The sequence below is a fragment of the Flavisolibacter ginsengiterrae DSM 18136 genome (genome assembly GCF_059568575.1).
In genome coordinates this window covers 57,672-98,668 of sequence record NZ_JCANTR010000018.1, presented here as the reverse complement: position 1 = coordinate 98,668, position 40,997 = coordinate 57,672, and the positions used below count along the sequence as shown (strand labels likewise).

38 protein-coding genes and 1 tRNA gene (1 of these 39 only partly in view) are annotated in these 40,997 nt (G+C 41.9%); 12 read left to right on the top strand and 27 right to left on the bottom strand.

Features of this window, described 5'->3' with window-relative positions; genetic code table 11:
• The first annotated feature begins 1,178 nt into the window (after positions 1–1,178).
• Complete coding sequence (locus tag BP74_RS16965) at positions 1,179–1,571, top strand: VOC family protein (RefSeq protein ID WP_496375847.1); 393 nt, start codon at positions 1,179–1,181, stop codon at positions 1,569–1,571.
• Positions 1,572–1,662: 91 nt separating this feature from the next.
• Here the strand turns inward: BP74_RS16965 and BP74_RS16960 are convergent, their stop codons facing one another.
• The gene (locus BP74_RS16960) at positions 1,663–2,631 is read right to left on the bottom strand and encodes a glycosyltransferase family 2 protein (protein WP_496375845.1); all 969 of its coding nucleotides are present in this window, start codon (positions 2,629–2,631) and stop codon (positions 1,663–1,665) included.
• A 134-nt stretch (positions 2,632–2,765) separates the two neighbouring features.
• Between BP74_RS16960 and BP74_RS16955 the strand changes: the two genes are divergently transcribed.
• Positions 2,766–3,932: an acyltransferase family protein gene (locus BP74_RS16955; protein ID WP_496375849.1), complete on the top strand. Its 1,167-nt coding sequence runs from the start codon at positions 2,766–2,768 to the stop codon at positions 3,930–3,932.
• 23 nt (positions 3,933–3,955) lie between these two features.
• Here the strand turns inward: BP74_RS16955 and BP74_RS16950 are convergent, their stop codons facing one another.
• Together BP74_RS16950 and BP74_RS16945 are read right to left on the bottom strand one after the other, a co-directional pair.
• A complete protein-coding gene (locus BP74_RS16950; RefSeq protein ID WP_496375843.1) occupies positions 3,956–6,502 on the bottom strand; it encodes a TonB-dependent receptor domain-containing protein in 2,547 nt (848 codons plus the stop codon).
• Positions 6,503–6,564: 62 nt separating this feature from the next.
• A complete protein-coding gene (locus BP74_RS16945) occupies positions 6,565–6,948 on the bottom strand; it encodes an HYC_CC_PP family protein (RefSeq protein WP_496375841.1) in 384 nt (127 codons plus the stop codon).
• A 256-nt stretch (positions 6,949–7,204) separates the two neighbouring features.
• Between BP74_RS16945 and BP74_RS16940 the strand changes: the two genes are divergently transcribed.
• Positions 7,205–7,654, top strand: a complete 450-nt coding sequence (locus tag BP74_RS16940) for a hypothetical protein (RefSeq protein ID WP_496375839.1) — start codon at positions 7,205–7,207, stop codon at positions 7,652–7,654.
• A gap of 341 nt (positions 7,655–7,995) precedes the next feature.
• Complete coding sequence (locus tag BP74_RS16935) at positions 7,996–8,238, top strand: hypothetical protein (RefSeq protein WP_496375837.1); 243 nt, start codon at positions 7,996–7,998, stop codon at positions 8,236–8,238.
• Positions 8,239–8,266: 28 nt separating this feature from the next.
• Here the strand turns inward: BP74_RS16935 and BP74_RS16930 are convergent, their stop codons facing one another.
• The 10 genes from BP74_RS16930 to BP74_RS16885 form a co-directional block, all read right to left on the bottom strand.
• Entirely contained in the window at positions 8,267–8,617 is a 351-nt protein-coding gene (locus BP74_RS16930; protein WP_496375835.1) for a hypothetical protein, read from the bottom strand.
• A 199-nt stretch (positions 8,618–8,816) separates the two neighbouring features.
• A complete protein-coding gene (locus tag BP74_RS16925; RefSeq protein ID WP_496375833.1) occupies positions 8,817–9,200 on the bottom strand; it encodes a cupredoxin domain-containing protein in 384 nt (127 codons plus the stop codon).
• A gap of 105 nt (positions 9,201–9,305) precedes the next feature.
• Positions 9,306–10,352, bottom strand: coding sequence for a sialidase family protein (locus BP74_RS16920; RefSeq protein WP_496375831.1), 1,047 nt, complete (start codon positions 10,350–10,352; stop codon positions 9,306–9,308).
• Positions 10,353–10,362: 10 nt separating this feature from the next.
• On the bottom strand, positions 10,363–10,923 hold the full coding sequence (locus BP74_RS16915) for an AraC family transcriptional regulator (RefSeq protein WP_496375829.1): 561 nt from the start codon (positions 10,921–10,923) through the stop codon (positions 10,363–10,365).
• 100 nt (positions 10,924–11,023) lie between these two features.
• A complete protein-coding gene (locus tag BP74_RS16910; RefSeq protein ID WP_496375827.1) occupies positions 11,024–12,607 on the bottom strand; it encodes a Na+/H+ antiporter in 1,584 nt (527 codons plus the stop codon).
• 7 nt (positions 12,608–12,614) lie between these two features.
• Positions 12,615–13,178, bottom strand: a complete 564-nt coding sequence (locus BP74_RS16905; protein WP_496375825.1) for an NADPH-dependent FMN reductase — start codon at positions 13,176–13,178, stop codon at positions 12,615–12,617.
• A 106-nt stretch (positions 13,179–13,284) separates the two neighbouring features.
• Positions 13,285–14,571 (bottom strand): NAD(P)/FAD-dependent oxidoreductase, encoded by a 1,287-nt coding sequence (locus tag BP74_RS16900; RefSeq protein ID WP_496375823.1) that lies wholly within the window; start codon positions 14,569–14,571, stop codon positions 13,285–13,287.
• Positions 14,572–14,648: 77 nt separating this feature from the next.
• A complete protein-coding gene (locus BP74_RS16895) occupies positions 14,649–15,503 on the bottom strand; it encodes a pirin family protein (RefSeq protein WP_496375821.1) in 855 nt (284 codons plus the stop codon).
• A 63-nt stretch (positions 15,504–15,566) separates the two neighbouring features.
• A complete protein-coding gene (locus tag BP74_RS16890; RefSeq protein ID WP_496375819.1) occupies positions 15,567–15,857 on the bottom strand; it encodes a GNAT family N-acetyltransferase in 291 nt (96 codons plus the stop codon).
• 394 nt (positions 15,858–16,251) lie between these two features.
• Positions 16,252–18,678: a PAS domain-containing sensor histidine kinase gene (locus tag BP74_RS16885; RefSeq protein WP_496375817.1), complete on the bottom strand. Its 2,427-nt coding sequence runs from the start codon at positions 18,676–18,678 to the stop codon at positions 16,252–16,254.
• 327 nt (positions 18,679–19,005) lie between these two features.
• Here BP74_RS16885 and BP74_RS16880 point away from each other — a divergent pair, with 327 nt between their 5' ends.
• Positions 19,006–19,593 (top strand): YceI family protein, encoded by a 588-nt coding sequence (locus BP74_RS16880; RefSeq protein WP_496375815.1) that lies wholly within the window; start codon positions 19,006–19,008, stop codon positions 19,591–19,593.
• A gap of 10 nt (positions 19,594–19,603) precedes the next feature.
• Here the strand turns inward: BP74_RS16880 and BP74_RS16875 are convergent, their stop codons facing one another.
• The 4 genes from BP74_RS16875 to BP74_RS16860 all read right to left on the bottom strand — a co-directional run bounded on the left by BP74_RS16875 (position 19,604) and on the right by BP74_RS16860 (position 22,020).
• Positions 19,604–20,011 (bottom strand): hypothetical protein, encoded by a 408-nt coding sequence (locus BP74_RS16875; protein WP_496375813.1) that lies wholly within the window; start codon positions 20,009–20,011, stop codon positions 19,604–19,606.
• 185 nt (positions 20,012–20,196) lie between these two features.
• Positions 20,197–20,376, bottom strand: a complete 180-nt coding sequence (locus BP74_RS16870) for a Sec-independent protein translocase subunit TatA/TatB (RefSeq protein ID WP_496375811.1) — start codon at positions 20,374–20,376, stop codon at positions 20,197–20,199.
• Positions 20,377–20,456: 80 nt separating this feature from the next.
• Positions 20,457–21,296: a ferritin-like domain-containing protein gene (locus tag BP74_RS16865; RefSeq protein ID WP_496375809.1), complete on the bottom strand. Its 840-nt coding sequence runs from the start codon at positions 21,294–21,296 to the stop codon at positions 20,457–20,459.
• A 10-nt stretch (positions 21,297–21,306) separates the two neighbouring features.
• A complete protein-coding gene (locus tag BP74_RS16860; RefSeq protein ID WP_496375807.1) occupies positions 21,307–22,020 on the bottom strand; it encodes a ferritin-like domain-containing protein in 714 nt (237 codons plus the stop codon).
• 305 nt (positions 22,021–22,325) lie between these two features.
• Here BP74_RS16860 and BP74_RS16855 point away from each other — a divergent pair, with 305 nt between their 5' ends.
• Both BP74_RS16855 and BP74_RS16850 read left to right on the top strand, forming a co-directional pair.
• Positions 22,326–23,174, top strand: a complete 849-nt coding sequence (locus BP74_RS16855) for a bifunctional helix-turn-helix domain-containing protein/methylated-DNA--[protein]-cysteine S-methyltransferase (RefSeq protein WP_496375805.1) — start codon at positions 22,326–22,328, stop codon at positions 23,172–23,174.
• A gap of 64 nt (positions 23,175–23,238) precedes the next feature.
• Positions 23,239–23,952: an alpha/beta fold hydrolase gene (locus BP74_RS16850; RefSeq protein ID WP_496375803.1), complete on the top strand. Its 714-nt coding sequence runs from the start codon at positions 23,239–23,241 to the stop codon at positions 23,950–23,952.
• A gap of 264 nt (positions 23,953–24,216) precedes the next feature.
• On the opposite strand, the gene BP74_RS16845 is transcribed toward BP74_RS16850, so the two are convergent.
• The 4 genes from BP74_RS16845 to BP74_RS16830 form a co-directional block, all read right to left on the bottom strand.
• Entirely contained in the window at positions 24,217–25,824 is a 1,608-nt protein-coding gene (locus BP74_RS16845; RefSeq protein WP_496375801.1) for a Na+/H+ antiporter, read from the bottom strand.
• A 127-nt stretch (positions 25,825–25,951) separates the two neighbouring features.
• Positions 25,952–28,282, bottom strand: a complete 2,331-nt coding sequence (locus tag BP74_RS16840; RefSeq protein ID WP_496375799.1) for a glycoside hydrolase family 3 C-terminal domain-containing protein — start codon at positions 28,280–28,282, stop codon at positions 25,952–25,954.
• 72 nt (positions 28,283–28,354) lie between these two features.
• On the bottom strand, positions 28,355–28,918 hold the full coding sequence (locus tag BP74_RS16835) for a Crp/Fnr family transcriptional regulator (protein ID WP_496375797.1): 564 nt from the start codon (positions 28,916–28,918) through the stop codon (positions 28,355–28,357).
• A gap of 322 nt (positions 28,919–29,240) precedes the next feature.
• Positions 29,241–29,312 (bottom strand) — tRNA-Arg (locus BP74_RS16830).
• An 85-nt stretch (positions 29,313–29,397) separates the two neighbouring features.
• Here BP74_RS16830 and BP74_RS16825 point away from each other — a divergent pair.
• The 5 genes from BP74_RS16825 to BP74_RS16805 all read left to right on the top strand — a co-directional run bounded on the left by BP74_RS16825 (position 29,398) and on the right by BP74_RS16805 (position 33,024).
• Positions 29,398–29,844, top strand: a complete 447-nt coding sequence (locus BP74_RS16825; RefSeq protein WP_496375795.1) for a VOC family protein — start codon at positions 29,398–29,400, stop codon at positions 29,842–29,844.
• A 53-nt stretch (positions 29,845–29,897) separates the two neighbouring features.
• Positions 29,898–30,551: a tetratricopeptide repeat protein gene (locus BP74_RS16820; protein WP_072836566.1), complete on the top strand. Its 654-nt coding sequence runs from the start codon at positions 29,898–29,900 to the stop codon at positions 30,549–30,551.
• The gene (locus BP74_RS16815) at positions 30,551–31,171 is read left to right on the top strand and encodes an HAD family hydrolase (RefSeq protein ID WP_496375793.1); all 621 of its coding nucleotides are present in this window, start codon (positions 30,551–30,553) and stop codon (positions 31,169–31,171) included. Before BP74_RS16820 ends, BP74_RS16815 begins: the two co-directional genes overlap by 1 nt.
• A gap of 9 nt (positions 31,172–31,180) precedes the next feature.
• Positions 31,181–31,792: an HAD family hydrolase gene (locus tag BP74_RS16810; protein ID WP_496375791.1), complete on the top strand. Its 612-nt coding sequence runs from the start codon at positions 31,181–31,183 to the stop codon at positions 31,790–31,792.
• Between the two features lie 86 nt (positions 31,793–31,878).
• The gene (locus BP74_RS16805; protein WP_496375789.1) at positions 31,879–33,024 is read left to right on the top strand and encodes a serine hydrolase domain-containing protein; all 1,146 of its coding nucleotides are present in this window, start codon (positions 31,879–31,881) and stop codon (positions 33,022–33,024) included.
• Here BP74_RS16805 and metH read toward each other — a convergent pair.
• The 6 genes from metH to BP74_RS16775 form a co-directional block, all read right to left on the bottom strand.
• Positions 33,016–35,721: a methionine synthase gene (metH, locus tag BP74_RS16800; RefSeq protein WP_496375787.1), complete on the bottom strand. Its 2,706-nt coding sequence runs from the start codon at positions 35,719–35,721 to the stop codon at positions 33,016–33,018. The genes BP74_RS16805 and metH overlap by 9 nt on opposite strands.
• 39 nt (positions 35,722–35,760) lie before the next feature.
• A complete protein-coding gene (locus BP74_RS16795; protein WP_496375785.1) occupies positions 35,761–36,156 on the bottom strand; it encodes a GxxExxY protein in 396 nt (131 codons plus the stop codon).
• A 65-nt stretch (positions 36,157–36,221) separates the two neighbouring features.
• A complete protein-coding gene (locus tag BP74_RS16790) occupies positions 36,222–37,229 on the bottom strand; it encodes a homocysteine S-methyltransferase family protein (protein ID WP_496375783.1) in 1,008 nt (335 codons plus the stop codon).
• A 224-nt stretch (positions 37,230–37,453) separates the two neighbouring features.
• Positions 37,454–38,071, bottom strand: a complete 618-nt coding sequence (recR, locus tag BP74_RS16785) for a recombination mediator RecR (protein ID WP_496375781.1) — start codon at positions 38,069–38,071, stop codon at positions 37,454–37,456.
• 109 nt (positions 38,072–38,180) lie between these two features.
• A complete protein-coding gene (locus tag BP74_RS16780) occupies positions 38,181–39,566 on the bottom strand; it encodes an Ig-like domain-containing domain (RefSeq protein WP_496375779.1) in 1,386 nt (461 codons plus the stop codon).
• 145 nt (positions 39,567–39,711) lie between these two features.
• A protein-coding gene (locus BP74_RS16775; RefSeq protein WP_496375777.1) for an ATP-dependent helicase crosses the window boundary here: on the bottom strand, positions 39,712–40,997 show its final stretch. Its footprint extends 1,888 nt past the window's final position; 1,286 of the gene's 3,174 nt are visible here — the last part of the coding sequence; its start codon lies beyond the right edge, outside the window — the gene reads right to left on this strand; it ends in the stop codon at positions 39,712–39,714.

Here is a 40,997-nt window from a genome sequence, read left to right as displayed (position 1 = left end):
TTTGTTGTAAATCGATTGTTGAAATGCAGGCATCAAACTTTTCCATAGCCATGTCAATGCCGATTCCATAACGAATAGCATTCATAAAAAAAGTTTAGGACATTAATAATAATATCAATTTCTTCTACTGCCTTGACTCATGATTTATTCAAGATTGAAATATATTATTTCATCTTTAAGTACTGTTCAGGCTAAGGAAGAAAAGGCACAAAGAAGATGTCTCGCGCCAACATAGTGAAATGTCATTTGTTTAGTCTCAATTTGAGGTATCAATGTGCCTTGATATCTATAGTAATTTAATTATTTAGCAAGATATGAGTCTCAATTTGAGGTATCAATGTGCCTTGATATCTATAGTAATTTAATTATTTAGCAAGATATGAGTCTCCTGAAAGGGACTCGCGGGTTTTAGTTTGATGACGTAAATTGAATTATGGCCATTGAAACAACTGTAACATCAAAAGGTATATACTTCATAATATTTACCTGTAATAATTGGCTTCCATTAATTGATACCGCTGGTGCTTATGATTAAGTATATAAATTCTTTGAAGTAATAAAAAAGGAAGGAAATGATATCGTAGGATATGTGATCATGCCTAATCATTTACACTTTCTAACAATTATAAGAACACTTCTAATAAAGGGCAAGTGGATGTTAGCAAAAGATAATGAGGCTTACATTCATTCTTCATGTCTTTTCTACTTTAAGAAGAAACAATGAGTCTGTGAAGTGACGCATTCAGTGAATCCGCGAGTCCCTTTCAGGAGACTCGCGGAGGAAGTAAGTTATGTTAATTATTTTTGTAATTTCAATGCAAATCCTTTGCATGCTAAGAGCAAAAAGATGTATTTATAAGCTTCTCAAGAACTCCTTTTTAGTTTCTGCTATCGGAATACTGGTAGGATGGATAGCAGGAACAGACAATTGGTTCGGAGCTTTTTTTGGAGCTTTCGGCTTATACAGCGCTATGCTAACCTTTTATATTTTTATTGCTCACGTTTTGCTTGTTGTACTCACATTTATTTCTAAAAACAGTGAGAGAGGACAGTGAGCAATGACTATTTCTGAACTTTACATTCTACACCTACCTTATCGCTTAAACTTTATTTCTAAGACCTTACCACTAAACCGATTTACTTCAATCTTTAACCAAAATAATTCTAACACGACAAGTATGAAAAAGGTAACTGGAATTGGAGGCATCTTTTTTAAATGCAAAGACGCCGGTAAAATGAAAGAATGGTACAAAACGCATTTAGGTTTGGACGCGGGTCCATATGGTGCCAGCTTTGAATGGCGACAAGCTGACGACCCCACAAAAAAAGGGTCTACCCAATGGAGCCCATTTGCTGAAACAACAAAATACTTCGAGCCTTCTTCCAAAGACTTTATGATAAACTACAGAGTTGAGAATTTAGAAGCGCTGGTGGAGCAACTCAAAAATGAAGGAGTAACTATCCTCGATAAAATTGAGGCTTATGATTATGGAAAATTTGTTCATATTATAGATGTTGAAGGCAACAAGATTGAACTTTGGGAACCTGTTGATAAAGAGAAATTAACATAAGTACATGGAGCAAACACGGAAAGTGCCTACAGGGCAATTACATTTTACATTTGCCTCCTGTTCAACTTGTAAACTTCCCACATTCGCCAGTTCATACCCTCCCTATCATCATCTTTGTATAGATCTTTGCGGCATTGAGAAGCATGGTGGCGTCGGTGTGCATTTTAAGCGCTTCACATATTTGTAAATGAGTGTTCTTTTTATTTTTTGTCTTATGCCAGAGTAAATTGGCAATGGTCAATGCATAATGCGCATAATGCCTGCTGGCTGCCCTGTACACCTGTTTTCTCTGCCCCTGTGGCACCAGTTCCTGGATCGTATTAATTACCCAACGTATGTCGCGGATATTATGAGCATTCCCAAATGAGGCACTTGAAATGGAATCTGTATGCATGCGGTACTCTGCGAGTATCTCTGGTGTGTAACCAACTTTATAATGAGCAGCTATGCGTGCCCACATTTCCCAATCCTCTCCATAGTTTACACCATAGTATCCGCCCAGTTTTTCATATACCTCACGCTTTACAGTAATGGTGCAGAATTGCAGGCGCTGTTTGCTGGCGATCTTAAGCAGCCAGTTGTCCAATACGCCATCTTCTTCCATCTCCACTGTATGCGTCCATAATACCTTTCCATTTTCATCTATCGTATCATATCTGCAAAAGGCGGCACCTATATCCGGGTATCGGTTAAAAAGGGAAGCGATCTTTTCGTAATAACCCATTCTCACACGGTCATCCCCATGAAGGATATGTATCAAATGACCTTGTGACAAATTAATACAGGTCTCAAAATTTTTGAGGCTGCCAACATTTCGCGGCTGCCGGTAATATACTACCCTCCCATTGCCTATCTTCTGCACCAATGCTTCCACGTTGGCATCTGTACTGGCATCATCCACTACCATTATTTGCATCTGCTGCGAACCAGGAGCCTGCTGAAGAATACTTTCAAGGGTGGAACGAAGCAGGTGAGAACTATTATAAACAGGTATCATTACGGACCAGAGGGGGCGTCCGGGTACATCAGGGTATGGCTTTATTATGGGTGGCGACTTCATTTTATCTCAGGGTGGCAGTAGCTTCCACAAGAATAGAAAAAATAATTAAGAAATTATAATATATGTCCTCTCTTTAACAATTGATACCAGGTAAACTATGATCAGGATATTCCACCCTTCACAAAACGTAAAAGATCCTAATAGAGTATATTGTACCAGGGATAGGCAGATCTACCTATATAAAGCCACTGGATAGCTTAAGAGCTATTGCGGTTATCCTTGTACTCATTTGGCATTGGCTGCCACGGGATAGCTTTTTAAATGCTGTGCGGACCGGCCCTTTTGGAGTAACGGTCTTTTTTGTACTAAGCGGTTTTTTGATCACCCGTATCCTGCTTGAGAACCGGAATGAAGCTGAAGCAGACAATCATTCACGATCCTTTATTCTACAAAACTTTTATATCCGCAGGGTACTGCGCATATTCCCTGCCTATTATTTTACACTGTTCCTGGTAGCGATCTTTCATAATCGGGTGAATCTTCCCTTTCCAAACAAAGAACTGGTGGCCAACCTTAGTTATACTTCTAACTTTTATGTATACAGGATACAATCCTGGCCCCCGCTCACACCTCATTTCTGGTCGCTGGCTGTGGAAGAACAATTCTACCTGGTATGGCCATTGATTATGCTTTTCACTCCCAAAAAATACCTTTTATACCTTATCTCTTTATTCGTTGGCATTGGAATCACCAGCCAGTGCTTAGCCAGTGATCCCGAATTCAGTTATGTATTGCCTCAAACCTGTTTGGATGCATTGGGACTGGGCGGGCTATTAGCATGGATAGTGGTATACAAACCCGGGCGGTTGAGCAGGACCTACCTACTTATATCCATAGCAGCCATTTGTAGTTTGCTGATCATGACGCTGGATTGGTTCGGACTGGAATTTTATCATCAATGGAGAATACTTTACTCCATAATCGGTGCCTGGATGACCTGTTATATCCTGGTAAATCAACATAATCAAACAACTATATTGACAATTTTAAACAATTCCATATTGATCAAAATAGGTAAAGTAAGCTATGGCATGTACCTGTACCATGTATTGTTCTTTTACTTATTCTGGAGTAAGACAATGGAACTGTTTTACCGGTTTATCCCTTTTATCAAAACCAACTATTACCCGTACCTGTTTTTTGTGATGAATGGATGCCTGTTGTACTTCCTGTGCTGGCTATCCTGGACCTTGCTGGAAAAGCCTATACTGGATTTGAAGCGCCTGTTCACCTACCAGGATAAAACTTCCCGTAAACAAAAAGCAATGCTTAAAATAGAAAGAGCAGGCTTAAATAATTAAGCCTGCTCCCTTTTCAATAATTACTATTTGATGGTGTATCTAAAACCTGTATATAATAATCTGCCCGTGAGTGGTCCCCAAACCATGGAAGCATCAAAATAATCACCAAAGGGCTCAGAAGCTGAGACAATGGCATGCTTTTGAAAATACCCCGTAAGGTTTTCACCGCCCACATAAAAGTCAATCAGCTTTTTCTTACCTACAGTTTTACTAAGCTGCGCATTCATAGTAACATAGGAAGGTGATCTTTCTTCCAGCTTGAATGCATCAGGGTTTAAGGCTGTGGATGGAAGCCTTTTCTGACCTGTGAAGTTGACAGTATAATCCATCTTCCAGCCATTGAGATCATAGGCCAGGTTGGCAAAGGCCCTGTGTTTCGCCGTAAGTGGTTTTTGTAACAACTTCCCGCTATAGGTAGTATTCACATCAAAGTAGCGGTATGCCAGGCGAAGTTCCAGCTTATTTACAGGAACAAGGTTCACCTCTGCCTGGAAGCTATTGGAATAGGATTTACCAGCCAGGTTATAAAACTGAACTTCCCTCGCATTCTCCAGGTCAACAACTACCTGGTTGGTGAAATCATTCCGGTAAAAGTCAACGCCAAAGGATGCATCCCGATTGAATGCCTTAAATTTCTGATCAAGGCTTATGCCCTTATTCCATGCTACTTCAGGTTGAAGTCCATAGGCTTTTCCCGAAACCGGATTAACTATCCTGATCATCCTTGAACTCACTAAAGCACCCATATTTTCAGCGAAGATATCCGCAGTTCTTTGTCCCCTGCCAGCACTCAAACGTACTGTGGTACGATTGAAAGGAGCATACCTGATATTAAGCCGGGGCGTACCAAACCAACCATACAGGTTATTATGATCTGCCCTGATTCCTGCTACTACATCCAGTTTTTCATTTGGAGTGAATGTATATTCACCAAAAGCACCAGGAACAACTTCCGTCCTGTTATAAGGTGTTGACTGCAACTGTTCTTTATATTGATCATATAAAAAGCTCATTCCTGTTTTGAACTTATGCACATCGGACCTGAACCTGGACTGGTAAATCAGGTTGGTATAAAAGTTTTTCTGGCGTGCATCATACGTTGTCAAACCAAAGTAAGCATCCTGCCTATGATCAAATGCCGATAACTGGAGCCCGATGCTTTTATGCATTTTTTCAGGAAATACATACCCTATTTTTCCAAAAGCTTCATAGCGATGGGTCTTAATTCCCAGGCCATAATTGTTGGTTGATAATTTATCCTTCGAAGATTCATAATCTAACGCTCCACCTGTTTTATCATCCACAAGCGCTTTCACTCCAAACTGGGCCATCAACCCATTCTCGCCCATGTATTGCCAACGATGCACAGCATTGAATTGATTTCCAGTGGGCAGGTCTTTAAAACCATCTTTATTAAAATCCTGCTTTGAATGGAGGAAATCGTCGTGCAACAATAAACCTGTTGACCATTTGCTATTGATCTTATGCGCCCAATTGAGGTTAACATCAGATTTACCCATGCTGTTTACATAACCGTTCAGGTAGAGTTTTTCACTGGTCTGTGGTTTTCTCAATTCAACATTGATCTGTCCAGCAATGCTTTCAAATCCATTGACCACGGAACCTGTGCCCTTGATCAATTGAATGGATTCAACCCAGGGACCGGCAATGCTGTTTAATCCCAGGGGGGTAGCGATGCCCCTTGGTCCAGGAAGGTTTTCTACAGTGAGCTGCGTATAGATGCCTGCCAGTCCCAATAACTGGATCTGCTTTGAGCCCGTGGCCGCATCACTATAGGAAACATCTACAGAAGGATTTGTTTCAAAGCTTTCACTAAGGTTGCAGCAGGCGGCTTTCAGTAACTCCTTTTTGGTGATGATGGCTGTCCGGAATGGATCATAACCATCAATATAACTGGTGCGCTGCCTGGCAGTGATGATCACATTGGATAAATTTTCCTTTTTACTCAGGCTCACCTGGATATCGTTCAATGCCCCTATAGAAACTGTGTCTGTAGCAAAGCCTGCATAGCTAACTACCAGTTTGCCGACAGACGCATTGCGCTTCAGCATGAATTCGCCATGGGGATTGCTAACAGTACTTACCGGGGTACCGGCCCAACTAAGGGTAGCCCCGGCAAGGGGATTCACCTGTCCATTGCCTGTTTCAACTACAATACCCCTGAGAACTGTATTATCTGAAGTATCAGCCTGCGCAATGGCTGCTTCCGGGGTCATCTCCCGGTAATGACAACATTCAGGTAGCGCATTGTAGGCCTCATCCCTGGCTTTTTCCAATTCGGTATCATGACCTGCTTCGGCCAGTTTGTGGTGAACCTGGTCAAGGCTAACCAATGATGGATCATAGGTAAGAGCTAAAGTATGCGAAGGGATATCCCATTGCGCCGACTGAACACCTTTTATTTTTAAAGCTTTTTCAATCCTGTGCTTACACTGTATGCAAACACCTGCTACCTTAAAACTTGTATTAACAGCAGATTGCTGTGCATGCATGAACAGGTAGCTAACTAATAATAGTATAACTAAAGAAGTTCGTTTAATGACTAACATTATGGTATTTTTTGGATCAACAATAATTACGCTTAGCAGTAGTATGCCTTTGCAATTTTGTATCAGATCCTGAATACCCTGTTCATTAAAAATAGTGCGCGGGAATGAATGGGAGGAGAAGTATATCCCCGGAAGACATCCTTTGACTCACTGGATGTAACCAGTAAGTCAGTGCTGTGTGTTAAAAATATAACCGGGGTGGAAGGATTGGAGATCTTGTAAACCAACTGGTAAGTATCCTGGTCTGCCTTGCTTTTTGAATTGATATTCTTTGTTTCGCAACACGGCTTTGAGCCCATTTTATGCTGGTTGCCACAGCCGGGATCCTTCACCGGCGCCAACTCAACAGATTTTAACTTGCCACAGCAATAATGCAACTGGAGGGTCATCCCCGTAGTGGAAAAACCATAAACCAGCATGAGCATTATAACAAGAAGCTTCTTCATTAAAGCATAAAGTTAATCAACTGTTCCAATTCTATCCAATGACCTTTATCATTCAGGAGCCCAAAGGTAGAAAGGTAAATATTGGTATGCTATAACCAAACAACTTTACAGTGAATTATAACATTTTGTTACCCTATAATAAAGTTATGGAAATGAACTGTCGGTGAATGCCGGCATTCTCTTGCATAATAGTAATTTTGAACTGCCATGATGTTTAAATCTTGTCCCTGTCTTTTTTGTTGATCAAACCTTAAAGATGAAAAAAGCTACCCTATTCATATTGACCTCTTTATTAGCATGGGGTTCATTAACAGCACAATCTATAGTTGTAAATACAGATTCTCTTCCGCTCCCTCTTTTCCAGGCCCGGGCCAATTACCCCTGTAACCATAACTTATGCAATGAATGTAATAGTTTCAATAAAAGCAGTTCGCTTTCCGGCAAAGAGAAAATGAAGGCTGAAGCTGTACAACTTCATCAACATTCGATAAGGCTGACCAATAACCGTCAAGGCTCCCCGGTGCACATTTACCTGAGCAAGTCAGTGAACCGGTCAACGAAAGAACAAATGAAAGCTGAGGTGATGAAACTGCATACTTGTTCTATTCATCCTCTGACTGCTCTTGACAAAAAGGATATTTGCCCGAAATGTTCAAGGATCCGGGCGGTGGAAGATTTGGAAAAGCGCCTGAATATCAAAGGATAGAGCTGAGCTGTTATTGACTTGGAATAAAAAAAGCCCCTCGGGAGGGGCAATACAGTTTTCCGGCTACAAAACTAATATTCATCGATTGGATACTGCTATAAGTTTTTCATTAAGGAATCAGGGATTCTCTGAAAATAGTCACAATCTTTCTATTGACGGTGCAAAGCACTTCATTTTATCTAAGAGATCTCATGATTTATATCATCGCCTCGCATGATAATTATCCAAAACTGCCATTTTATATAACTCCATGTATATAGCGTGTAAATCAGTGTTATAAATGATCACAATCAGTCTTTTTGAGGCTGTTTCACTTATAGATTAGTACTAGTAATCAATCAATGAATTTCCTGGTATCATCCACAGAACCTGAAGTTATTACCTTATACCTGGTAGATACAGATGACTGGCATTTGTATACACTGGTTCATAAAAAAGGAATAAAAGGCTTTGGTCACAGGCCAGAAAAGATCGTTATGCTTAAGGTGGAAGGAGAATGGATGTGCAGTGATAATAGCTATCCCGAACTTAATAAAAATCTTCAACGCGAAATCGAATGGTATTATAAAGCTTATTCCTGCTAAAAACCATGTACCGGAATAAGCCAGGAAACTATTCTACTCTAAAACTTACCTTTTCGGATTTCTTGTGCAGCTCATGATCAAGGTAAACCGTGATCTCAGCTTCAAGGTTGGCTGGGCCCTGCAATAAGCCTTTCCACTTCTGATCAATAGTGATGGTATCACCTTCATGATCATGAACGTGCGAAAAGAGGTAAACCGTTGTATCATTAGCCTTCCTGATTACAAGATCGTATCCATGGAGTGGAGCATTGGAAATGGCCTGTGCCCTGATGGACAAGGAATCATTCAATGGCAATATGGACCCGCTGGTGGGACTAAATATATTGATGGTGGCAACAGGAATAATTTCTTCCTCCGCAGGTTGAATTTTTGAATGCATGCAACTGAACATTATTACAGGTATCAATCCCAACCTGATACATAAGCCATTTACTTTCATCCTTACTCTTTTAAATGATTTCCATTTATGCTCCGTTCAGTATCTACATTAATGAGGTTATTTTCACAGGGCACGGTTAATTGCTGTGTACAAATCGATCAGGTATTTTTTGGAATGGAAGTAGCCCTGGCTTTTCATTTTAGTTAGCAACGACGGAGGCTTTCATTGCCGGGTGATAATTACAATGATAGGCATAGGTTCCGGCAGTGCTGAATGTATGGCTATAAGTACTTCCGTTATTCATATCACCGCTTGAAAAGCTGGCATCATCGGCCGTTACAGTATGCAACATATTATCATTATTCGTCCATGTTACAGTAGTTCCCGCCTTTACGGTCAAACTTGCCGGCGCGAAGCTCATTCCGGAAATCGAAATGGTATTACCACCTGTAGTTTGTGGATTGGTGTTGTTATTGGTGTTATTACCATATGGAGTATTTGTACTGCCGCCTTTACTGCATGATATCAGAAGACTCACGGCAAGGATCAGAAGCAATCCTTTGGATGTAATGTTGGTATTCATTGACCTTTTTTAACTAGATACGTATCCCGGGTGCTTTGAGTTGCCTGATCTATGCAAAATCAAAAATGTGAAGTAGGTATACTATATGTCGTTGAGCCTTAATGATTACAAACCGATCAGCATTGACTGGATCTGCTTATCCTTTTCCCAGACGCAAAACAACAGGTTATCATTGACCGCTTTTAACTGGGGAAGAGATCCCTTACCTATATTCTTTTTAATCCCTCCAGGAAGGGCAATGATCATTTCCCCATTTTGGGTCCAGGCATAGATGGAGTTGCCATTTATTATTTCCAGGGTACAATTACGACCCTCTCCTAAAGATTTTTCAGTTTCACCTGGTGAGGCGGAATATATAGTGGCTTCCCTTCTCCATACAGTACGCACATCGCCTGTTTGGTTCACGGCAAGTCCACCTCCATCCATTGGGCAACCAGAAAGTTTCCAGCTTCCCTGACCAAGTTTCGAAGCACTCTTAAATGTATGGCCGCCATTAAATGAAGTGGTGATATATAAGTCGCGGTTTCCATTCAGCCAGTTGCGGAACATAACATATACTTTATCCTGTTTTACAACAGTTGAAGGTTTACAACATTCACATACTGATTGATCCGGTGATGCATAAACCAACAGGTTTTTACTCCATGTTCTACCACCATCTGCTGAACGAATGCCCATTAACTTTTGTCCTTTGGGAATATTTACACTGAGCCATGTTGCAAAAACAATATTCCTATCTGCACTTAGTGCCATCAGTCCTTCTTTTGCGGATCCAGCTTGCTGGTTAAGCATTACTGGCCTCGTCCAATCTTTTGCCAGCCTGGTATAAGCATAAATATTGCCTTCTTTGGTACAGGCAGTGATGATCAGGCCGCGGGAAGACACTGCCACCTGGGGGCCACGCATAGCAAAAGAAAAAAGCCCCGGTAATACTGAGACCAGGGAAGGTGTTGTAAATGACTTACCGTCTTTTGACATGACATACATGATGCTATCTCCCGAACCATATACAACATGAATAATATTGGACCTGTCTTTTGCCACCGAGGGAACCTGGCCTTTACCAATGGTAATGACATGATCATTCACCATTTGGGCAGGAAGACAAAGATGCACCATGCAGAGAAGCATTAAAAATGAAAAAGTTTTCATATTTATAAACTCATATTTTATCAAGAGGGTTACGTTTGCTATTGCCTACCTTTTTAAAATGACTTGGAGTAAGACCCGTTGTTTTTTTGAACTGGGTGGAAAGATGCGCTACACTGCTATACCCTAATTGAAATGCAATCTCGCTGAGGCTCAGCTGATCATAAATGATAAGCTCCTTCACTTTCTCTATCTTTTGGTTAATGATATACTTTTCTATAGTAATGCCTTCCACTTCAGAGAAAAGTCCGCTGAGGTAAGAATAATCTTTATGTAAAGTATTTGACAGGATATCTGAAAAGTTTTTCCTGTTCTCATCATCATTATAATGAACCTGTTTAATAATGATATTCTTGATCTTTTCGATCAACTGTCTTTTGTTATTATCGAGTAATTCAAATCCTAAAGACTGGAGGTTTTTGCCTAATTCTTCAATCTTATCTTTTGATAGCTCCTGCTTTAATTCAATTTCACCCAGTGATACATTGCAGGAATCAATACCAAGTTTTTCCAGCTCATGTTCAACTGCTGCTATACAGCGGTTGCAAACCATGTTCTTAATATAGAGATTCATGCCTGTTCTTTTATAATCTTAGAATACAAATCTACAGATTGGGATGAATGCAATAATATCTCAAAATCCTGTTACCGCTTTTATGGCATTCAACTACCGCTTAATTGATCTTTAATTTTAACAGGCGGGCTTCATCGAGGTCCAACTCATTCTGGAGTTCAAGGAACAACTCATGATCAAGATCCTCTTCCTGCCTTAAGTCATGGAGTTTTTTACGCTTTGCTTTGACGGCTTCCAGCATCAGCAGCCTGGAAACTTTTCGTTGTTCTATTTCATCCTGTGTATTACAGTCGCTATACTGGTTGATGGTTCTTGTATAAATATCCCGAACATGATGGGCTGCTTCCGTATCCAGCTTTTCCAGCTTTATAATGTCCTCCACATGATCCAGTGCAGCCTGTGATAAGGAAGCCAAAACAAAATTAGCTTCCTGCCTTCTTTTTAGGTAAACCGAAAAATCAAGTTTGCGGATGATCCATGGCAAGGTCAAACCCTGAAGCACAAGCGTAAAAATGATGACACAAAAAACAATAAACAGGATAAGGTTTCTTTGTGGAAAAGGGCTGCCATTTTGCAGGAACAGTGGAATGGAAAACGCTGCGGCTACTGAAACAACACCCCTGATACCTGCGTAGGCTACAACAAAATCATGTTTCCGGGAAGGAAATAGAGGCTTCATCTTAAGCATTGACCTGACCTTTCCGGTGAGGAAATTTATAACAAATACAAAAATGAACCTGATGAGAATAGCCGCTAAACTAATGATGGCCCCCAGCTTCATTATATGGAGGATGGACTGGTCTTTGATGCCGGAAGCAATAAAGGGCAGTTGCAAACCAATTAGTATAAAAATGAGGCCCTGCAACAGCACCACAGTGAAATTCCATACAGCTATGGACTGCAGGCGCATTTTGGCGCTATGGATCTTTGCCTGCTTATTGCCTACAAATAAACCTGCGGCAACCACACTCAATACACCGCTAAAATGAAATTCCTCTGCCAGCACATAGGAGCCATAGGCAGTAACAAAGGTTAAACCGGTTTCAATAGCCGTGTCCATCTTCCATTTTTTATGCATCACCAATGACAGGTAACCCACGAGACAACCAATGCCTACACCTCCGGCTGAAGTCATGATAAATTGACCAATGGCACCTGAAAGGGAAAAGGAACCGATAAAAATGGAAGTCAAAGCAAACTGGAATGTGATCAGGGCACTGGCATCATTTACCAGGCTTTCCCCTTCCAGTATGGTCACAATTCTTTTGGGAATTTTGATATGTTTAAACACCGATGTTGCCGCAACCGCATCCGGAGGAGAAATGATAGCACCTAATAAAAAGCCCATGCCCAGGGTAAACCCCGGTAGTAAGGCACGAGCCACAAATCCTATGACGATTGTAGTAACAATGACAAGGCCAATGGAAAGAGTCGATATAGGTTCAATGTTTTTTTTAAAATCGACCCAATTGGTATTCCATGCGGCAGAATATAAAATTGGCGGCAAAAAAACCAGCAGAACAATAGCGGGATCAAGAAATAGTTTAGGAAACCCTGGTATTAAACTAAGCAACAATCCTGTAACAGTTAATAATACAGGGAATATGATATTGAGCCTGCGGGCAAAAATGGAACATCCCACAATCAATAACATCAGCAGGATCAACGTCTCAATAGACTGCATGCCAACCTTATTTTATAGCCATTTTTTTACCAGCCTCAATACACCAAAGCAATTCATCGATAAAGGGCTTAGCTCTTTTATTCACCCCTTCCTTGTCCACGGGGATTCCTTTCTCATCATAAACTTCCTGCACCTTGGGTCCGGGATACATGGCAGGCACTACCCAGGCACCGATCTTCCACAATGAAAATACCAGCGAGGTCATGACCTGGGTGCCTCCGAACTGGCCATTGGAGGCCGTAGCAATAGCAATAGGTTTTCTTTTCCATTCAGCATATAACAAGTCCACTACATTCTTAAGGCTGGCAGGATAACCTCCGTTATATTCCGGCGTCACAATGATCACCCCGTCCGCCTTGGTGATCTTATCTGCAAAGTCCAGTATTTCCGGAGAAGGATCTTTCATCAACCGCAACCTTTCATCAAAGACGGGGAAATTGTATAAATACAAATCCAAAAGATCCACTGTAGCCAGGGCATTCTGCAGCAGATAGTTTTGAAAGAATAAAGCTACGCGGTGGCTGTTCCTTCCAATACGTACACTTGAGGATATGATAGCTATGTTAGGCATGACAAAGATTTTTTAGGTGAACATGATTCACTTCCCGGGAGATGATTATACACCACAACCGTGCCTTATCTTATCAAAAGGTAACGCATTTAATTTTGGACACAGATCAATGAACCATGGATTCCTTTTCTTCCTTTTGTGGACGAATGATAAGTCTTAAGGTAGGGTCATTGGTTATAAAAGACCAGAACCAGTTAAAGGCCAGCCATACTTTATTCCTGAACCCTGCTATAGGCATGATATGAATGAATAACCATACCACCCATGCAAAGAAACCCTTAAAGAAAAGCTTGGGAAGATCAGCCACCGCTTTATACTTAGCTATAATGGCCATGCTTCCCTTATCGTTATATACAAAGGGCTTTGGCTTTTCACCATTATTTAGCCTTTTAATGTTTTCCGCAAACAACATTCCCTGCTGAATGGCCACCTGTGCCAGTTGAGGGTGACCGTTAGGAAACGCCTTATCGGTTGTCTGAAGGCAAATGTCTCCCAGTGCAAAAATATTATCCGTTCCCTTGACGCGATTCACATCGTCTACTATGATCCTTCTTCCACGTCCAATCACTTCTGGTGGCAAACCCGGCACTTCCCTTCCTGTAACTCCTGAAGCCCAGATCAATACAGTTGTCTCAATGGTCTGTCCATTGGCCAGTATCACTTTTTCATCCACATAATCCTTAACGGCTGTATTGAGTATAATATGAACGCCCAGGTCGCTTAAAACCCTGGTTGCCTCTTCCTGTGACTTCTTACTCATAGGCCCTAACAAAACAGGTCCTGCATCTATTACATATATATGCTGCTGAAGGTCCTTTATCTCGGGATATTCCTTTCGTCCAATATTATGTCCCATTTCTGCGAGCATACCGGCTATCTCGACCCCTGTAGGTCCTCCACCAGCGATTACAATATTCAAATGCTTTTCTCTTTCAGACCTATCAGTGGTCCTGACCGCATTTTCCATGTTTAATAAAATATGGTTGCGCAAGTTCAGCGCATCATCAATCGACTTCATGGGTAATCCATATTCCTTTACATTCTGCATACCAAAATAATTGGTCTCTGTGCCCACTGCCAATACGAGGTAATCATAATCGAGGGTGCCGGTATCGGTCTCTATGGTATTGGATCCAGGGTTGACTCTTACCAATGAGCCCATGTGAAACCTCAGATTATGCTTTTCCTGGAACATGCGCCTGAACGGGTAACTGATATTTGATGGTTCAATAAATCCCGTTGCTACCTGGTATAAAAGAGGAGGAAAAAAATGGTAATTATTTCTATCAACAAGAGTGACATGAAAATTATCGTTTTTAGTGAGACGCTTGATGAGATTGATACCTGCAAATCCGCCTCCAACAATAACTATCTTTTTAAATTCCTTGGACATAACATCTACTTTGATCTTAAAATATTTCCCTGCCGAAAAATTATTGAGTTTTTCTGCTCTCTCTATCTATACAAAAATCAATCCTCCAGTTTTCCGAATCTTCCTTCCGCATAATCTGTCTCAGCCTGGTGAATTTCTTCAGCCGTATTCATAACAATGTTTCCCTTTGCAGCAACTGGCTCTTCAATTGGCTCACCTGATAAATAGACAAGCCTGGTACCGGCTACCGCTTTAATATTAATCGCTGATCCGGACTTACTAAAAATTACAAGGTGTTCTGCACTCACCTCACTGTCATTGATTAACAATTCGCCATCCAAAATATAGAGCAGTGTCCAATATCCTTCTGTTGCCCTAATAGTAAAGGAGGTATTTTTTTCTACCGTACCAAATGCAGCCACAACAGGCGTATAGGAATATAGAGGTCCCTTAATAGTATCATATTCACCACAGGCAAGATGCAGATCAACTCCCGGCACTTGCATCATTAAAGGCATTTGACCCGGAGAAGCCTGGCGGTACCAGGGATCATCCCATTTATGCCGGGAAGGAACATTCACCCATAATTGAACGAATTCATAGGTACCACCCTTGGCAAGGAATTCCTTTGATGGCCCTTCACTATGCAGCAGGCCCTTGCCAGCAAACATCCATTGCACCTCACCTGCTTTTAGATATCCCGTATTACCCAACGAATCTCTGTGATAACCTTCACCCTGGAACTGGAAGGTAACAGGGGCGAATCCCCTGTGCGGATGTGGATGGATCCTTTCCGGGGGTGAACCTGGTTGATATGTTTTGGGAGGCAAATGATGCAGCACAATAAAAGGACTGGCAAACCTGAAATCCTTATGAGGCAATGGTTGCAAAATAGTTTCTTCCCCAATGCTCTTTTCTCTGCCCTTCAATATAAAGTCGATCTTCTTGTTCATGATCTTCTATTCAATTTTATTTAGCTGCAGGACCAGGAAATCACAAATTCCAAAGCGTGGTACTTATATACTCCAGATATCTGCGTACTCATCAGGATGACGTTTGAACCGGGCATGAACATATGGACAAAGCGGATTTACCTTTAATTGATGTTCACGGGCATAGGCCACCATTGCAGCCAACAATTTTTTGGCAATACCTTTCCCTTCTGCCTCTGGTACCACCTCAGTATGAAAAACTGTAAGCATAGCAGGTGCAATGGCTATTTCCATTTCACCAACCTTCGTTCCATTATCTGCAATTACAAATGCGCCATGGCCATTTGAACCTAATTTCAATTCAACATCTTCCATATCCAGCTTTTTATTACCGTTGATAAAGTTACAACATCGAAACAGTACAGTTACAGTACTGCAACAGGAATTCCCAAATTGGTAATAGTATTTTCATAATGACTATCTAAACCTCATATCTTTCAATCACAGTAACATATTTTCTATTGATAGGAATTTATATTGAAGAAGGTTGATTTCTGCATTTGTTTTAAAAGTGAGAAAAGTCTTATAAGTAATGCGGGAATTAAAACAAATGAAACAAACGTTACAAAACAATAATTTGATTTCGCTTAAGAGTAGTTGTATGTTGTCTATCAACTATGAAAAGAAACAGGTAAGAATAATCCTTTGGAATACAATAATCACTATAAATAATCCTCAACCTATTCTTAATAAAATATAGGCACTGTTCTTAGTGTGCGGGCAAATAAACATCAAATTGGGCTCCTTCATTCTCCTTACCGTAAGCCTTGATTATTCCATGGTGGTTTTGCACGATCCTTTTACAAATAGCCAAACCGATACCGGTGCCCCTGTAAGTAGACTTATTATTCAACCTTTGAAAGATCTCGAATATTTTATTGGCATATTGTGGTTCAAAGCCCAGACCATTATCCCTGACAGATATTTGGTGATATACCATTGTCGGCTCTGCTTCTTTGGCGTCTATGTCAACACCCCGAACTTCTTTACTAAAGATATTGATGACACATTTGCGTTCCGGGTGCTTGTACTTGATGCTATTATTGATCAGGTTGTCCATCAATTGTTTAAATTGAAAAGGTATCACCCTGGCCACAGGTAATTGCTCTACCTGTATGCTCACCTCACTTTGTTCGATCATATCTTTTTGTGATAGTATGATCTCCTCAACTATTTCAGTAAGGTCAGTTTCTTCATATGTTTCCGCCTGTGAATTGGCTCTTGAATAGGTGAGCAGGTCTTCAATCAGCAATGTCATCCTTTTCACAGACATCATGGACCGGTTCAAATATTCCTTTGATTTCTCATCAAGCTGGTTACGGTTATTTTCGATGACATAATTATTGTAAAAACCAATTTTTCTCAAAGGCTCCTTCATATCATGAGAAGCAGCGTATGCAAATTGTTCCAGTTCCTTATTCTGGAACTCCAGTTGAGTAGCGTAATCCCTCATTTTATCTTCTGCCAGTTTTCTCTCTGTAAGATCACGTGTTACTTTAGAGAAACCTATGATATTATTTTCTGCATCATGCAGGGCAGTGATAACGATGCTGCCCCAAAAAAGAGAACCATCCTTTCTTCTCCTCCATCCTTCATGTATCGCCTTGCCATATTCCCTTGCCTGTTGTAATAATCTATCAGGAAGTTTCGCCAAACGATCCTCTTCCCTGTAAAAAATACTGAAATTACTACCAAGGATATCCTGTTCCGAATACCCCTTTATTTTTTCGGCTCCTTTATTCCAGTTTTGAATGATGCCATTTTTATCCAGGAGAACGATGGCATAATCCTCCACCTCCTCGATCATTTTATGGTATCTTTCTTCGCTTTTTTGCAGCTCCTCGTTTTTATGATGCAATTCACCCGTTCTTTCCAGCACTTTCTTCTCGAGTAATAAAGTTATCTGTCGAAGTTGGTGTTCGCTTTCTTTTAAGGCATTCTCAGATATTTTCTTATCGGTGATATCCACCTGCATATTCACAGCACCTATTACCCTGTTCTCCTCATCAAATAGTGGAACGGGATATACCGCGAGATTTCGTTTGGTGCCATCGGGCCTGAGGATCTCTATTTCCCGCCGACCTGTTGGTCTGCCTTCCTTCAAAGCAATGGCCATTGGAGAATTAGCTAATTCAACTTCTTTGCCCTCTTCAAATATCCTGTATGCGCCACACCATTTATCTTTTCCCAATTCAGGAACCTGTCCCCACAATTCTACGGCTGCTTTGTTGAACATCGTAATCCTACCCTCAGCATCTGTTGTATAGACAGCTATCTGAAGGCTTTCCAATAATTGCCTGAAACGCATTTCACTGGCCTTAAGTTCTTCCAGCACCTTTTTTTGCTCCGTAATATCTATGGTAAAGCACCTGGTATGAACAAACTTTTCTCCCTCACGGAATACGTTTGAACTAATATGAACAGTTTTGATGGTACCATCTTTACAGCGAAGAGTAGATTCGTATCCCTTTAATGTCTCATTACAATTTAGCCTGGAAAGTATATCGTTGATCTTATCCTGGTCAGCATGAAATTCGGATATATGATGACCAATATATTCTCCTGCTGAATAACCCAGCATATCCAACTCAGCCTGGTTGGCCCATTGGATGATACCCTTAGCATCAACCCAATGAAGACCAATAACCGCGTTATCTACATAATCCTGCAGTTCAAATGCTTTTCTTTCCAGCTGCTGTTGAACCTGCTTTTGGGCGGTGATGTCATTGATATAAATAATAAAATAATGATCAGCAGTTTCTTTATCGGTAAGCTGGTGCTTTGAAATAGTAATGTATTTTAAAAAACCCGCATGGTTGTCAATACGCAGTTCTATGACTTTCGAATTAAGCAAACCGCTGTTTAAGGGAAGGTTGTTGTAATTGAATACTTTGCCTTCATTATCAAAAAAATCCTGGCCTTTCCAGAGATCTCCTGCCCGTTCACCGTCACCGGGTTTTCTTCCCCATATTTCTATGGCTTTCTTGTTACAATAGATGACAACTTCTGAAGGATCAGTGATATAGATAGCTACCGGAAGATTTTCCATTAGCTGATACCCATTGAGCTTCCCCGGTAAGGAATTTTTTGACATAGGGGCAATAAAGCCATGACCAAGCATTTGTTCTTGTTTCATTTATGGTATCTAAGGGTAGCTAAAATTAAACAATTAATGAAATAGAAATTGTTACATATTAACTATAAACCATGGGAAAAGCTTTGTCACAAATATGAGCAGAGTGCATAAATATAAAAACCAGTCCAATATCTCATTTCCTTGCCTTTTTGAAGAATATGAATCATTTTTTGATTCGAATACATGAATAAAATACTCCCGGAAGAAGATATGTTAAACTTAAATAGCTTACAGAGCAAGATTAGTTGGACAGTAGTAAGACGATAAGTAAATTCACTGTTAAAGTAATAACGAGCGGGATACCCTTGTCCTTGCCTGAAATTAAGAATGGGAATTAAGTTAGCATATCTGTTTATCCTGTTTTCAGCCTTCATCCCGCCGGGAAACGCTGTATTTACCAGGTGGGTCATTATCAATGGCTGTTCGCTCAAAGTAGATGGCAGTACCAATGTTAATAATTTTAGTTGTGCCATTTCCAATTACAATAAACCGGACACCATACTGGTCACTAGGAATGTTAGTCCCGTGCTACTTAATGGCAACATCCAGCTGGATGTTCAAAATTTTGATTGTCATAATGGAATCATGACCGCCGATCTTAGAAAAACATTAAAGGCAAAAGAATTTCCAAAACTGGTCATCAGGTTCCTGAATATCTCAAGGTACCCTGATGCTGATGCCAGGCAGGCAGTTACAAAGGGAGCTGTATTTATAGAACTGGCAGGGGTGTCGAGGCGTTTTGATGTGGATTATAAGGTGGTGTCAGCGGATAATAATTATATCAACCTGGTAGGTTCCAGGGTGGTGAATTTTTCAGATTTCAACCTTACTCCTCCCCGGAAATTAGGCGGAATGATACGCACCAAAAATGAGTTGAGCGTGGAATTTAATTTGCGATTAAAAGTGCTGAATTAACAGATACCTTTCAGGGATTGATCTTTGCAAAGATGATACCGGCGACAACGGCCTGGACTAACCCATAGAAAAACCAGCTCAATACCATAACAAGTGTAATGTCAAGCGAGCTGAAAGTGATCCACATGACCGGAAGCAATGCCACCAGTGAATACACCACACCAAATTCCAACCCTCTCAGCACAAAAGATCCATGGAATAATCCTTTAAATCTTTCCCAGAACCAGGACAAAGCAAAACTGATAATAAAGGCATGAGAGTAAAAGAGCACATCACGACTGCCGTCAGATTCAAATAAAGGATTATTGTACATCACAAAAAGCTCAGGCACATACCTGATGGTTAGAAATAATCCTCCATAACTAACTATAAACAAGATGACTCCGACAATTAGTCCTGATTTCAATACTTTTTTCATACGTCCTGGTTGCTTAAAGATACCATCCTTCGCTTGAAAGTTCAATGATGTACCGGTAATGTGTCAAAAACTTCTTTTTACAATTTACATGGAAGTACCCAGGACAAATAATACGGCGTCTTTTAAACATCAGATAACCAAATACAAAACATTCAGAACCTATCCTTGTTTTTAAGACATATGAATTATTTACTTTCTTCCTTCATGCCAGCTTCCCATTCATTGCGTACATTGTTTTTGGCATCACTAAATTCTTTCATGCCTCTTCCTACCCCTCGCATTAATTCAGGTATTTTTTTAGCACCAAACAGGAGTAGAACTATTACCAGTATGATCAGAATTTCATTAAAACCTAAAGGACCCATGATTTGATTTTTTATTTTTTTTAAAAGTAGGAAGCCGAAAACTCCGGCTTCCTACATCTATACCGAACAAAAGAGAAATACTATACTATAAAAGGATCTACAATAGCCGTGACCTGTGCCTGTGTCAATGGTTCATCAAACGCTTCCGAGGCCGCGTTGGCAGATATGCTTGTTCCATTTATTCCCGTGATCTGCACACCAGCCTGGGATGTGTTCTCTTCACCTGCATAAACAGCATCCACTCCCGGAATTCCTCCAGCATTATTGCCTGTGATCCAGGGCTTGTTAGCTGCCACTCCTCGAACCTGGCGTAAATGGCGCACATAGGAAGCATGTCTTGCTTCCACGGAATGTATCTGGAGCGCCGCAGTTAATACATCATTATTGCTAATCAGGTTTCCAGCCTGTCCTTTATAAGCTCTCACACCGGTATCCTCAAAAGCCTGGGATACAGCCAGGAAAGTATCATAATTGCTAAAAACTGTGGCATAGGGCCCGTTCATTGATCCGTTACCTGCGGTATAGTCAAAACTTGCTGCCGTAAATGAAACAGGCATGCCACCTAATTGCATAATAGTTTGCCTGAGTACAGCAACATGGGCCACTTCATGGTCCCGGATGGCAGTAAAGCCAGCTACATCAGCTGTTTGGATCAAACCGGAAGTAGCTACTGCTTTTTTGTAAAATTCCGATTCAAGGTATTCCAGCGTCAGGGCAAAGTTTAATACGTTTACAATGGAAGATGTGCTTTGCCCATATGCTTTTTTAAACAGGGAACTAAGCATCAGGGGAAGAGAGGCCAATGCTACTTTTCCTGCAATACCCGAGAATTGTTTCAAAGCACCTCTTCTGCCGTCAAGTCGGTCATACACTTCGGGATCGACCTTTTCTATTTCTGTGATTACATTATGTAGATTCATAAATATCTTTTTAGCTGGTTGGTAAATTTGAAGCGTTCAATTTGGATTTAAGGTATGTCCCTGCAATAGAAAGCACCTCGCCAGGCGTCCTAGCCTTATCCAATCCATTTGCATCTACAACATCATTGGAAGCAAAAGAATTTGGCGACAATAACTCTCTGATCAATGCAGCATGCCTGGCCTCAACCGAAACTATTTTTCCCGCCACTAATAAATAGTTCGCATCTGTAAGTAATTTACCGGCGCCATTATAGGCAGAGACACCAAGGTCTTCAAAAGCTTTTGCAGTAGCCAAAACACTCGCACGGGTGCCAAAATTGATGGAACTAAAATCTACTTCCAGTGCCTGGATGGCCTTCGTTCCAAGCTCAGTTTTGAAGAATTCACGGTGAGCAATCTCATGATCCCTGATATCAGTAAGGTAACTTGTTTCAGCAGCCGTGATACCTGAATACTGCGATTGAATGACCTGCGTATAAAAGGCAGCCTCCAGTTGTTCCAGTGCATAGGCATAGTTCAATATGCCTACATCACCGGATCCTAAATTGATACCCTCATTACTACTTGTCGTAGCATCTTTTTTGCAACCCTGTATGCCCGTCATTGATCCAATTGCCAAAACAGATACGCCTGCCAATCCACTAAAATGGAGAAACCTTCTCCTTGATACCTGCGATTGTGCAAGTTCCTCTCCAAAGGAAGGTTCCTTGCTTTTTCGATTCATAATTTCCATTTGTATTAATTAAAGGTGAAAAACTGATTGCTTCAGATGTACAGTTTGAAAGCAATTGATGATACCTACGAAAAGAGGATGCCTTTAGATTTAAAAAATTTTATACGGGATGTTTAATGAACTTCACATGGTATGTCTATTGACTTAAACAATCAGCTTTACTTTGGACAAAAGCTCAATCCGCCTGGGTTTTACAAATGGAATGTCTGAATAAGGAATAACTGTACATTCAAGCAAGAATCGGGTTGTGAAACACTACCATGTAAAATAGCTTTGCCCTACAAATTGAAACAGTAATGAACCAGCAAGCGCATTACAACTATAACCGGATTGCCGAATCCATTGAATATTTAACGCAAAACTTCAGGAAGCAACCATCGCTTGATGAGGTAGCTGAAAAAATACATGTAAGCCCTTTTCATTTTCAAAGATTGTTCTCAGAGTGGGCAGGTGTCAGTCCGAAAAAATTCCTGCAGTTCCTGACCATCGATCATGCTAAAACCATTTTGAAGGAAAAAGGAACAACCTTGTTTGACGCAGCTTTTGAAACAGGCCTTTCCGGTACGGGCAGGCTGCACGATCTTTTTATTAATATAGAAGGGATGACACCTGGGGAATACAAAAACGGGGGTGAGCATCTTTGCATCAATTATAGTTTTGCTGAAAGCCCTTTTGGAAATATCCTGGTGGCATCTACGCAAAAGGGCATCTGTTACATGGCTTTTGCTGATGATGAACAGCAGGCCTTTATTAACCTTCAACAACGATTTCCAAATGCTTCCTACAAACAGATAACGGATCTTATGCAGCAAAATGCCCTGTACATTTTTTCACACGATTGGAGTCAACTGGACCAGGTCAAATTGCACCTAAAGGGAACTCCCTTCCAGTTGAAAGTTTGGGAGGCATTGCTAAAGATTCCTATGGGTGTCCTAACCACGTATAAAACCATTGCCCAAGGTATTGACAATCCCAATGCATTAAGAGCAGTTGGTTCAGCCATTGGTCAAAACCCTGTTGCATTTATCATTCCCTGTCATCGTGTAATACAGTCTGCAGGTACATTCGGCAACTACCATTGGGGTTCACAGCGTAAAACAGCCATGATTGGCTGGGAGGCAGCCAAAGCCTCTCATGTGGTTTAGAATAGCAATTTTCGGGTTGACCTGCTTTCCTCATCATCGCAGTTTTACATCATAAACGATTAGCATGAAAACATTCATTTTGATTCATGGTTCCTGGCACAGTGCCTGGAACTGGCATAAGGTTGTCCCACTGTTGGAAAAGGCAGGCCATAGGGCATTGGCAATAGATCTTCCAGGCATGGGCAGAGACAAAACCCCCATACAGGAAGTAACCTTGAAATCGACTGTAGAAAAGATCTGTGAATTAATAGACAGCATCACGGGGAAAGTAATACTGGTGGGCCATAGCAAAAATGGCATTATGATCTCCCAGGCTGCTGAATACCGACCTGATAAAATTGAGAAGCTGGTTTACCTGGCTGCCTACCTTATTCCTCATGGCAAAACCCAAAGAGAGTATTCCTTACAGGATACTGATGGATGGCTGAAGCCCTATGTTACGCAATACCCGGAGACCAAATCGCACACGCTTCAACCCATCATTTACAAAGAAGGATTGTATCACGATTGCGAAGATGCTATCACTGAGCTGGCAAAATTATTACTGAGCCACGAACCGGTTGAATCAGGTATTGTACCCTTACAACTCACGGAAAAAAACTATGGGAGGGTTCCGAGGGTATATATTGAATGCACTAAAGACCGGGCAGTAACTCCTTTCATACAAAGAAAAATGTATACAGAACTGCCTTGTGAAAAAGTGTACAGTCTTCCCACCAGTCATTCACCATTTTTCAGTAAGCCAACAGAACTGGTGGATATATTGTTGCATATCTAAGTTTCCGCTTATTGGAACAAGCTGGGCTGGTATATTGTATAACGAAGTATCCTTTGAACTTCAATTATTCAACATTATACCTGCGGCTGGACTAAAGCTATATTTCCTTGTTGAATCCCCGTACTATCCCCGTATGAGAACGGATAATGAACGGGTATAGTACGGAGAAAGATGGGTGAAGGATCGGGTAGCAGTATAGTTGCCATTAACTAACTATACATCTCCTATACACATGAAGTAATGAAGATGAGCGCCTTATTTTATTTAAGCCTGGATAATCTTGCCCTGGATTTTCATTTCTTCCAGGTCGATGAGGTATAGGTATTTTCGGATCAATTCTTCATCAAATTCCGAATGGGTATTTATTACGGCCAGTAATTTGCGCTGCTCATTCAGCATGTCAAGGTAAATGCCCTGGTACCTGTCCAAGGCGGTAACTCCTCCATTATTTAGTTCTTCAAAGGGCTGCTGAAAAAAATTCACTTCAAGTTGAAGCCTTGCCTTTAAATTATCAATGTGATCATTACGCATTTGGTCGTCGCCATACTTGTTCTGTAAATAATGAAGTGATGTAGCAGCAATCTTCTTTCGGATGATCATCTCCTGCTGCAGCTCTGGAATAACAGTGAACTTATCTTCAAGGTTCACTTTTCGGATCACCCAGGGCAGGGTTAACCCTTGTAATACTAATGTTACAAGTATAACAATGAACGTGATAAAGAGAATGAGGTTACGAAAGGGAAAAGCCTGGTCCTGGTTTATTAGAATTGGAATGGACAGTGCAGCGGCAAGTGATACCACGCCCCTCATCCCTGCCCAACCCAGGATAACAGGTCCCTTCCAACCAGGATTAGGATCTGCAACTTTAATAAAATGGCTCATAAACCGGGTAAACAAAGAAGCTCCAAAAGTGCAAAGCATACGTGTAAGGATCAACACCAATGAAATTGCCAGCCCATATCCAATAGCTTTTCCTACGCCAATCTCACCCAACTGACCGGTGATCAGTGGCAACTGGAGCCCTATAAGTAAGAAAACGAGCCCATTCATTACAAAAACAATATTTGTCCAGACATTGACACCTTCAACCCTGCTGCGGTAGTTAAGCATACGCTGTCGCCTTGCTGATAACAGCAGGCCACCACTTACTACCGCCAGCACTCCTGAAAAATGAAAATGCTCCGCAGCATAATACATACAATAAGGCGTAACCAGGCCTAACACGATCTCTATGCTGGAAGTCGTTGGCAGCCATCGATGTATGGCATAGAATATCCCTCCTATCAAAAGACCGATCAATATCCCCATCAATACAACGATAAAAAAGCTTTTTGTAGCCTCTCCCAGGTGAAACTGGCCTGTGATAACAGCAGCCAATGCGAAACGAAACACAATAAGTGAAGAAGCATCATTCAGCAGGCTTTCTCCTTCAATAATACTTAGAAATGATTTTGGCACTTTCACCTCCCGCATAATGGTTGTAGCAGAAATGGCATCAGGAGGCGATATAAGGCCACCCAAAAGAAAGCCCAATGCCAGAGTGAACCCCGGAATGATTGCCCGGGAAGCAAAAGCTATAACACAGGAAGTAATGATAACAATAGGAAAAGCAAAACTGGTGATCACTCGTCTCCACTTCCAGAATTCTTTCCACGAAACCTGCCAGGCTGCTTCATAAAGAAGGGGTGGAAGAAAAATAAAGAATACAAGGTCAGGGTCGATAGTAATATGCGAGAAGGCTGAAGTAAAACTTAGTGCCAACCCTACTAACACCAGCACTATGGGATAGGCAATGCGTAGCTTATTAGCGATCATTACCAGTGCCAGAATGATCACAATAAGATAAACAAACTGGATAAAGAGGTTTTGCATGCCAGGGTTTATCTAATAAAAATAATGAAAGCCCGTTACAGGGCTTTCATTCAGTGAATTCATTTATTTTCAATACCAGATGGAAATTTTGATCAGCAGGGCTACAAAACCAGCTTAGTTACCCAAGTCAAAAGATCAAAGGTTTTTCTTCCTTGATACTTACCTGGGGCTGCAATACCTTATTTACTGTTTGTGTTACTATTTCTTTGGCAACACTAAAATCAGCAGCTTGCTTAATGTCTTCGGATGATGCTCCTATTTTGACACTGTATTTACCGGCATCTGCGATCCATGCTGAACGACCGGTATCAAAAGATACAAGGTCAACTGCATTGATAGTAAAACTTACTGTCTGTGATTGACCTGGTTGCAAGACCCTTGTCTTTGCAAATGCTTTTAATTCGACAGTAGGCTTGTCTAACTTTCCTTTTGGAGCAGTGATATATAATTGTACAACTTCTTTCCCGGCAACACTACCTGTATTTGTTACGGTTACGGATGCTGTTAGTTTCCCCGAAAATGTAGATGAGCCCAGTTTGAGTGCTGTATAATTAAAACTGGTGTAACTAAGGCCATAACCAAAGGCGTAAGCAGGTTTTACACCAAAACTGTTGAAAAAACGATAGCCAACATAGATGCCCTCATTGTAGGTCACTTCTGCTGGTATTACTTTCATGCCCAACATCCCTGCTTCTTCCTTTCCGGGTATTTCTTTACCGGGAAAGCTCTTTGCAGAAGCTACATCGGTATATTTCACAGGGAATGTTGTAGCTAAACGCCCGGATGGATTCACCTTTCCACTCAACACATCAGCTACGGCATTGCCAGCTTCAAGGCCCGGCTGCCATGAAAGCAATACAGCATCTACCTTATCCTGCCAGCTGCTTACTTCTATCACTCCCCCACTGTTGATGATGACAACAACCTTTTTGCCTTTTGCATGAAAAGCTTTGGATACAGCATCAATCAGGGCCACTTCTGAAGCTTTTAAATTAAAATCGTTTTCAACTTTACGGTCACTCCCCTCACCTGCATTCCTGCCAATAGTGATCAGTGCAACAGATGATTCATTTGCTTTCTTCTCCAGTAAATTTTGATCTATATCTAATTCAGCAATGCGGGGCGTAGGATTTGCAAATTCCTCAAAAAATGTTTTCTTAGGCTGCTTGGCTTTTTCAGCTGTTACATAGTTTGTATATCCGGAGGACAACTCAGGGTCGATAGTAAATCCTGCATTGGTTAGTCCATCAACCAAGGAGATTGTATAGGCTTCATTTACATCACCACTACCAGTTCCGCCAGAAATAAAATCGTAAGAGGTGTTGCCAAAAGCTGCAATAGTCCCTGCAGATCCATGTAATGGTAGTGCTGCATTATTTTTCAATAATACCATTCCATCAGTGGCTGCCTTCCTTGCCAATAAGGCATGCGCATTCAGATCAGGTTTGTTGCTGAATGCATATCTTTTATAAGCCTGGCTATTCAATATATAATCTACAATTCTCGCGGCAGATTCATCTAACACGTTCACATCAAGCGAACCGTTGGTCAATGCTTCGGTAATTGCTTTTTTCTGAGCAGCAGTACCGGGCATCAGCAGGTCATTGCCAGCTTTTAATTGTGCCACGGCATCTTTTCCTCCAAACCAATCGGTCATGACCAGGCCTTTAAAGCCCCATTCTTTTCTAAGTACGGTGGTTAACAGGTCTTTGCTTTCAGATGTAAAGGTTCCGTTCAATAGATTATAAGAACTCATTACCGTCCATGGCTGCGCTTCTTTAACTGCTATCTCGAAAGGCTTTAAATAAATTTCCCTCAGTGCCCTTTGACTGACTATGGTATTCACAGAATTGCGATGCGTTTCCTGGTTATTAGCCGCGAAATGTTTGATAGATGTACCTACTCCATTGGATTCAATTCCATTTACCATGGCTGCCGCCATTTTGCCTGATACCAGAGGATCTTCGGAATAATATTCAAAATTGCGCCCGCCCAGCGGGTTCCGGTGGATATTCATACCCGGACCGAGCAGCACATCCACGCCATATTCTTTAACCTCATTACCCATGGCTTTTCCTACCTGTTGCACCAATTCAGTATCCCATGTGCTGGCCAGTAAGGATGCTATGGGCCATGCTGTTGCATAATAGGTATTGGGATCATTCTTCCTTTTAGGTTCAATGCGCAGTCCTGCAGGACCATCAGCCACAATGGTATTAGGCAAGCCCAGGCGGGATATGGCGTATGTCTCCCCGGCCGCACCAGCCACTTTATCGCTGATCTGTCCTATACCTGTGCCCATTTCCATTTTACCCGGGATGTTCATACCCATGCCTACTACGAGGTTAACTTTTTCTTCCTGTGTCATTTTTTTGACAAGGGCTTTGGCTTTTGTAGACTGGCTGTAGGCAGCGGAAAAGATCATTAAACATGTAGTGAGAAGGGATAAATATTTCATATAGCTGATTGAGACCCTAAAGCTGCAACAAAAAGCAGGTCGTTGATTTGACATTTGTCAAAAAGCAGGAGCCTATTTCTGGGCCCTGATGCGGCTTAAAGTTTCCAAAGTAATACCCAGGAAGGAGGCAATATAGGAAAGAGGTACCTGCTGAATAATCTGTGGCGAATGTTTCAAAAGTTTTTGATAGCGTTGTTGGGCAGTCTCAAACTGAATAGACCTCATGCGCTCCTGTGAAAGGATAAGCGATGAGGTGACCATTTTACGAAGCAGGCGCTCCACATCATGGTATTCATTAGCCAGTTTCATGAACTGGTCATGATGAATGCCGTAAATATAAGAAGGCTGAATGGCCTGGATGATCAAATGGCTGGGGGTTCGGTTAAAGAAGGAAGTAATGGACAAAAAGAACTGGTCTTCCAGTGCGATCCATTCAGTAACCTCCTTATTATCCTTGTTGTAATAGATCCTGGCAACACCCTTCTCTATATAATAGATATAATCGCTAATGGTATTTTCACGAAGCAGCAGGTGATCCTTTGTCACTTCCCACATCTTCCAGGCGGCAAAAAAATCAGTACGGCTATCCCCGTTAAGGGTTGATATCCTTTCAATGGCTTTCACTAATTTTTCCACTAGTGAAAGATAAGACAAAAGGCATTTTACATACACCCGAAAATGAACAATCAGTTTAATTTGCTTATGAGTGCAGCAAAAGATCCTTACTTAAGGAACTTTATTTTCAATAGCCATTGCTTTACGATTAATTCGGCCTCTTTAAATATCCGCAGCACTTTGCGCGGTTGAAGCAACAAGTGGGTAGCACACCCAATGAATATCGAAGTTCGATGAAATAATGGATGGCTTTAGGTTTTGATTTTAATGAGGTCTTGACTATAAGAAAACTAAATGCCCGCCTACGCTCCTTCGTTTTACTCAGGAGCTTCGGCGGGCGCTGTAGCCCGGACAAGAATCGAACTTGTATCTAAAGTTTAGGAAACTTCTATTCTATCCATTGAACTACCGGGCCAAAGAAGCGCAAAAATAATGGTTCAATGGCTTATAAATCAAAACTATCCTTGCAAAAAACTTAATTTACAGGATCAAGAACATTTATGAAAAAGATCATTTCGCTCCTGGCTTTCCTTTTTATACTGGGCATTACCACATCAATAGCCCAAAAGCCTACCCTGAACCATATAGCTCATTATATATATGATCTTCAAAAAAGTACCCGTTTTTATACCCATGTAATTGGACTGGACACCATTCCTGAACCATTTCATGATGGCAAACATACCTGGCTTTCAATTGGAGAAAAGACCCACCTCCACCTGATTCAGGGGGCCACGAAGCCTGAATTCCATGACAAGAACAGCCATATCTGCTTTACCGTGCCTTCCGTAGAACAGTTCATCAAAACATTAAAAAATGAGGGAATAGCATTTGAAGACTGGGTAGGCACACCCGGGGCCATCACCCACCGCGTAGACGGGGTGTTACAGATCTATTTTAAAGACCCGGATGGCTATTGGATAGAGGTAAATGATGCAAGGCAATAAGGTTTATCACTTTCGGCTTTACGCTTATCTTTGCAGCCCTCAATTTTTGATCTATGAAATTTTATAACATACTGATAAAATACCGTTTATATATAGGCCTGGTACTGATAGTGGCCGGTTTGGCTATGAACCTTACCATCAGTGGCTTCTGGCCTGTGTTCCCACTATACCTGGTTGGATTGATCCTTATTGCAGGACATTTTTTCTTTGGCCCCCTTCGCCTGATACAGGAACATATGGAAAGCGGCAATATGGAAGAGGCTGAAAAAGTGATCAATTCCATTCAATTTCCCAACCTGCTCTATAAGCCCATTCGTTCTGTGTACTATACCCTAAAAGGGAATATTGCCATGATGAAGCAGGACTTCGACTCGGCAGAAGTAAACATGAAGAAAGGCCTGGACCTGGGCATGCCTATGAAGGAAGCTGAAGGCGCAAGCATGTTGCAAATGGGTATGCTGGCCATGCAAAAGAATGACATGAGAGGCGCTGAAAGTTATATACGCCAGGCGCTTCGCAAGGGTTTGCCTGATAAAGAGAACCATGCAGCCGCTTACCTCCAGATGTGCAGCCTGATGATGAATAAAAGAGAGTTCCGTGCCGCCAAGGATTTTTTCCGGAAGGCCAAAGCACTAAAGCCAACCACTCCCCAGATCGTTGACCAGATCAAACAAATTGAAAAATACATATCAAGGATTCCCGGATAATGAATCAGCCCTTATCGAAGATCGATACTATTATTTTCGACCTGGGAAACGTCTTGGTGGACTGGAATCCTTCCTACCTGTTTAATAAGATATTTCATAAAAAAGAAGATAGGGATTTCTTCCTGGAAAATATATGCACGCCTGAATGGCATAATACGCAGGATGCAGGCAGGTCGCCGCAAGAAGCAACAGAAGAAAAAGTAAAGGAATACCCTGAATGGGAACACGCCATCAGGGCTTTTTATGCACGTTGGAAAGAAATGTTCATGGGGACAATTGATGGATCTGTAGCAATACTCCGTGAATTAAAATCCAAAGGATATAAACTCTACGCACTTACCAACTGGAATGCTGAATTGTTTAACCAAACCCTGGATGATTTTCCCTTTCTTCAATTGTTTGATGGGAAAGTGGTGAGTGGTGCTGTGAAGAAAACCAAGCCTGGTGAAGACATCTACCTGCATTTACTGGATAAATACAAAATAACCCCGGGACAGGCATTGTTCATTGATGATAAAAAGGAAAACATTCTCACAGCTGAAAAACTGGGAATTAAAGGAATACATTTCCGCGATCCCGAACAACTAAGAAAGGACCTGCAGGAATCAGGTATTTTATAAACAGAAACCATGCAAACAACAGAAGCGATCATCTTTGATCTGGGCGGTGTGCTTATCGACTGGAATCCCTCCTACCTCTTTGATACCTTATTTGATGATAAAGAAAAAAAGAAGCATTTCTTTGAAAATATATGCACTTCTGAATGGAATGAAGAGCAGGATGGGGGCCGTTCAATCAAAGAAGGTACAGAGCTATTGGTAAATCGTCACCCGGAATGGAAGGAATATATCGAGGCTTTCTATGGCCGTTGGGAAGAAATGTTGGGAGGCCCTATTCATGACACGGTTGATATTTTCAGGGATCTGAAACAGTCCGGGAAGTACCGTTTGTATGCACTGACCAACTGGAGCGGTGAACTCTTTCCTATTGCCCTGGAGCGTTATGATTTCCTGCATTGGTTTGATGGACGGGTGGTAAGCGGGGATGAAAAAATGCGCAAACCTTTTCCTGAATTTTACCAGCTTACTCTCAACCGGTTTGACCTGCAACCTGAACGCACATTATTCATAGATGATAATCTTCGAAATGTAAAGGCGGCAGAAGAACTGGGCATTCAGGCCATACGTTTTGAAAGCCCTGCACAATTAAGAAAAGATTTGGAAGCCCGCGGCATTATTTAAAGTACCCGGCATTATCTTACAGCTAAAGACTGCATATGGTGAGGATTTTGTGCTTCCTTCTTTTACTGAACTGCTCATCCTGCTATATGATCAGGGCCTATAAGGTGCGCAAGTTCCAGTTGACAGATCCTCAACGCATGCCTTATGTTTCTATAGCTCCATCAACAACACCCTATTATTTTAAACAAGACACAACTGAAAACCGCTACCGTGATATAAAAAACTACCTCGATACTACCTTACCCAAATCACACACTGCCGCTTTCCTGGTTATAAAAAATGACAGCATACTGTATGAACGCTATTTTAATGGCTTCACACAGCAATCAAAGCTTCCTTCTTTTTCAGTAGCTAAATCATTTGTGTCTACACTTGTAGCTATAGCACTAATGGAAGGAAAGATCAACTCGCTCCAGGACCCTATAACAAAATATATCCCCGAGCTTTATCAAAAAGACCAGCGTTATGAAAGGATAACCTTGCAGCACCTGCTGGATATGAAAAGTGGTTTACATTTTAATGAAGGCTCTTATGGCTTGAAAGATGATGCGATTAAACTGGGTTTCAGACCTAATATTTTTAAGCATGTGCTGAAAGTAAAAATTGAAATGGAGCCAGGAAAAACATTCAGGTACCAGAGCATCAATACTGAATTACTGGCCATTGCTGTTCAAAGGGCCACAGGGAAAAAGGTGGCACCTTACCTGCAGGAAAACCTTTGGCAACCACTGGGAGCAGAATTTGAAGCCAATTGGAATGTGGATAGCAAAAAGCACCAACAGGAAATAGCTTTTGCAGGATTGAATGCTACAGCCAGGGATTTTGCCAAACTGGGACAGCTATTTATTCAAAAAGGACAATGGCAGGGGAAGCAGATATTGAGTCCCTCCTGGGTGTCCAGGGTGAATAATGCAGACAGCATGGAGCAAGCCGGTGGTTACAAGAATCAATGGTGGAGCGAATTAAGCAGCATTTACTTCAATGACTCTTTGTCGGCTGATCGGTTTCGCAGACAAACTTCACATTCAGACCAGGTAAACAAAACAGCAAAAGGCTATCAGGTTCGCTACCGTACTGATGCCTTTAATGCAGAAGGTTTACTCAACCAGTTTATTTACATCAATCCTAACAGCCATGTGGTCATTGTGAGATTAGGAAGGTATTGGTATCATCCTAATATGTATGCCAATGAATTTATCTATAACCTTGGCAACACGCTTTCCTCATTCTAACACAGGACGCAGCCATCTTTCAGCTTCTTCAATAGACATGCCTTTGCGGGAAGCATAATCCTCCAACTGGTCCCTGCCGATCTTACCTAATCCAAAATAGTGGCTTGAGGGATGAGCGAAATACCATCCGCAAACCGAAGCGGGTGGATCCATAGCCAGGCTTTCAGTAAGGGTGATACCTGCATTCTCAGTGGCATTCAGCAAATCAAACAATTTCCACTTCTCCGTATGATCGGGACAGGCAGGATAACCAGGCGCGGGCCTGATGCCTTTATATTGTTCTTTGATCAATTGCTCACTGGTCAATGATTCATTCTTTTCATAACCCCAGTATTCTTTTCTCACCTGCTCGTGCAGGCATTCAGCAAATGCCTCTACAAAACGGTCTGCCAGTATCTGCACCAATATCTTATTATACTCATCATGCTGCGAAGCAAATCGGTCAATATGTTCACGGGCACCATGAATGGAAACTGCAAATGCACCCATATAGTCGTCACCTTTGGGCGAAACAAAATCTGCCAATGAATAACTGGGTTGGCCCACAGCTTTTTTTGATTGCTGGCGCAAAGATTCCAGCTGTACATCTCCATTAGCAGTTTGCACCGTGATGGTATCCCTGTTATTGGAACTGGCAGGCCAGAATCCTATGACGCCATTAGCTGTAAACCATTTTTCTGCTACGATCTTATCCACCATTTTCATGGCATCATTGTACAGACGGGTGGCTTCCTTTCCAAATTTTTCATCACTCAATACCTCGGGAAACCTTCCCGGCATTTCCCAACCAATGAAAAATGGTCCCCAGTCAATATACCGGGCAATGGAGGCAAGGTCATAATCCCTTAATACTTTAACTCCATTAACCTGTGGTTGTACAGGCTGATAGTTTTCCCAGTCTATTGATTCCTTACTGGCCACAGCCTGGTCATAGGGAATCAGTACTTTGTTCTTCTGCTTATTCAGGAACTGTTCCCGCAATGCTCCGTATTCTGTGCCTGTCTGTTCCAGGAAACCATCCTTGCTTTCCTTATTCAGCAGGTTACTTACTACTGTCACACTCCTTGATGCATCCAGTACATACACTACTCCATTATCATATTCCGGTGCGATTTTTACAGCGGTATGTGTACGGGAAGTAGTAGCGCCACCAATCAACAAAGGTTGTTTCATATTGCGGCGCTTCATTTCCCGGGCCACATGCACCATCTCATCCAATGAAGGTGTGATCAATCCACTTAAACCTATGATATCAACATTTTCTTTTTGTGCCGTTTCCAGTATCTTATCAGCGGGCACCATTACACCAAGATCAATTACTTCATAACCATTGCAACCTAACACTACCCCTACGATGTTTTTTCCAATGTCGTGGACATCTCCTTTCACTGTAGCCATCAATACCTTGGCTGCACCGGCCACCTCATCAGCCTTTGTGCCTGCCGCCAAATGCGCCTTTAGTCTTTGTTCTTTTTCCGTTTCGATATAGGGAGTAAGTATGGCGACAGATTTTTTCATAACCCTGGCACTTTTCACTACCTGGGGCAGGAACATCTTTCCACTTCCAAACAAATCCCCAACTACGTCCATTCCTGCCATCAGGGGACCTTCAATCACATCAAGGGGCTTTGGATATTTTATCCTTGCCTCTTCCGTATCTGCATCAATATAATCAGTAATCCCATTAACGAGGGCATGCTTTAAGCGTTCTTCCACAGAGGCATTCCGCCAGCTTTCATCTTTGGCTTCTCCTTCCTTCCCTTTTGCTTTTACCGTTTCGGCAAAGTTGACCAGCCTTTCAGTGGCATCGGGCCTGCGGTTTAGGATCACATCTTCACAAAGCTCTTTAAGCTGTGGCTCTATTTCATCATACACCACCAATTGTCCTGCATTGACAATACCCATATCCATACCTGCCCTGATAGCATGGTAAAGGAATACCGCATGTATGGCTTCCCGCACATGGTCATTGCCCCTGAAGGAAAATGACACATTGCTTACCCCACCACTTACTTTTACCAATGGCATCTTTTGCTTGATGATGCGGGTGGCTTCAATAAAATCAACAGCGTAGTTATTATGTTCTTCAATTCCGGTAGCTATAGCAAAAATGTTGGGATCAAAGATGATATCCTGTGGTTCAAAACCCACCTGCTCTGTCAGTATCTTATAAGCTTTCTCACAGATAGTGATCCTTCTTTCCAGGGTATCAGCCTGGCCCTGTTCGTCAAATGCCATTACTACCACAGCTGCTCCATAAGCCTGGCAGATGAATGCCTGCTCGATGAATTTAGCTTCGCCCTCCTTCATGGAAATAGAGTTCACAATGCATTTACCCTGCACGCATTTCAACCCTGCTTCAATGATCTCGAACTTCGAAGAATCGATCATGATGGGGATCCTGGCGATATCCGGCTCCGCCTGCAAAAGGTTGAGGAAGGTAGTCATTGCCTTTACGCCATCCAGCAAGGCATCATCCATATTCACATCGAGAACCTGTGCGCCATTTTCCACTTGCTGGCGTGCCACGCTGAGGGCTTCCTCGTATTTATTTTCCCGTACCAGCCGGGCAAACTTTTTAGAACCGGTTACATTGGTACGTTCACCAACATTAATAAAATTCGATTCAGGCCTGATGGTCAATGGCTCCAGCCCTGATAGTTTCAGATAAGGTTTGATAATAGTCTGTTCACTCATTATATTTATTTTGCCACTAAGGCACGAAGGCACTAAGGTTCACAAAGTAAGAATCCTTCTTTTGATGCCATCTTTAATTAGTGGGACGCTAAAATTTATTAAATAGCCCAGTTGTTTGTTAGTAAGTTTCAAATAACTTAATAATTGTGCTTCCCACACAGGATGAAATATTTCCTGTGCTTTCAATTCAACAATAACACAATCTTCAACAAGAAGATCTAATCGCAATCCTTCTTCAAAAGTTAAACTATCATAAACAATCGGGACTCTTTTTTGAGAAATAAAGCTTAATTCTCTTTTTGTAAGCTCATAACAAAAACACTTTTCATAAACACTTTCCAACAACCCCGGACCCAGTGCTTTATGCAATTGATAGGCAATATCAACTATTTCTTTTCCAACATTTTCAATGAATATTTTCTCTGCCTTATCCATTAATATCTCTTATTTCCTTCTTTGTGTTTCTTTGCGCCTTTGGGTCTTTGCGGCCGTTGCTGTTTTTAAGCTAAGTCCTTTTCAAGCACCGGCAAAGGCCTTGGTTTGATATTGCGCACATGCTCCGCTATATGCCTGATATGATCGGGGGTGGTACCACAGCAGCCTCCAACGATGTTGACAAACCCGGCTTCAGCCCAGTCTTCAATAAAGTGAGCCGTTTCCTCTGGTTGTTCATCATACTCACCCATGGCATTCGGCAGGCCGGCGTTCGGATAGGCAGAAGTGTAACATTCCGAAATCTGGCTCAATTCCTCTATGTGAGGACGCATCTCTTTGGCACCCAGCGCACAATTCAATCCCACACTCAGGGGACGTGCATGCCGAATGGAAGCGTAAAATGCTTCCAATGTCTGGCCACTCAGGGTTCTGCCCGAAGCATCAGTGATGGTGCCACTGATCATGACAGGAAGTTCTTCCTGGTTTGTTTCCCTGAAATATTTCTTGATGGCAAAGATGGCTGCTTTGGCATTCAGTGTGTCGAATATGGTCTCTATCAACAACAGGTCAACTCCGCCATCTACCAACCCCTTCACCTGTTCGTAATAGGCTTCCACAGCTTCGTCAAATGTCAGGGCCCTGTAACCTGGATTGTTGACATCCGGGGAAAGAGAAAGAGTTTTATTAAGTGGACCTATAGCGCCTGCCACGAATTTTTCTTCTCCGGAGCCTACCAGCAACGTGGCTTCCTTGGCGATCTTTGCTGCAGCTACATTGATCTCGTAGGCCAGGTCCTGCATGCCATAATCGGCAAGCGATATCTTGTTCGCGTTGAAGGTATTGGTCTCAATGATATCAGCGCCCGCCTCCAAATAATGACCATGGATCTCTCGGATGATATGCGGTTGCGTCAGGCATAACAGGTCATTATTACCTTTCACATCACTGGGCCAGTTTTTAAATCGCTCGCCCCTGTAGTCTTCTTCTTTTAGGTGATAACGTTGTATCATGGTGCCCATGGCGCCATCAATGATCAGGATGCGATGATTCAATAAGTCACGGATATCTTTCATAATAATTTATTTAGCAGAAAAAGGGATCAATACAGGAAAATGTTACTGCTCTTGCAAATAGATTGATGATGCTAATAAACGAGGAATCCCTTAGAGTGAGTTTCTACGTTTATTAGTTCTGTTGAGGCCGAACAATAAACAAATCCGCCTTGAGGCACAAAAGTAAAAAATATAACCGGTAATGGTAAAACTTTACGATAAGGGATGCTACTTGCAACTTATGATCAGCGGCTGGAAACATAACTATCCACCGGCAGCCGGTTCTGAAGGCTGCGGGCCAAGGTCATTTCATCAGCATATTCCAGCTCACCGCCAAAGGCAATACCCCTGGCAATCGTTGTTACCCTGGTACCTGCCGGTAATTTCTTTTGAATATAATAGATCGTAGTATCTCCCTGTATCGTCGGACTGAGGGCGAAGATGACCTCCAGGGTTTCTTCCTTATGCACCCGGTTCACCAGGGTCTCGATATTTAACTGGTTTGGCCCCACGCCGTCAAGCGGAGAAATAACGCCTCCCAATACATGATAGGTGCCACTGAATTGCTGGGTGCTTTCCAAAGCTATTACATCCCTGATATTCTCCACCACGCAAATGACATCCTGCTTGCGCATGCTATTGGCACAGATGGAGCAGATATCGGCATCCGCCACATTATGACAACGCTGGCAGAACCTGATCTCTGTACGCATCCGGCTCATTACCTCGCTGAAATGCTGCACATCTTCAGCATCTTCCTTCAGCAAATGAAGCACTAAACGAAGTGCCGTTTTCTTGCCGATACCCGGAAGCTTAGAGAACTCATTAACCGCATTTTCCAGCAGGGAAGAAGAAAATTGCATAAGTGATAAAGGTACAAAAAAGGGAGCAGCAGGATGGTAAAAAACAGCTGCTTCACGTTCAAATTGTTGTTAAGAAATATCTCTGTAAATGCCTCTAAACTAGCCAGGATCAGCGTTCAAATTCATTATCCCAGTTGGGCTTGATGGTCACTTTCTGCTCAATAGGCCTTACCAGTTCCGGCTGCTTTTTAATTCCGAAAAATTGACCCGGGTCCCACTTGCCATTATCATTTGTATCATACAGTATCCTAAGCTCATAATCGCCAGGCACAAACCGTGTTTTGCTGAACGTGCCTGATTTAACAGGCGCAGAGAAGATCACCTGGTCATTCTGCACAAAGAGCAATACAGGATTTTTGGACAGGTCAATGTTGCGCAGTCGTATGCTTACATTCCCATAATCAGCAGCAGATTTTGTCAGGAAGGTCAATGTATCCGTTTTCAACAGTTTCTTGCCTGCTGAATCGGCGGCAAAATCCTTATCCAGCACGAGGTTGTAACGGGTAGCTTCCTTCCAGGGAGTATGTATGGTCAATACTTTAGCCGAACTGTCCAGCCTCGCTGAATAATTCACGGGATTAAAGCTACTGTCGGTCGTTAGGGCAATTTTGCTGCTGTCAAAGCTTTTTAAGGCAGTACCAAAATTGATCGTAAGGTCTTTATTCAGGTCCTGCTGACCTCCGGAAGCATCAGATGTAAAAATAAGCCGGTTCTCTGCCCGCGCCCTGGCCAGGGGGTTTGCAGCAACAGTAGTGGCAGGCGCTACTTCCCTGTAAGCATATAGTGTAATTGAAGTATCGGCAAGGCCTGTATGAACAGGTGAATCAGCAAAAGCAAATAACTGTGTCTTGTTGATATACTTCCTGCCGGAGCCTGCATCACCAAGGGCATATATAGCAAATGTGCCGGGAGGAAGGTTATGAAAATGGAAATTACCACCAGCCTCCACCTTGGTCACATACATGGGTCTTTGTTTCATTACCGCCGAATCCTGCAGATTTTTGTGCAACACAACTATTAGGGTAGAATCTGTCTTTCCTGTTTGTGCCAAAACCACTTTTCCTTTCAGTTCCAAAGAATCCAATACAGAACCGGTGGAAAATGTATAGGTAAAGTTCTTCAACACATTCCCCTCGTTATAATCCTTTATAGCATTTCCGAAATTAAAAATGTAGGTTGTATTGGGCTCCAGCGTGTCCTTGAAATGGATGTTGATGGTCTTGCCTTTTACATCAACCCTGGGGTTGTTTTGAAACAAGGGGGTAAAAAGCAGGTTGTTCTGCACATCCTGAAGATCCACATATTCATCAAAGTTGAGCGTGATGCGATCGGAGCGAAAATTTAATGTCGAATCACGGGGCGTTGCATTCAGTAAATGTGGTGGAATGGAATCCCTGGGGCCTCCCTGTGGAGGAATAATGTTGGCACATGAGGCACCAAACAAACTGGCAACGACCATTAAAAACAATATAGCTACAGGAAATACAGTCCTCATTGATAGGCAAACATAAAACCTTTCCGATGAATCCCTTGAACCCTGTTACTAAGAAAGCCTTAAAACAGAAGGTACGCCGGTCATATCAGTTATAGTAAATATTTGAGTACAACTGCCTGGATAAAAATCGGGAAGTAGTCAGCATTTACAATACCCTGAATTCCGTAAACTCCTCTTCTTCCTTCAATTCATGCAGTGAAGCATAAAGTTTATGCTCTTTCACAAAATTGCACCAATGGCATTCGGGTTTACCACAACCCTTATAAAAGTCATGCGCCTGGATCCGCTCCCAGCTTTGATGCACCTGCTCCAGCACTATCTCTTCATGATCAGGGTTGATCACTATTTTCTTACGGTCAAACTCATTCTTGTCATTGGGTTCAATGAAAAGAAATTCAATACCCATTAATTCTTTGTTCTTTGCTTTCTGGCGGTCGAACAGGATCTTATAGAATACTGCCTGCCTCCAGTAATTACCACCTTCAGGCTTCTGTGGATGTCCCGGTTCAACAAACTCCCAACGGCGGTTGCTCTTTTCAAGGCTCCCTGTTTTAAAATCAGTGATCAACACTTCATTACCCCAGTATTGCAATTTATCGGCAAAACCTTTTAGGGGTACATGGTCCACTACAGCTTCCATAGGCACCTCCGTACGCACAAACTCCTCACCTGCTCCGGCGAAATACTGATCATACAATGCGGCAAGACACCTGGAACCATATTCGGTAAACCGCTGCAGGCTTTCCTTTGTAAATACTTCCCTGTTAAAATGTAAATGCCATTGAAAACGATTGATCAATACCTCTTTGGAAGGATACTGGCGTCCCGCTTCCATCATCTTCACATAAAAGAAATTTAGGGCATCGTGCATGCTGCTACCAAATTGCGCACTTTCACTGATGGCGGAAGGTATCCGGATTAGGTTGTTGTAATAAAATTTAATAGGACACTCCAGGTAGTTATTGAGCGCCGTAACATTCATTTTGAAATTAACCAGCAGGTTATCTATAAAATCCTTTTCTGCTTTTTCCAACTCAGGTTGTTGTATCAGGCCATAACGAAGGGAAGAATAAACCAGCCTGGTTTCTTCATCAATAGTCACCGGTTGCACTTTCAGATCTAATGCATTCATTTCGGCAATGAACCTTGAAGCTTCCAGGGCCTTGCCTTCATTGGTAAAAGAAGGATAGGAAATATATAAATGTTTTTCAGCCCTGGTTGCTGCCACAAAGAACAGCCTTCTCAACTCCTCTTCTTTTTCCTCAGGCGATTCGCTGGTGAATACATTAGGTGGCAGCTTATAACCCTGGTTGTACTTTCTTTTTCCTTCCCATACATTGGAATAGCAACCGATAAAGAATACGTATTCATATTCCAGTCCCTTGCTGCCATGACAGGTCAGCAGGTTCACGCCTTTTTCATTACCGCTTG

What these genes read in the sequence shown, in the direction of transcription:
- BP74_RS16870 (WP_496375811.1), bottom strand. Translation starts at nt 20,376, where the DNA reads ATGGGTCCTTTAGGTTTTAATGAAATTCTGATCATACTGGTAATAGTT.
- BP74_RS16875 (WP_496375813.1), bottom strand. Translation starts at nt 20,011, where the DNA reads ATGAAAAAAGTATTGAAATCAGGACTAATTGTCGGAGTCATCTTGTTT.
- BP74_RS16795 (WP_496375785.1), bottom strand. Translation starts at nt 36,156, where the DNA reads ATGGATAAGGCAGAGAAAATATTCATTGAAAATGTTGGAAAAGAAATA.
- BP74_RS16935 (WP_496375837.1), top strand. Translation starts at nt 7,996, where the DNA reads ATGAATTTCCTGGTATCATCCACAGAACCTGAAGTTATTACCTTATAC.
- BP74_RS16890 (WP_496375819.1), bottom strand. Translation starts at nt 15,857, where the DNA reads ATGGAAGATGTTGAATTGAAATTAGGTTCAAATGGCCATGGCGCATTT.
- BP74_RS16850 (WP_496375803.1), top strand. Translation starts at nt 23,239, where the DNA reads ATGAAAACATTCATTTTGATTCATGGTTCCTGGCACAGTGCCTGGAAC.
- BP74_RS16900 (WP_496375823.1), bottom strand. Translation starts at nt 14,571, where the DNA reads ATGTCCAAGGAATTTAAAAAGATAGTTATTGTTGGAGGCGGATTTGCA.
- BP74_RS16780 (WP_496375779.1), bottom strand. Translation starts at nt 39,566, where the DNA reads ATGAGGACTGTATTTCCTGTAGCTATATTGTTTTTAATGGTCGTTGCC.
- BP74_RS16910 (WP_496375827.1), bottom strand. Translation starts at nt 12,607, where the DNA reads ATGCAGTCTATTGAGACGTTGATCCTGCTGATGTTATTGATTGTGGGA.
- BP74_RS16790 (WP_496375783.1), bottom strand. Translation starts at nt 37,229, where the DNA reads ATGAAAGATATCCGTGACTTATTGAATCATCGCATCCTGATCATTGAT.
- metH (WP_496375787.1), bottom strand. Translation starts at nt 35,721, where the DNA reads ATGAGTGAACAGACTATTATCAAACCTTATCTGAAACTATCAGGGCTG.
- BP74_RS16820 (WP_072836566.1), top strand. Translation starts at nt 29,898, where the DNA reads ATGAAATTTTATAACATACTGATAAAATACCGTTTATATATAGGCCTG.
- recR (WP_496375781.1), bottom strand. Translation starts at nt 38,071, where the DNA reads ATGCAATTTTCTTCTTCCCTGCTGGAAAATGCGGTTAATGAGTTCTCT.
- BP74_RS16920 (WP_496375831.1), bottom strand. Translation starts at nt 10,352, where the DNA reads ATGAAAACTTTTTCATTTTTAATGCTTCTCTGCATGGTGCATCTTTGT.
- BP74_RS16960 (WP_496375845.1), bottom strand. Translation starts at nt 2,631, where the DNA reads ATGAAGTCGCCACCCATAATAAAGCCATACCCTGATGTACCCGGACGC.
- BP74_RS16965 (WP_496375847.1), top strand. Translation starts at nt 1,179, where the DNA reads ATGAAAAAGGTAACTGGAATTGGAGGCATCTTTTTTAAATGCAAAGAC.
- BP74_RS16840 (WP_496375799.1), bottom strand. Translation starts at nt 28,282, where the DNA reads ATGAAATATTTATCCCTTCTCACTACATGTTTAATGATCTTTTCCGCT.
- BP74_RS16805 (WP_496375789.1), top strand. Translation starts at nt 31,879, where the DNA reads ATGATCAGGGCCTATAAGGTGCGCAAGTTCCAGTTGACAGATCCTCAA.
- BP74_RS16905 (WP_496375825.1), bottom strand. Translation starts at nt 13,178, where the DNA reads ATGCCTAACATAGCTATCATATCCTCAAGTGTACGTATTGGAAGGAAC.
- BP74_RS16815 (WP_496375793.1), top strand. Translation starts at nt 30,551, where the DNA reads ATGAATCAGCCCTTATCGAAGATCGATACTATTATTTTCGACCTGGGA.
- BP74_RS16825 (WP_496375795.1), top strand. Translation starts at nt 29,398, where the DNA reads ATGAAAAAGATCATTTCGCTCCTGGCTTTCCTTTTTATACTGGGCATT.
- BP74_RS16915 (WP_496375829.1), bottom strand. Translation starts at nt 10,923, where the DNA reads ATGAATCTCTATATTAAGAACATGGTTTGCAACCGCTGTATAGCAGCA.
- BP74_RS16895 (WP_496375821.1), bottom strand. Translation starts at nt 15,503, where the DNA reads ATGAACAAGAAGATCGACTTTATATTGAAGGGCAGAGAAAAGAGCATT.
- BP74_RS16885 (WP_496375817.1), bottom strand. Translation starts at nt 18,678, where the DNA reads ATGAAACAAGAACAAATGCTTGGTCATGGCTTTATTGCCCCTATGTCA.
- BP74_RS16810 (WP_496375791.1), top strand. Translation starts at nt 31,181, where the DNA reads ATGCAAACAACAGAAGCGATCATCTTTGATCTGGGCGGTGTGCTTATC.
- BP74_RS16950 (WP_496375843.1), bottom strand. Translation starts at nt 6,502, where the DNA reads ATGTTAGTCATTAAACGAACTTCTTTAGTTATACTATTATTAGTTAGC.
- BP74_RS16855 (WP_496375805.1), top strand. Translation starts at nt 22,326, where the DNA reads ATGAACCAGCAAGCGCATTACAACTATAACCGGATTGCCGAATCCATT.
- BP74_RS16880 (WP_496375815.1), top strand. Translation starts at nt 19,006, where the DNA reads ATGGGAATTAAGTTAGCATATCTGTTTATCCTGTTTTCAGCCTTCATC.
- BP74_RS16940 (WP_496375839.1), top strand. Translation starts at nt 7,205, where the DNA reads ATGAAAAAAGCTACCCTATTCATATTGACCTCTTTATTAGCATGGGGT.
- BP74_RS16865 (WP_496375809.1), bottom strand. Translation starts at nt 21,296, where the DNA reads ATGAATCTACATAATGTAATCACAGAAATAGAAAAGGTCGATCCCGAA.
- BP74_RS16860 (WP_496375807.1), bottom strand. Translation starts at nt 22,020, where the DNA reads ATGAATCGAAAAAGCAAGGAACCTTCCTTTGGAGAGGAACTTGCACAA.
- BP74_RS16845 (WP_496375801.1), bottom strand. Translation starts at nt 25,824, where the DNA reads ATGCAAAACCTCTTTATCCAGTTTGTTTATCTTATTGTGATCATTCTG.
- BP74_RS16945 (WP_496375841.1), bottom strand. Translation starts at nt 6,948, where the DNA reads ATGAAGAAGCTTCTTGTTATAATGCTCATGCTGGTTTATGGTTTTTCC.
- BP74_RS16930 (WP_496375835.1), bottom strand. Translation starts at nt 8,617, where the DNA reads ATGCATTCAAAAATTCAACCTGCGGAGGAAGAAATTATTCCTGTTGCC.
- BP74_RS16925 (WP_496375833.1), bottom strand. Translation starts at nt 9,200, where the DNA reads ATGAATACCAACATTACATCCAAAGGATTGCTTCTGATCCTTGCCGTG.